General features: G+C 60.1%; 48 protein-coding genes, 12 pseudogenes and 1 riboswitch. Of the genes and pseudogenes, 31 read left to right on the top strand and 29 right to left on the bottom strand.

Going from position 1 to position 56,906, the window contains the following annotated elements; translation table 11 throughout:
- The first annotated feature begins 345 nt into the window (after positions 1-345).
- Positions 346-1,104 (top strand): general stress protein, encoded by a 759-nt coding sequence (locus AC0X69_RS21230; RefSeq protein ID WP_245435143.1) that lies wholly within the window; start codon positions 346-348, stop codon positions 1,102-1,104.
- Here the strand turns inward: AC0X69_RS21230 and AC0X69_RS21225 are convergent.
- Positions 1,079-1,912 (bottom strand): annotated as a pseudogene (locus AC0X69_RS21225) (LysR family transcriptional regulator); the annotation flags it as partial. The gene AC0X69_RS21230 and the pseudogene AC0X69_RS21225 sit on opposite strands and share 26 nt — an antisense overlap.
- Before the next feature lie 455 nt (positions 1,913-2,367).
- Here AC0X69_RS21225 and AC0X69_RS21220 point away from each other — a divergent pair.
- From AC0X69_RS21220 to AC0X69_RS21205, 4 genes are all read left to right on the top strand, one after another.
- Complete coding sequence (locus AC0X69_RS21220; RefSeq protein WP_245435086.1) at positions 2,368-3,450, top strand: efflux RND transporter periplasmic adaptor subunit; 1,083 nt, start codon at positions 2,368-2,370, stop codon at positions 3,448-3,450.
- Positions 3,451-3,460: 10 nt separating this feature from the next.
- The gene (locus tag AC0X69_RS21215; protein ID WP_109026884.1) at positions 3,461-6,604 is read left to right on the top strand and encodes an efflux RND transporter permease subunit; all 3,144 of its coding nucleotides are present in this window, start codon (positions 3,461-3,463) and stop codon (positions 6,602-6,604) included.
- A gap of 86 nt (positions 6,605-6,690) precedes the next feature.
- Positions 6,691-7,977, top strand: coding sequence for a TolC family protein (locus AC0X69_RS21210; protein WP_109026883.1), 1,287 nt, complete (start codon positions 6,691-6,693; stop codon positions 7,975-7,977).
- A gap of 311 nt (positions 7,978-8,288) precedes the next feature.
- Positions 8,289-8,852, top strand: a complete 564-nt coding sequence (locus AC0X69_RS21205; protein WP_109026882.1) for a helix-turn-helix domain-containing protein — start codon at positions 8,289-8,291, stop codon at positions 8,850-8,852.
- A gap of 71 nt (positions 8,853-8,923) precedes the next feature.
- Here AC0X69_RS21205 and AC0X69_RS21200 read toward each other — a convergent pair whose 3' ends face one another.
- The 7 genes from AC0X69_RS21200 to AC0X69_RS21170 all read right to left on the bottom strand — a co-directional run bounded on the left by AC0X69_RS21200 (position 8,924) and on the right by AC0X69_RS21170 (position 14,632).
- Entirely contained in the window at positions 8,924-9,094 is a 171-nt protein-coding gene (locus AC0X69_RS21200) for a hypothetical protein (protein WP_196391678.1), read from the bottom strand.
- A gap of 55 nt (positions 9,095-9,149) precedes the next feature.
- A protein-coding gene (locus AC0X69_RS21195; RefSeq protein WP_482613837.1) for an IS630 family transposase occupies positions 9,150-10,162 on the bottom strand; the annotation gives its coding sequence in 2 pieces (ribosomal slippage) (positions 9,150-9,721 and positions 9,721-10,162; 1,014 coding nt in all).
- Positions 10,054-10,971 (bottom strand): TniQ family protein, encoded by a 918-nt coding sequence (locus tag AC0X69_RS21190; protein ID WP_482613835.1) that lies wholly within the window; start codon positions 10,969-10,971, stop codon positions 10,054-10,056. Before AC0X69_RS21190 ends, AC0X69_RS21195 begins: the two co-directional genes overlap by 109 nt.
- Before the next feature lie 2 nt (positions 10,972-10,973).
- On the bottom strand, positions 10,974-11,855 hold the full coding sequence (locus AC0X69_RS21185; protein WP_124740570.1) for a TniB family NTP-binding protein: 882 nt from the start codon (positions 11,853-11,855) through the stop codon (positions 10,974-10,976).
- Positions 11,845-13,506, bottom strand: a complete 1,662-nt coding sequence (locus AC0X69_RS21180) for a TnsB C-terminal domain-containing protein (RefSeq protein WP_124740569.1) — start codon at positions 13,504-13,506, stop codon at positions 11,845-11,847. Before AC0X69_RS21180 ends, AC0X69_RS21185 begins: the two co-directional genes overlap by 11 nt.
- Positions 13,507-13,858: 352 nt before the next feature.
- Positions 13,859-14,236, bottom strand: a complete 378-nt coding sequence (locus AC0X69_RS21175) for a hypothetical protein (RefSeq protein ID WP_482613567.1) — start codon at positions 14,234-14,236, stop codon at positions 13,859-13,861.
- 126 nt (positions 14,237-14,362) lie between these two features.
- A complete protein-coding gene (locus AC0X69_RS21170) occupies positions 14,363-14,632 on the bottom strand; it encodes a hypothetical protein (protein ID WP_482613566.1) in 270 nt (89 codons plus the stop codon).
- A 1,052-nt stretch (positions 14,633-15,684) separates the two neighbouring features.
- Here AC0X69_RS21170 and AC0X69_RS21165 point away from each other — a divergent pair.
- The 3 genes from AC0X69_RS21165 to AC0X69_RS21155 all read left to right on the top strand — a co-directional run bounded on the left by AC0X69_RS21165 (position 15,685) and on the right by AC0X69_RS21155 (position 17,633).
- Entirely contained in the window at positions 15,685-16,254 is a 570-nt protein-coding gene (locus AC0X69_RS21165) for a general stress protein (protein WP_482613565.1), read from the top strand.
- Positions 16,255-16,882: 628 nt separating this feature from the next.
- The gene (locus AC0X69_RS21160; protein ID WP_482613563.1) at positions 16,883-17,425 is read left to right on the top strand and encodes an ATP-dependent DNA ligase; all 543 of its coding nucleotides are present in this window, start codon (positions 16,883-16,885) and stop codon (positions 17,423-17,425) included.
- Between the two features lies 1 nt (position 17,426).
- Positions 17,427-17,633, top strand: a complete 207-nt coding sequence (locus AC0X69_RS21155) for a hypothetical protein (RefSeq protein WP_482613561.1) — start codon at positions 17,427-17,429, stop codon at positions 17,631-17,633.
- Positions 17,634-17,911: 278 nt separating this feature from the next.
- Here the strand turns inward: AC0X69_RS21155 and AC0X69_RS21150 are convergent, their stop codons facing one another.
- The 5 genes and pseudogenes from AC0X69_RS21150 to AC0X69_RS21130 form a co-directional block, all read right to left on the bottom strand.
- Positions 17,912-18,094, bottom strand: coding sequence for a hypothetical protein (locus tag AC0X69_RS21150; protein WP_482613560.1), 183 nt, complete (start codon positions 18,092-18,094; stop codon positions 17,912-17,914).
- A 1,005-nt stretch (positions 18,095-19,099) separates the two neighbouring features.
- Positions 19,100-21,484, bottom strand: a complete 2,385-nt coding sequence (locus AC0X69_RS21145; RefSeq protein ID WP_482613559.1) for a hybrid sensor histidine kinase/response regulator — start codon at positions 21,482-21,484, stop codon at positions 19,100-19,102.
- A 485-nt stretch (positions 21,485-21,969) separates the two neighbouring features.
- Positions 21,970-22,716, bottom strand: a complete 747-nt coding sequence (istB, locus tag AC0X69_RS21140) for an IS21-like element helper ATPase IstB (protein WP_482613558.1) — start codon at positions 22,714-22,716, stop codon at positions 21,970-21,972.
- Between the two features lie 275 nt (positions 22,717-22,991).
- Positions 22,992-23,591 (bottom strand): annotated as a pseudogene (locus AC0X69_RS21135) (transposase); the annotation flags it as partial.
- 1,296 nt (positions 23,592-24,887) lie between these two features.
- Positions 24,888-25,082, bottom strand: a complete 195-nt coding sequence (locus tag AC0X69_RS21130) for a CopG family ribbon-helix-helix protein (RefSeq protein ID WP_482613833.1) — start codon at positions 25,080-25,082, stop codon at positions 24,888-24,890.
- A 1,569-nt stretch (positions 25,083-26,651) separates the two neighbouring features.
- Here AC0X69_RS21130 and AC0X69_RS21125 point away from each other — a divergent pair.
- On the top strand, positions 26,652-26,774 hold the full coding sequence (locus AC0X69_RS21125; protein WP_482613556.1) for a hypothetical protein: 123 nt from the start codon (positions 26,652-26,654) through the stop codon (positions 26,772-26,774).
- A gap of 1,070 nt (positions 26,775-27,844) precedes the next feature.
- Positions 27,845-27,980: pseudogene (locus tag AC0X69_RS21120) on the top strand (ATP-binding protein); the annotation flags it as partial.
- A gap of 32 nt (positions 27,981-28,012) precedes the next feature.
- On the opposite strand, the gene AC0X69_RS21115 reads toward AC0X69_RS21120, so the two are convergent.
- The 3 genes and pseudogenes from AC0X69_RS21115 to AC0X69_RS21105 form a co-directional block, all read right to left on the bottom strand.
- Positions 28,013-28,285, bottom strand: a complete 273-nt coding sequence (locus tag AC0X69_RS21115; protein ID WP_482613555.1) for a hypothetical protein — start codon at positions 28,283-28,285, stop codon at positions 28,013-28,015.
- A 16-nt stretch (positions 28,286-28,301) separates the two neighbouring features.
- Positions 28,302-28,604: a hypothetical protein gene (locus AC0X69_RS21110; protein WP_482613554.1), complete on the bottom strand. Its 303-nt coding sequence runs from the start codon at positions 28,602-28,604 to the stop codon at positions 28,302-28,304.
- A gap of 495 nt (positions 28,605-29,099) precedes the next feature.
- Positions 29,100-29,686 (bottom strand): annotated as a pseudogene (locus AC0X69_RS21105) (transposase).
- A 67-nt stretch (positions 29,687-29,753) separates the two neighbouring features.
- Between AC0X69_RS21105 and AC0X69_RS21100 the strand changes: the two are divergent.
- Positions 29,754-29,965, top strand: a pseudogene (locus tag AC0X69_RS21100) (IS110 family transposase); the annotation flags it as partial.
- Between the two features lie 380 nt (positions 29,966-30,345).
- Positions 30,346-31,434 (top strand): linear amide C-N hydrolase, encoded by a 1,089-nt coding sequence (locus tag AC0X69_RS21095; RefSeq protein WP_482613553.1) that lies wholly within the window; start codon positions 30,346-30,348, stop codon positions 31,432-31,434.
- A gap of 76 nt (positions 31,435-31,510) precedes the next feature.
- Here the strand turns inward: AC0X69_RS21095 and AC0X69_RS21090 are convergent.
- Together AC0X69_RS21090 and AC0X69_RS21085 are read right to left on the bottom strand one after the other, a co-directional pair.
- Positions 31,511-31,911 (bottom strand): annotated as a pseudogene (locus AC0X69_RS21090) (type II toxin-antitoxin system VapC family toxin).
- Positions 31,908-32,144, bottom strand: coding sequence for an antitoxin (locus AC0X69_RS21085; RefSeq protein WP_482613831.1), 237 nt, complete (start codon positions 32,142-32,144; stop codon positions 31,908-31,910). The pseudogene AC0X69_RS21090 and the gene AC0X69_RS21085 overlap by 4 nt, the downstream one beginning before the upstream one ends.
- Before the next feature lie 317 nt (positions 32,145-32,461).
- Here AC0X69_RS21085 and AC0X69_RS21080 point away from each other — a divergent pair.
- Positions 32,462-33,184 (top strand): annotated as a pseudogene (locus AC0X69_RS21080) (transposase); the annotation flags it as partial.
- A gap of 36 nt (positions 33,185-33,220) precedes the next feature.
- Positions 33,221-34,198 (top strand): alpha/beta fold hydrolase, encoded by a 978-nt coding sequence (locus AC0X69_RS21075; RefSeq protein WP_482613552.1) that lies wholly within the window; start codon positions 33,221-33,223, stop codon positions 34,196-34,198.
- A 45-nt stretch (positions 34,199-34,243) separates the two neighbouring features.
- Here AC0X69_RS21075 and AC0X69_RS21070 read toward each other — a convergent pair whose 3' ends face one another.
- Together AC0X69_RS21070 and AC0X69_RS21065 are read right to left on the bottom strand one after the other, a co-directional pair.
- A complete protein-coding gene (locus AC0X69_RS21070) occupies positions 34,244-34,657 on the bottom strand; it encodes a DUF5615 family PIN-like protein (protein WP_482613551.1) in 414 nt (137 codons plus the stop codon).
- Positions 34,658-34,669: 12 nt separating this feature from the next.
- A complete protein-coding gene (locus AC0X69_RS21065) occupies positions 34,670-35,230 on the bottom strand; it encodes a DUF433 domain-containing protein (protein WP_482613550.1) in 561 nt (186 codons plus the stop codon).
- Between the two features lie 152 nt (positions 35,231-35,382).
- Here AC0X69_RS21065 and AC0X69_RS21060 point away from each other — a divergent pair, with 152 nt between their 5' ends.
- The 3 genes from AC0X69_RS21060 (at position 35,383) to AC0X69_RS21050 (ending at position 37,760) form a co-directional block, all read left to right on the top strand.
- A complete protein-coding gene (locus AC0X69_RS21060) occupies positions 35,383-36,030 on the top strand; it encodes a hypothetical protein (RefSeq protein WP_482613548.1) in 648 nt (215 codons plus the stop codon).
- Positions 36,031-36,276: 246 nt separating this feature from the next.
- The gene (locus tag AC0X69_RS21055; protein WP_482613547.1) at positions 36,277-36,504 is read left to right on the top strand and encodes a type II toxin-antitoxin system Y4mF family antitoxin; all 228 of its coding nucleotides are present in this window, start codon (positions 36,277-36,279) and stop codon (positions 36,502-36,504) included.
- Positions 36,501-37,760, top strand: a complete 1,260-nt coding sequence (locus tag AC0X69_RS21050) for a type II toxin-antitoxin system HipA family toxin (RefSeq protein ID WP_482613544.1) — start codon at positions 36,501-36,503, stop codon at positions 37,758-37,760. Before AC0X69_RS21055 ends, AC0X69_RS21050 begins: the two co-directional genes overlap by 4 nt.
- Positions 37,761-38,454: 694 nt before the next feature.
- Here AC0X69_RS21050 and AC0X69_RS21045 read toward each other — a convergent pair.
- Positions 38,455-38,821: pseudogene (locus tag AC0X69_RS21045) on the bottom strand (chromate transporter); the annotation flags it as partial.
- A 169-nt stretch (positions 38,822-38,990) separates the two neighbouring features.
- Positions 38,991-39,190, top strand: a riboswitch (cobalamin riboswitch).
- Positions 39,191-39,287: 97 nt separating this feature from the next.
- On the opposite strand from AC0X69_RS21045, the gene AC0X69_RS21040 reads away from it, so the two are divergent.
- The 9 genes and pseudogenes from AC0X69_RS21040 to AC0X69_RS21000 all read left to right on the top strand — a co-directional run.
- Complete coding sequence (locus tag AC0X69_RS21040) at positions 39,288-41,711, top strand: TonB-dependent receptor (protein ID WP_482613542.1); 2,424 nt, start codon at positions 39,288-39,290, stop codon at positions 41,709-41,711.
- 94 nt (positions 41,712-41,805) lie between these two features.
- A complete protein-coding gene (locus AC0X69_RS21035) occupies positions 41,806-42,174 on the top strand; it encodes an ArsR/SmtB family transcription factor (RefSeq protein WP_482613540.1) in 369 nt (122 codons plus the stop codon).
- Positions 42,143-42,637: an ArsI/CadI family heavy metal resistance metalloenzyme gene (locus AC0X69_RS21030; RefSeq protein ID WP_482613538.1), complete on the top strand. Its 495-nt coding sequence runs from the start codon at positions 42,143-42,145 to the stop codon at positions 42,635-42,637. Before AC0X69_RS21035 ends, AC0X69_RS21030 begins: the two co-directional genes overlap by 32 nt.
- Positions 42,634-43,161: an arsenate reductase ArsC gene (locus AC0X69_RS21025; protein ID WP_482613537.1), complete on the top strand. Its 528-nt coding sequence runs from the start codon at positions 42,634-42,636 to the stop codon at positions 43,159-43,161. Before AC0X69_RS21030 ends, AC0X69_RS21025 begins: the two co-directional genes overlap by 4 nt.
- A 3-nt stretch (positions 43,162-43,164) precedes the next feature.
- Positions 43,165-43,587, top strand: coding sequence for an arsenate reductase (glutaredoxin) (gene arsC, locus AC0X69_RS21020; protein ID WP_482613536.1), 423 nt, complete (start codon positions 43,165-43,167; stop codon positions 43,585-43,587).
- Between the two features lie 10 nt (positions 43,588-43,597).
- Positions 43,598-43,954, top strand: a complete 357-nt coding sequence (arsD, locus tag AC0X69_RS21015) for an arsenite efflux transporter metallochaperone ArsD (protein ID WP_482613535.1) — start codon at positions 43,598-43,600, stop codon at positions 43,952-43,954.
- Positions 43,955-43,963: 9 nt separating this feature from the next.
- Entirely contained in the window at positions 43,964-45,733 is a 1,770-nt protein-coding gene (arsA, locus tag AC0X69_RS21010) for an arsenical pump-driving ATPase (RefSeq protein WP_482613533.1), read from the top strand.
- A gap of 101 nt (positions 45,734-45,834) precedes the next feature.
- Positions 45,835-46,254 (top strand): annotated as a pseudogene (locus AC0X69_RS21005) (arsenic resistance protein); the annotation flags it as partial.
- Between the two features lie 46 nt (positions 46,255-46,300).
- A pseudogene (locus AC0X69_RS21000) lies at positions 46,301-46,735 on the top strand (IS21 family transposase); the annotation flags it as partial.
- Between the two features lie 125 nt (positions 46,736-46,860).
- Here AC0X69_RS21000 and AC0X69_RS20995 read toward each other — a convergent pair.
- The 5 genes and pseudogenes from AC0X69_RS20995 to AC0X69_RS20975 form a co-directional block, all read right to left on the bottom strand.
- The gene (locus AC0X69_RS20995; RefSeq protein WP_482613856.1) at positions 46,861-47,064 is read right to left on the bottom strand and encodes a helix-turn-helix domain-containing protein; all 204 of its coding nucleotides are present in this window, start codon (positions 47,062-47,064) and stop codon (positions 46,861-46,863) included.
- A complete protein-coding gene (locus AC0X69_RS20990) occupies positions 47,061-47,210 on the bottom strand; it encodes a hypothetical protein (protein ID WP_482613532.1) in 150 nt (49 codons plus the stop codon). Before AC0X69_RS20990 ends, AC0X69_RS20995 begins: the two co-directional genes overlap by 4 nt.
- 509 nt (positions 47,211-47,719) lie before the next feature.
- Positions 47,720-48,705: pseudogene (locus tag AC0X69_RS20985) on the bottom strand (site-specific integrase); the annotation flags it as partial.
- 15 nt (positions 48,706-48,720) lie between these two features.
- A pseudogene (locus AC0X69_RS20980) lies at positions 48,721-48,798 on the bottom strand (hypothetical protein); the annotation flags it as partial.
- A gap of 687 nt (positions 48,799-49,485) precedes the next feature.
- A complete protein-coding gene (locus AC0X69_RS20975) occupies positions 49,486-49,683 on the bottom strand; it encodes a hypothetical protein (RefSeq protein WP_482613530.1) in 198 nt (65 codons plus the stop codon).
- Between the two features lie 317 nt (positions 49,684-50,000).
- Here AC0X69_RS20975 and AC0X69_RS20970 point away from each other — a divergent pair, with 317 nt between their 5' ends.
- Both AC0X69_RS20970 and AC0X69_RS20965 read left to right on the top strand, forming a co-directional pair.
- A complete protein-coding gene (locus tag AC0X69_RS20970; protein WP_482613528.1) occupies positions 50,001-50,270 on the top strand; it encodes a TIGR02300 family protein in 270 nt (89 codons plus the stop codon).
- Between the two features lie 234 nt (positions 50,271-50,504).
- Positions 50,505-50,804, top strand: a complete 300-nt coding sequence (locus AC0X69_RS20965) for a putative quinol monooxygenase (RefSeq protein ID WP_482613526.1) — start codon at positions 50,505-50,507, stop codon at positions 50,802-50,804.
- Between the two features lie 59 nt (positions 50,805-50,863).
- On the opposite strand, the gene AC0X69_RS20960 is transcribed toward AC0X69_RS20965, so the two are convergent.
- Complete coding sequence (locus AC0X69_RS20960) at positions 50,864-51,079, bottom strand: hypothetical protein (protein WP_482613525.1); 216 nt, start codon at positions 51,077-51,079, stop codon at positions 50,864-50,866.
- Between the two features lie 955 nt (positions 51,080-52,034).
- On the opposite strand from AC0X69_RS20960, the gene AC0X69_RS20955 reads away from it, so the two are divergent.
- From AC0X69_RS20955 to AC0X69_RS20945, 3 genes are all read left to right on the top strand, one after another.
- Positions 52,035-52,214 (top strand): zincin-like metallopeptidase domain-containing protein, encoded by a 180-nt coding sequence (locus AC0X69_RS20955; protein ID WP_482613854.1) that lies wholly within the window; start codon positions 52,035-52,037, stop codon positions 52,212-52,214.
- Between the two features lie 551 nt (positions 52,215-52,765).
- Entirely contained in the window at positions 52,766-53,041 is a 276-nt protein-coding gene (locus AC0X69_RS20950) for a PsiF family protein (RefSeq protein ID WP_482613524.1), read from the top strand.
- A gap of 144 nt (positions 53,042-53,185) precedes the next feature.
- On the top strand, positions 53,186-53,368 hold the full coding sequence (locus AC0X69_RS20945) for a hypothetical protein (RefSeq protein WP_482613523.1): 183 nt from the start codon (positions 53,186-53,188) through the stop codon (positions 53,366-53,368).
- A gap of 1,198 nt (positions 53,369-54,566) precedes the next feature.
- Here the strand turns inward: AC0X69_RS20945 and AC0X69_RS20940 are convergent.
- Complete coding sequence (locus AC0X69_RS20940) at positions 54,567-54,983, bottom strand: hypothetical protein (protein WP_482613521.1); 417 nt, start codon at positions 54,981-54,983, stop codon at positions 54,567-54,569.
- Positions 54,984-56,004: 1,021 nt separating this feature from the next.
- Positions 56,005-56,355, bottom strand: a complete 351-nt coding sequence (locus AC0X69_RS20935) for a hypothetical protein (protein WP_482613520.1) — start codon at positions 56,353-56,355, stop codon at positions 56,005-56,007.
- Positions 56,356-56,906 lie beyond the last annotated feature (551 nt).

Below are 56,906 nucleotides of genomic sequence, written 5' to 3'. Positions count from 1 at the left end.
CGCTCCAATCTCCTTTGCCCGCGGTTCACGGCCGCGGGCCTTTTTTCAACTTCAGCCGGGATCCAGCTGCTCAGCCGCCGTGCGGACGTGCGCTCGCGAGGCTTTTTTGGTTTTGCGTGGCCTTGGCGCTATCGTCCCGCCTATGTGCGGACGCTTCATGCAGCATCTGTCCTGGGAAGAGCTTTTCTCCGGGGCTCCGTTAGCGCTTGGCCTTGTCGAAGGCTTCAAGCGGGGGCATGCTGATATTTGATACGCCGATCACAGGGCAAATGACCGCTCAGATGGGCAAGGGCGCACACAGAGGCCGGCTTCGATTCAAGAGTAATGAGCTTCGGGAGGAACTCCATGGAATCGAATGAAACGACTGCGCTCGAACAGTCTCGCGAATTTTCCGAAGCCGTAGGCCTGTTCGACTCGCTTGATAAGCTGCAGTCCGCCATTGACTATTTGATGACTCATGGATTCGATCGATCCGAAATCAGCCTGCTCACCGAAGACGCGAAGACGCGCGAAAAGATTGGATCGAAACGCTCGGTCGAGATCGAGGACAGCGATGAAGCTCCTCGCATTTCCTACATCGAAGCCGAGTCGCTTAATGAAGGCAAAGCTGCGCTCATCGGCCTGCTCTTCTATGTTGGCGCCATTGCTGGCGCGATCGCCGTTTGGACCATCTACGGCAGTTTCGCCGAGGCGATCGTTGCGGGCATTGGCGCTGGTATGGCCGCCAGCCTGGTTGGCGTGGGCGTCGGCGCATTCATTCGACGTCGTCAGCGCAATTGGGTGCAGGCGCAATTAGCGCGCGGCTGGCTTCCCCAAATCCAATCCGATAGTGCTAACTTTTTTCATGGACGCCTCCCTCGAGTGAGATTCAACACCTCCACTCTGGCACATCGAGGCCGTCGGGGGGCGTCCACCCCATCAGAGCCGTTTCAACAGCGTGCTAGTCGTTCTGAGCGACGATTGCGCTACCAGTACCTCTTGCTGACTTTCTCCGTTTCTTCGACGGAGATCGTTGCGATAAATTTCGCGACAACGCTCTCGCACCGATCGCCGGCGGTATTCCCGCCCTCTCGTGACCTGACGCCACCAACCGTAATCCCTTAAGGACGCGTTGCATGACATCATCCTCGCGCCCCGTGGCGTAGATGGCGTACGTGGAATATGAGAACTCAGGAGCTCGACTTACACGATGCAACCGTCCGTCGGCCAAAAATGGCTGCGCACCGCCAATACGAAAATACCCCGCTCCGCCGACGCTCAGTATAAAGGTCAACGCGAGCGGACCCAGCGATATTGACAAGGGCGCAATGCTCAGCTTGGGAAAAGCGGCCTGGTGATTGACAGCGAATTCTGGCCCCCAATCGACGAAAACATACTCATTTGGATCGATTCTACCCTTTGGGTCGGTTGTTACCTGAATCAATTTCTCTTCAATGAGCAGTTCGCAGACAAGATCAGACCGTTGCGGCGGATTATGGAGAACGGCGAGGTCAAGCGAGCCCTCCTGCACGCGCTCGAGAAGTCGCGCAGGGGTGTCAACGTCCGCTGTTATCGCTGTTTCATACGATTCCGCATGCATCCATATGAGCCAATCTGCTAGGAGCGGATACCAGAGACTGAATTCTCCACCTATGCTGAAACCACTCGCTCGCCCCACGGGCAGAGCCACTTGTCGACAAGCGCCCTCCCATAACTGAACCATCGTCGTCGCGTAGCGCGCGAAGCGTTCGCCCGCCGACGTCAGACGCGCGCCCGCTTTATTGCGAACGAAGAGTGGTCGCTTGAGCTGACTTTCTAGAGTTCGAATTCTGGCGCTCACCGCTGCTTGCGTCAGGTGTAGACGATCCGCAGCAGCAATGAAGCTTCCACTCGCAACCACTTCCAAGAAGGTCTTCGCTAGATTGACGTCCATATTTTACATATAAATTTCTTTTGTTCTATTTTCAACAATTTTGCGTTTGCGAAAAATGAATGCAACGGTCACTCTTGGGGCTCAATCCAGACGGTGGAGCCCAAGCACGACGCAATTGAGTTGAACATGTGGACAGCAGACCCAATAAGGTGAAAGCCCTATGCGCACAGCAGCTTCGACGCCACGGTTGATCGACGTAATTAAGCGAATCGCTTAGTTGGACGCGTCATCATGGCGCATGCGCACGCTATCCGCCGACGTTCCTGGAACGGACAATAACGCAACTCCCGAGCCGACATGCTGGCATCGAGAATGATGCAGTAAGCAGCAATCAACCTCCCTCGGAACACGCCGCAGCTCGCTGCCCCTAATGGCCAGAATCCGTTAATTCCCCAGAAGGTCTAATGCATCACGCCCGATACCTTGGCGCTCAGCGCTTGCTCCTGGCCCTTACAATGGCCATTCCCGTCCGGGCGAGTTCGGAAACGAACGCTGGCGCAGGTCACGAAGTCGTTCTTCAGTTCAACGAAGCGCAGATCCGTGCGGGTGGGATCGAGACTCAGCTAGTAGTGCATGAGTCGAGTTTGGGCGAACTAGTCGTGCCGGGGGTCGTCACCGTCCCCCCGCAGCAAATGCGTGTTGTCGCTGCGCCGGCTGCAGGCCTCGTCGAAACATTGCTTGTCGTACCTGACGAAGATGTGAAGCAGGGCGCGCCTATCGCCACGCTGAAATCTTGGGACCTGATCGAAGCGCAGAGAAGCTTTCTCCATGCGCTTTCAGCTGCGAATCTAGCAGCCGAGAAACTGCGGCGCGACGAACAACTGTTCAAAGAACATATCATTGCGGAGCGACGTCTAATCGTCACACGAGCCGAAGCTATCCAGGCGCGCTCAGCGCTAGAGGAACGTAAGCAAATATTGTCGCTCGTCGGAATGTCAGACGAGGACGTCGCCTCATTGCAGCGCGAACGAACACTCGCGAGTTCCCTCCAAGTGCGCGCGCCGATTGCCGGCACCATTCTGCAGCGCCATGGCAAAACGGGCGAGCGCGTTCAAGCCTCGACGCCCCTTGTTACGATCGCGTGCCTTGATCCGATTTGGGTTAATTTGCAAATACCGATTATTCGCGCTGCAGCACTTGAAAGTGTCGACCGTGTGCACCTGCCGATCGCCGGCCTCGACGGCAAACTCATTCGAATTGGCCGCTCAGTCGATACTCCCACGCAATCGGTAAATGCCGTAGCCGAATTTCGTCCTGGTCGCCGCCCGCTGCGCCCTGGCCAGGCTGTGCAAGCAATCCTACACATCAATGGCAATTCACGCACTCAATGGCGTGTTCCAGCGGATGCGGTCGTCAGCCACCAGAATCACAATTGGGTGTTCGTGCGTACAGCGGACGGTTTCGTCGCACGACCCGTGACCCTTGTTTCCGAAACGCCGCAATTCGCCTCCGTGCAGGGGTCTTTGAAAGCTGAAGAACGCGTCGCGACAGGCGGTCTATTGACCCTGCTGGCGGAACTCGCCGCGGCCGCGAAGTAATCAGGAAACAATGCTCGAAAAACTGATCCGCCTTGCGCTTGGACAACGGCTCCTGGTTCTCATCGCCGCGCTCGGACTCGCGGTCTGGGGCGCCGTCAGCTATTTCAAACTCCCAATCGACGCTTTCCCTGACGTCGCTCCAGCACAGGTGCTGGTCGCCATGCGTGCGCCGGGCCTCACGCCTGAGGAGCTGGAAGCTCGCGTCACAGCGCCGATCGAACTCGCCGCTAAAGGTATTCCTCATCTTGTCCGGATGCGCTCCATCACGCGCTATTCGGTGGCGTTGCTGACTTTCGAATTCGAGGAGGGAACCGACATTTATTGGGCGCGCGTACAAGTCAATGAGCGGCTTGCCTTAGCCCAGGATCAGTTACCCGATGGCGTCAGTGGCGGGCTTGCGCCGATCGTGACGCCGCTCGGCGAGATGCTGATGTTCACAATCGTGGGCGGTGATTTATCCCCGTCGGAACAGCGCACGCTTTTCGACTGGACGATTCGTCCCGCCCTCCGCGGCCTGCCTGGCGTCGCTGATCTCAATAGACTTGGCGGTTTCGTGCGCACATTCGAAGTCGCGCCATCGCCTTCCGCCATGGCGGCGCGCGGCGTTACAGTAAAGATGCTCGATTCGAGCCTTCGAAACAATAACAGAAATGACGGCGCCGGCCGCGTACGGGACGGCGAGGAGGCGCTGCTGGTGCGCGCCGAAGGGAGGTTACGTTCTCTCGACGATATTCGCTCGGTCGTCATCGCGGCGCACGACTCCGGCATCGTGCGTGTCGGCGACGTGGCAGAAGTGCGCTATGGCTCATTGGCGCGCAACGGCGTCGTCGTCCGCAATGGCGAGGACGAGGCGGTATGGGGCCTCGTGCTTGGCCTGCGCGGCGCCGATGCGCGCACCGTCGTAAGTGGCGTCAAGGCGAAACTCGCCGAACTCGAGCCGACCCTACCAAAGGGCGCCAGATTCGAAATCTTCTACGACCGCAGCGAACTGATCGGCAAGGCGGTGTGGACGGTGCAAAAGGTTCTACTCGAAGCGATCGTCCTCGTCGTGGTTCTGCTTGCACTATTCTTGGGCAATCTGCGCGCGGCGATCGTCGTCTCGGTCATCCTGCCGCTCGCCGCGCTCGCGACCTTCGGCATCATGCGGCTGTCGGGCCTCTCCGCCAATATCATGTCTCTCGGCGGCCTCGCTATCGCCATCGGCCTGCTCGTCGACTGCGCCGTTGTCGTCGTCGAGAATGTCGAGCATCGCATGGCGAATGCGCATGACGCGACTCTCTCTGACCGCATTTTCATGACTCTGGAGGCGACGAAAGAGGTCGCAACGCCGCTTGTCTCTGGCGTTATCATCATCGTCACCGTCTTCCTTCCGTTGCTCTCGCTCGAAGGGTTGGAAGGTCGTTTGTTTTCGCCCGTCGCGCTCACCATCGCATTCGCCCTCGGCTCTGCGCTCGTCCTGTCGCTAACCGTGGTGCCAGCGCTGAGCGCCACGCTGCTCAGGCCCGGTCATTCCGACGAGCCCTGGCTCGTGCGCAAGATCGCCGCGATCTACGAGCCCTTGCTCCTGCGCGCGCTCTCGAAGCCGTCGTGGGTCGCCGCCATCGCCTTCTTCGGCCTTATTGTCGCCGGCGTCGCCTATTCCCGCATCGGCCAGACATTCATGCCGGTGATGGACGAGGGAACGCCAGTCATCACTGTGCGCAAACATCCAACGGTTAGTGTCAAAGAAACCGCCGAGACCGACATGCGCATTCAACGCGAAATCATGAGTCGGGTGCCCGAAGTCAAGGGCATGATGGCGCGCGCCGGCGCTGACGAACTCGGCATCGACCCTGTCGGACTCAACGATACCGACAACTTCCTCTCACTCGCGCCGCCAAACGAATGGCGCGGCAAGGGCATGGCCTGGTTGATGGGCGAAATCCGCGCGGTGCTCGACTCCACGCCAGGCATTTCTTACGCCTTTTCGCAGCCGATCGACATGCGCGTGCAGGAGATGATCATCGGCGCGCGCGGCGATGTCGTTGTCAAAATCTTTGGTGACGACATCAACGAGCTCAATCGCCTCACACGCGACGTGGAGGAGATTCTGCGTAAGATCAAAGGCGCGCGCGACGTCTTCGGCCTGCAGAACGATGGCATGCGTTATCTCACCGCGCGCGTCGACCGGCTTGCCGCCGGACGCTTCGGTCTCAATGCTGAGGAGATCCAGGATGCGCTGCGCGTCTGGGTCGACGGACAACAAGTTGGCATTGTTCTCGAAGGACCGATACGCACGCCGCTTGTCATTCGTGGATCCGAAACTTCGCGCCGCTCTTCGGTGGACTTCGCGCGGCTGCCGGTGGTGTCTTCGGAAGGAAAAGTTGTCGAACTGTCGCAAATTGCCCAGGTGCAGGCGGAGGACGGCCCCATCCAAGTGATTCGTGAACAAGGTCGCCGATTCGCGACTGTGCTCGCCAACGTGTCGGAACGTGATCTCGTCGGCTTCGTTGACGAGGCGAAAAAGGCGGTCGGGCAAAATGTGAAGACGCCGCCGGGCTATCGTTACCAATGGGGCGGGCAGTTTGAGAACCAACAGCGCGCCTCAGCGCGTCTTGCCATCGTCGTGCCCATCGCGCTGGCGTTGATCTTTCTCCTGCTCTATCTGACCTTCAGTTCGATGCTGCAGGCGACGCTGGTATTTTGCAATGTGCCCTTTGCGGCGATTGGAGGCATTCTGGCCCTGTGGCTTTCGGGAGAATTCATGTCTGTGCCGTCGTCTGTCGGTTTCATTGCCCTTATCGGCATCGCCGTGCTCAACGGCGTTGTGCTGATCTCGTACATTAACAAGCTAGTCGCGGAAGGCACGCGCACGACGCGCGAAGCTGTCGTCGAGGGCGCGCGCCGGCGCATGCGGCCGGTGATGCTCACCGCGGCCATTGCAGCCTTCGGTCTAATACCCTTTTTGTTTGCACATGGGCCGGGCGCCGAGATCCAGCGGCCCCTCGCGGTCGTGGTCATCGGCGGACTGATTTCAGCGACCGTGCTGACGCTCGTGCTGCTGCCGATTCTTTACGATCGCTCCGCTAATCTTAGTCTTTTTCTACGCCAGAAGCTGAGCGCCCGTGGAACTCGATCGCCAACGGCTCGCTGGCGCGAGGACGCGCGTTTATGAGCTCTTGGTTGATCCTTGTCGCGGCAATATTTCTCGCCTATACGTCTTCCGCGTTACGCGCCGAAACTAAGGCGACACCCCCATTAATGCCAGCACAAGAAATGCTGCGCGTTGAAGTCCTTTTCGAGGGCAAGAAGAAGGTCCGGGTCAAACGCGCCAAGTCGTTACGTGTCGACAAGAGGCCGCGCGTCCGCAAGCCTGCATCCAATCAAGTGCTAGCCCAACATCTCGACATGGCCGTCGCTATCGATGCGCAAAGCAAGTCGCTTGAAGCGCAATATCGCGCGATCTCCGCGCGCTACGCCACCGCGAATTCGATCACGCCAGGATCGCCATATGTCGGCGGCTCGCAGCGTAGTGCGCTATCCGGAAACTTACGCAACTACAATGAACTGGAAATGGAAGCCGGCATGCCCCTATGGCTGCCGGGGCAGCGCGACGCCTTTGAGGCGACGGTGACGACCGGGATTCGCGAAGTTGAGCAACGCTTCGCGTTACGTCGGCTGGATGTCGCGGGCCTATTGCGTGACGCCTGGTGGAATGCGAGTCGCGCGGCGCGAAATGTCGCCGTTGCCCGGACGCGCGTGATGACAGCCCATGATATCGGCCGGGATATGACCCGCCGCGTCGAACTCGGCGACGCCGCCCAGAGCGACGCGCTGCTCGCGACGAACGAGACACTCGCCGCCGAAACGGAGCTCGCCCAGGCGGAAGGCGCCATGAAGGTTGCTCGGGTGAACTACATGGCGCTGACTGGCGGCGCGCCCCCGGAGGGCACGCTCGAATCGGTGCGTCCCGCAACTGATATAGAAGATCATCCAGCTTTGCGAACGCCGCGGGCAGCGCTCGTACGAGCTGAAGCCCAGCTGCGGCTCGTCGACGCGACACCCATCGCCAGTCCCGATATCGGCGTGTTCGGACGGCGCGAATACAACAATCAGTATTCGACCGACCCTTCGCAAATCGTCTCGAACCAACGCACGGATTCGACCACTATTGGCGTTCGCATTCGCATTCCATTGCCAACACCTGGTCGCAATGCGCCGAGACGCGCAGAAGCGCGAGCCGAAATGGATCGCGCCCGGGCCGAATATGATCGCGCCAAGCGCGTCGTAACGGCGGAGATAAAGGCGGCGCGCGTGATGCTCGCTGCTACGCGGCGCGCCGCTGAAATCGCCAACAACCGACTCTCAGTCGCCGATGAACAATTCGAACTGTCGCGCAAATCATATCGAATTGGCGAGGTAAGCGCGTTCGACCTCTATCGCGTGCGGCAGATCCAACTCGAGGCCCAGCGTATGCAGGCGAACGCCGCGATCAACGTTGGCGTCGCAATCTCGCGGCTCAACCAAGCGTTCGGTTACGCTCCATAGAGTTTTGTACCTATAATCAGTGGTTTACGCATCAAGGCCGCTGATGTTTCACGAAAGATGCCGATGCAGACCTTTATCGACTTGTGCTGACGGCGAACGAGCAAATAATCGTCGCGTGGCAAGGTCCTACAGCTCTAAATGGCGGACGCAAAGTGTACCACTAAACCGGCTTTGCTCTGTTATTTTTACGGCGGCGCAAAAGTGTACCGGTCCTGCTAGTGGGTCGCTTCAGCGAATTTGAATAGGGCGCTTCCCCCGGCTGGCTATCCCTGATTCGCTACTGCCATTGATTCGACCTTCAGGAGGCGAAGATGGCGCGGGAAGCAGTCGGCGTGAAGCGGTATGTGGTGCGCTTGAGCGGCGAGGAGCGGGCGCATCTGGAAGCCATGCTGCGCAAGGGCAAGTATGGGGCGAAGACGCTGATAAAGGCTCAAATTTTGCTGAAGGCGGACGTTTCCGAGGCGGGCGAAGGCTTGAGCGACGGCGAGATCATCGAACAATTGGAGACGAGCGCGTCGATGGTCTATCGGGTGCGCAAGCAGCTCATAGAGGAGGGCTTCGCCGCGGTCTTGACGCGCAAGCCGCACACGCGTCCCTCCGTGCCGCGGATTTTTGACGGCGAGAAGGAAGCCAGGCTGATCGCCCTGTCCTGCTCGACGCCGCCGAAAGGCTATGCGCGCTGGACGTTGCGGCTGCTGGAAAAGAAAGTCGTCGAGCTCGAAATCGTCGAGACGGCGAGCGACAGCACGATCGGTCGTGTCTTAAAAAAACATTCTCAAACCCCATCGCAAGCAGCAGTGGGTGATTCCCCCGCAGGCCGACGCCAGCTTCGTCGCGGCGATGGAGGACGTTGTCAGGATACATCCTTTGATTAGAAAATCCCTGTTCGCGCGGCGCGTTGACATCATATTTGAGAATTTCGGCGCGCATTTTCGAGCTTTGACGCTTAAATTGAGAACTCCAGCGGCATCCCGAGCGCGGCGTAGGCGAGCTCGTCGAATCGCTTTCGATAGACGGGGCGACAGAAGGGGCGCAGGCGCTGAATCGTATCCGCCGCGTTTTTCGCGGCGACTGCGAGACCGGCGAGTAGCGCGATGCGTAAATAGAGCGGCACCATAGCGTTTGCGCCTTTGCTGATGGACGGCGCTATGCGTAATACCAACCCGCGGTGATTAGAACCGATAGGCCCATTCACGCAGCCCGATGGACATTATGCGCCAGGGTTGTTCGACGAGGTTGTTCCACGCATCACAGCAGTGATCGACGATATCATCGTAGGATTTGAACACCCGATTTGAGAGACGATTGTCACGCAGGAACTGCCAGACGTTTTCCTGTGGGTTGAGTTCCGGACATTTGGCAGGCAGCGGCATGATAGTGACGTTGGGGGGAACGTTGAGCTTGTCGGTCATATGCCAACCGGCCTGGTCGAGCAGGACCACGGCATGCGCGCCGGGTGCAATATTCCGCGCAATCTCGGCAAGGTGGAGGTTCATCGCATAGGTGTTGCATTTGGGCAGGATGAGAGCGGCTCCTTTTCCGTCCTTCGGCGAGATGGCGCCGAAGATGTAGGTCGAGGCGGTGCGCTGATCCCGTGGGGCGGAGGGACGCGATCCGCGTTTTGCCCATCGACGGGTGATCTTGTTCTTCTGACCGATGCGCGCTTCATCCGCGAACCAGATTTCTATGTTGCGCGCATCGACGCATTTTTCCCGGGCGATTTCCTCCAGGCGTGCGGGGAAGTTTTTTTGAATTCCTCGATGGCGCCTTCACGCTGCGCGTGATGGCGGGGGCGCGCGGAGAGCTTGCGATATCCCATTTTTCGGAGCTCGCGGCTCATCGTCGTTTCCGAGACAGAGATGCGGAACTCTTCCGAGAGCCATTGACAAAGGTCGACGATCCGCCAACGCACGACGCCATGGATCGCGGGTGTGGGTCCGTCATCGACCATGCGCCGGAGCGCCGTGCGATGCTCATCCTTCATGAGCGACGGCTGGCCAGGCGCCTTGCGATCGAGGAGGCCGCTCGGGCCATGTGCGTTGAAGCGCAACACCCAGTCGCGGACGATCTGAAGCGTCACACCACCAATCTTTGCCGCCTCGCTGCGGGCTCCGCCATCATAGATTGTCGCCAGAGCGAGAAGCCGGCGCGCTTGTGGCGCGTCTTTCGAGCCTCGCGCCAACACCCGAAGTCCCTCGGCATCGAAATCATCACGCAATCGCACCGCTGCCGCCATGACGAACCTCCCTCGGTTCGCCAATAAGAATCAGACATTTGCCGATTCGGGAATCTGGGGTGAGTCAGACTCACGGCGGGTTGGTATAATGCTTCGGCGTCAAATCCTGAAACGATCTCGTTGAGCAACCAGCTCTTATTGTAGCCTTCGGGGGGCTGCGTCGTCTGCGGGCGATTTAAGATCAGCAAAAGCCGCATCATCGCAATAGGGGATGCTAGCGGCGTCGGCTCGCCCCGCAAGTGACGATTGACAAGCTCCTCTCCGATTTTGGCGGCGTCCCAATGGTCCCCAAATGGGCTCGTGTTTCGGACGGTATCGCAGCCGGCACGAGGTCCCTCGATTTCTGAGAGCGGCGAACCGCATAGAGGACAAGTAACGCGCCACGCCTCAAGCCAGCTTTTTAGAACCGCTCCCGGAGTGTCAGCCGCGCGATGTCGCTCGCAGCATGTCCGACAGAATTGAATCGGCTTGCCTCTTCCAACCAGTGCCGCGACCTCGATTGGAAGCGCTGTATGCGTCATGGCGACAACATCCATTGGATCAGTGCGAAACGAATCTACGATGCGTGCGATCTGGCCGAGACCTGGGCGGAAGTCGAGGCTACGCAGCTTCTTCGATTCGAGCTTTAGCCACGAGATGAGCATGGGCTCCGTGAGCCCATAGAAAGCTGCATGACGATGAAGCCACGATGAAAGAAGTTCGTCGGGCGTCGGGTCGAGGACGACCGGCAAGGGCCGCCGAGCGGCGTTGATCAGCATCGTCATTGGAACGCGGCTTCCTCCTCGCTGATAGGCCTCCAATCATCAATGGCTTCGTCGGTTAGTCGTTCCGTTCCTGTCTCGATAGCCTGGATCGCGACTTCATTCACAAGGCGGAATATTTTTGACGTTACGCCTTCAGTCACTCGAAGAATTCGTTTGAGACCGCGCGCCGTCAGAATGCTCGGCTGACGAAGCGGGAGATTGCGGAGAATGGCAAGGACGAGTTGCTGAAACTCGTCATCGGCTTTCCAGCGCGGCAACGTGACAACATCAAAGCGTCTGGCAAGCTGTACGTCGCCGTTGATCGCCTCACGTGCTTCCGTGATGCCGAAGCAGACAAGCGAAAGCTGAAGCTCGTTACTCAAGAAACGAAGCGTGTTCAGAACGACACGCTGCTCGCGCCATGAACCGGCGATGATATTATGAATTTCATCTATCAGCAGGACTTGAACGCCCACGGCTCGCAATAGTCGAATTGTCGTCTGCTCTAATGCGACAATTGTCGCGCGCGGATTGGAAGGGGCGCCAAGTGCAGAGAGAATTTGTGCATAAAGGCGCCGCTCGCCCGGCCCGCCCGCCAACTCCACAACGAGAAATTTACGTCGTGCGTCGGCTGTTGCTGCATCGAAAGCGAGCATCTGGTCGTGCTTGAAGCGCCCGACGATCATCGATTTTCCCATGCCGCTGTCGCCATAGACGGCGATTGACGGCATTCGCGTCGTGCGCGGGTGAGTCGGGAGACCCTGAATCAAATCGACGATATGTTTTGCTTTTGGATAGTGGACCCACGGCTTTGATCGAATAAATTGGATCCGCGCGTCATTAGATGCGTCGAGAAGACTTGCAACTTCGTCCGTGACGTGGGCGGCCCTATCGATCACGCTGCTTCTCCGCGATTTCCAGAATGGAAGGAGTGCGCGAGTCGATGCCCTTGAGCGAGCCGAATCCTTCGTCATCCACCGAAATCTTGTTTTTGGGCTGCGGGTCGCGGCGGGCCTGCGCCGTCTTCCTTATTGCATCGTCAACAATGCGACGCTTGGCCTTTGCAGTAGTGATCCACTGGTTCGGTTCGCGTTCCGCGCGCGCTTGCGCTCGCGTTTCGCGCCGACGTAGTTTCCATTCGCGGAGACTTATTGATGGGCACGTAAGATCGCGGCTCCGGGCTTCGACGAAACGCCCGGAAGGACGCTGAACAAAAATTCTTGAAATATCTCGGGGATCATATTTGACTAAAAGCTCGCGTTTGGCGCCTCCGAGATCGGCGCTTAAAACGTTCGACCAGTATGGCAATCCATGCAACCAGACGCCGTCTGGCCTGAGTGTTCGATACGCCTCGGGCAATAACGAAACCCAGAAGGCCATTCGATCATGCGGCATGCGCAGATTGATCCGCGCCTCATGTTCGCGCCAGACTGCCAATGGTGAGCGCATCAAGGTGCTGTGTATTCGGTCGTGATAGCCGCCCGCAATCTCCCAGCCGAGAAAGCATTCGAGCTCTCGCAACGACATGGCTGAATTCTTTTTCGGATCGTAGGACCCTCGTTCGATCGGATTTCCAAATGAAGTGCCGGGCAGAAGATGCATCTGACCCATCATCGTTCCGATCAGCCGTTCGATATGACCGCCGTAATGCGGTTCGCCAGGCGGGCGCCAAATGATATCGACGCCTTCGTTGCGACAACCGCGAATGAAAGCCTTGCTTCTGAAATCTGCGCCATTGTCGACGTGAAAGGCCTCTGGCAAGCCGGCGACTGGCCATGTCGCGTCGATCTCACGTTCCTGCAACCAGGCTGTCTTGTCGTAAACGCCATGGAGAACGCAGAGGCTCACGGAAAGCCGTGAAGGGGGATCCATCGAAAGATGAAAGCCCGTAATCATTCGCGTAAACACATCGATCGCCAGCGTCAGCCAAGGGCGTGCGAGCGGTTCGCGCGTCTCTTCGTGAACGACGATGAGATCGACGAGCGTGTGATCGATCTGAACCACCTCGAGCGGCCGGGAGGCTTTGTATTCGCCCGGAACTGGCGTTGTCGCTTTGATCGCGCGTTTGTCCTTCCGTTTACGCGCGACCAATCGCCTCTCGATGTCATCGACGCGCGTCTTGATCGTTCGACGATCTGGCAATGGCCATCCGTGCTGGACGAAACGCAAATGGATTTGTTCGACGAGGTGGGTCAGCGTTGGACGCTGCGGCTTCAGATAGACTTCCCGGATCGTCTGGCGGATCAACTTATGACGCGATTTGTCGAGAGCGAGCGCCCCTTTCGATCGGCCTCGCGGCTTCGGCTGAAGCGCCTCAACGGTGGGCGTTTCGCGATAGATCGCGACGAGGCGATAAAGTGTCGCGCGACTGATCCCGAGGTCCAAAGCAACATCTTCGACGTCGCTTGTTCGTAGCCGGTCGCCCGCGGAGCGGCCTAACAATTCTCTGATGGCCTCCTCGCGTCGACATGCCTCTAACCACTGCGGGTCGTCGGACCCCGTCGTGTCGGCGTCATCAGGGCAGGGCGCGTTCTCATTATTGCTGTTCATTTTTCGGCCGCGTCCATGAGAAATGGTTGAGCCGCAAATTCTCAATTCAACTGTACATCATTCGGGCGTTTTCTCAATTCAAATGTATACGCGTAAATCAGCAGCGTTTCGTAACGCATTGAAATTCAACAGGCCGATTTCTCAATTTCTGATGTGTCCTGACAGACGTGGTCGACGCGCCGCCGGCCCCTTCGCCCAACGCGGATCACGTCGGGCATATCCCCCGGCGGAGTGTCGGGACTCCGCCGAGCGGTCCGCGTGGCGGGATGGAGCCCACACCACGCCAAGCCTCTGAAATGTCGCCCCGCTCCGAGGCCGCCTAGCGCGGCCGGACGATCATGCCGCGCATCGATCAGCCAAGAATCGGCGAGGAACGCGTCGAGCCGCTTGCGCAAGTCGCTGGCGTGATCGACCGCGCGGCGATCTTGGCCTGCATGTCGAGCGCTTCATTGCGAAGCCCTTCGATCGCGGCGAACAGCGCGGCGATGTTCATTTCAGCGCCGACGACGCGACGGGCGGCGCTGTCGACGTAATGCTCGGCGAGACCGACCGCCTTCGACCGCACGGCGGTCGCTTCCTCGGCAACGGTCTGCGCCCGGCGCCATTTCGTCGCTTCCTCTTCGGCCTCGCCGAGCTGCTTGCGCAGTTCGTCGAGAGCAGTCGCCGCCCTTCGCCAGTCCGGCGATGAGATCGTCCGTCGAAGCGCCAGCGCGCTCTTGCGCCTCTTCAATTTGCCGAGTGATCGTGCCGGCGCGTTCGTTTGCGGCGGACCACTGGCCTCGGGCGTGTTGCGCGGCGGCCTGCGCTTCGGAGGGATCGTTGCGCGTCCGCCTTTTATCGGCGCCGTGCTTCGTCTTTACGGCTCGCGGTCTGATGCTGGCTTCAGCGGACAGCTCCTTCTATTACATTTTTCATAAGAGATAAGCGCTGTGCAAATACCCGCGAAGGCAACAATGCGCCCCTTGGAATCCTTCACTCGAATAAATGCCTCGCTTTCAGTCTTTCGTAATTTGAAAGCTAGCGTCTCCACGTTGCACCAGGCCGCTGCGAAGTCTGGCAACGACAGTTCGCCGACGACTTGCGGATCATCCCCCGCGCGAATGATTTCAAAAATGAAGTTTGGCATCAATGCACCACTTCGCCGAAGATACGGCCTGCACACTTAACCGGCTCCTTCCACGTTTTTCTAATGTCTCGCTTGGAAGCCTGGCTGGAATCACCTCTAGTCAAATAAGGCGCTATGAGCCCTTCTCAACGGCAGCGGTCTGCGGACGCCGCCTTCATTGCCGCATCCACCTTCGAATCGGGCGGAGATTGCGCCAGTTTATCCGCCAGCCTTATCCATTCGGCGACGTGCTCATCTCGCTCAGTGCGGTTATTATGGGCCTGCCACGCTTGTCTCGCCGCGCTTCATGACTATCTGGGCGGCGTCGCCTATCGTAAGCGACTCCTCTTAGACTGCCCGCGGCTTCATGGTCGCGGGCCTTTTATGGGTCATCCGCGGGCATTGCGCCTCGCCGGTCGTCAGCTTTCCACGCTCCTCCGATCAGGCGCGCAAGCTGCTTCTTCAGGACGGGGCCGTGGATCTGACGCCCGTTGCATCCTTCGCGATCAAGGCGTGAGACGATATCGCCGACCCTGCTGCAAGCTCCGGAGCGAGCGAAGTCGAACACGCGTTCGATCGTCGCCTTGTTCGCATCCAAGGCCGGTTTGGCTACCCTAGCAATGTTGCGTCTTCTGTATGTGCGGTTCAAGCGTGTTTCGACCCGGCGGGGCGCAACGCCCAATACCCCATCGTTGAGTGTCTCAACAGTGTGAGGGCCATCGGCGCGAACGAAAAAGCCTACATTACCGGCCGGGCGGCCTTGGATTTAGGGCTGCCGCTTGCAACCGGCGGCCCCTCTTGATTCGCCGAGCGCGAATAGTCGCGCTGGCACTCTCTTGAGCCGAGTGTATCGATTTCCGGCGTGAATGTTGTTTGACACCAGTACATAAAGATATCCTTATGCGTTTATGCGAGCCTGTCCTGGGGTGTCGCTTGGCCTTGTCGAAAGCTTGAAGCGGGAGCATGCTGATATTTGACACAACGGCCACACGGCGAATGCCCGCTTAGAGGGGGCAAAGGCGCACACAGAGGCCGGCTTCGATTCAAGAGTACTGAGCTTCGGGAGGAACTCCATGGAATCGAATGAAACGGCTGCGCTCGAACAGCGCCGCGAATTTACCGAAGTCGTAGGCCTGTTCGACTCGCTCGATAACCTGCAGTCCGCCATTGACTACTTGATGACCCACGGATTCGACAGATCCGAAATCAGCCTGCTCACCGAAGACGCGAAAACGCGTGAAAAGGTTGGATCGAAGGGCTCAGTCGAAATCGAGGACAGCGGTGATGCTCCTCGCATTTCCTACATCGAATCCGAGTCGCTCAACGAAGGCAAAGCTGCGCTCATAGGCCTGCTCTTCTATGTCGGCGCCGTTGCTGGCGCGATCGCCGTTTGGACCATCTATGGCAGTTTCGCCGAGGCGATCTTTGCGGGCATTGGCGCTGGTATGGCCGCCGGCCTAATTGGCCTGGGCGTCGGCGCATTCATTCGACGTCGTCAGCGCAATTGGGTGCAGGCGCAATTAGCGCGCGGCGGGCTGTTGCTGTGGGCGCGAACCCGGACCGAAGAACATGAACGCGCGGCCATGCAAGCCATGCAGAACAATGGAGGCCACGACGTGCATGTTCATAGGGTGGCGGCATAGGCCTAATGATCCAGACTGAGAGATCAGCCGCTGTCTTTCTCTTTTGTCGGCAGACTTTCCCCGCGCAGCCGCGCATCGCCTAATGGGTGCTTGGAGCTTCTGTGCGCCTCCGTTGAAGGTCCGCCAGCCTTATCGATCCGGCGACGTGATCGTCGGGTTCGCGCGCGGTCAGTTCGGCGGCCGGCCCGCCACGCTTGCCATTGAGAGATTAACGCATATGTTGCCGACGCCTGTTGACCGGCAGGCATGTTCTGTCTCACTTGCCCGCGGCTTTATGGTCGCGGGCTTTTTTCAGCTTCACGCCCCTGGTCCGCGACCGCGGCTGCAGAGCGAAGCTTGCCGCGTTCGTTTCCGGTTCCATTTTGCGAGATGAACGTCCGTCGATCACTCACCTAACCTGGCCGACGGGCGGGAGGCGCGGTATTGCTGCGGCATCAGGCCTGCTGCGCGGCTGCGCTTGGGCTCCGCTCGCGAAAACGGGCGGAGCTTTTTTGCGCTCCGGGGACGTTAAACGGCGACGCTTGGACTTTGCGCACCTCTCCCCAACATCGCCAACATGGAATGGCGAAACTTTTCCGCCCGCAATCGCCAAAGGCATCCAGCCGGCTTTGTCGCTCCTGCGGAGCCAGTGCGCGCTGCGCACGCCCCGAGCGGGCCGGAATGGGTGCACGAGATAAAGTTCGACGGCTTTCGCGTCCTCGCCATGAAGGACAACGATCGCGTGCGCCTATGGTCGCGCTTCGGAAATGATCTGCCGGCGCGATTCCCCGCCATCCGCGACGCCGTCGCCGAGCTGCCAATCGATCGCGCGCTGATCGACGGCGAGGCGGTCGTGCTGCGCAGCGACGGCTATTGCGATTTCGCTGCATTGCTGGAGCGGCGCGCAGCGCAGGACGCGCGTCTGATCGCCTTTGATCTTCTACAGATCGAGGGCGAGGATCTGCGGCCGTTGCCGTTTGGCGAGCGCAAGAGCAGACTTGAGCAATTGCTCGAACAACAGCGCGCCGGCCCCATGCTTTCGCAGGCGATCGCCGGCGACGGGCCGTTGGTCTTCCGACACGCCGAAAAGCTCGGCCTGGAGGGCATCGTATCCAAGCGGCTGGACAAGGCTTATCCTCGCGGCCGAACGAAGAATTGGCTCAAGATCAAATCCGCGCAATATCGGCGCTGAGATGACGTCCGCGCCCTACACCTTGCCACTTCGTATCCGCAAGAGCGGCGAGTCTTTCGCCGTCGAGGACGCGAACGGCGTGGCGCTCGCCTATGTCTATTTCGAGGAAGATCCGAGCGGACTTGGGCTCGTCAATCGGCTCTCCGGCGCCGACCTCGAAGGCCGTCGCGCAGAGGATCGTCCGGGCGCTGACGGAGAGCGCCGGTGAAGCGAAACTTTGACCGCACAATGTTACTTTTTGGCGGCCCCTCCTGTTCGGGACTTATCCACCGTAGCCCAAACCGAGTCGAGAGAAACAGACGAAATCTTAGGCTTATCCTTCTTCGGCTTTTTCGGTTCGCGATTGCTGTGTTGCTCTCTTTTCGCCATGGCCGATCCCCCTCAATTCAGTTCGGATCTCGTGAGGCGGATATGGCGCGTTCGAGACGGCGGGAAAGAACGCGCGCAAACAAAAACGCCACGCCGTTAAATCTACGGTCGCGCTGCTCAGCTTTGGTGTGGCCCAAGCATTTCCTTCAGCGATGCTTCAACGCTCCGCCAAATCTTGGCCTCATCGCTCTTGCCCTGTTCTTCCATAGCGTGTGCTTTTTGCGCAGCCTCTGCAACGGCCTTGTCACCATGCGCGGCGAGTAACTGACGAGCGTAATCGAAAACATCGAGCGCTTCCATCCTTATGCTCCCTCTCGTCGTCCTGGCGGCGATCATACGCCGGCGAGATAGCACGCTAGCTAAAAGCTCTCTTGGCTCCGGCAAGCTTCACCGAGCGCGAGAATGTCCCTTCATGGACGATGTTCGGATACATCATGGGTACAAATAAAAACCCCCGGCCGATACATCCACGGTCCGAGGGTTTCATGCGACGGCAAAGAGTAGATCAACGCCGGCGTATTGCGGAAATCCTAATCCCTCATAGCTTACGCCGCAATGCCCCGGCCAGTAGCCTCGCGTCGAACCTTCTTCGCCGCCTTCCACGCCATCGCCAGACATTGCCCGAATGTCCAGCCGAGCCCGAGGCGTTTGCCATCTCGGAATCGTTTATGGGCGTCCCGCATGATCGCGGCGCGGTCGTAACTCACGGCTTCAGCCTTCTGCGCAAATCGTCCGACTTGCTGGCGACCGCCTCGGCGCTTTCGATGATATCTGAACAATCCGCATGAGGACCCGTTATTCTCTCCCCGCGCACGGGCGACCGCGTGGCTAAGAGCAGGGCATGAGGTGAGAGCCTGCCGCGCACGCAGCCTTTATCGTCGCGGCTCGTGTGCGGTGCCTGCGCGCACCCTTTTTGGGCCGCTAGGGTTCCATCCGGAGAAGCGGGCATAAGGCGTTTGCTCCACCCACATCCGCTCCTCGTCTCGGCAACTCTTGATGTCGTAGGCGTGAGCTGCGCCTTTTTGGCCGCGCTTGGGCTTGAATTCTGCCCTGAGCTCGAGGTCGCGTGCAGCGACGGCCGCGCCGCGCCCGCACATTGCTCTCGCCCATGGTCAAGAGACGCCAAATCACAATGGCGAGTTTGCGCGTGTTCGAGACGGCCGCTACACGCTGGCCGCCGGGCCCTGACCCGGAGAAAGAAGGCTCTCAAAGGACCCGGCGCGTGCGAGCGAGATAGCCGCCGAGCATGGCGATCTGATTAGATTAGTACACTATTTGCTTTCAAACGATTTCACCTGTTCCAGGCTAGTTCCAATTGGACTCGGTATTGACGAGAAGCTCGCCCAGAGCTTCGAGGGCAGCCGGTTTGGTAAGCTGCCGGTCGAACCCAGCATCGCGGACTTGATCATAAACCTGCGCTTGCCCCCAGCCGGTAAGAGCGACGAGCGTGACGTGACGGCCTTCGGGCAAGGCGCGGATTTGCCGCGCCGTCGCATATCCGTCGACCTGCGGCATGCCGAGGTCCAGGAACACGAGCTCGGGCCTGAATGTCTTGAATGCTTCAATTCCGGCGACGCCGCCATAAGCCACACGCACCGTCGCGCCGAAAGTCTCCAGCAGCATGGCCAGACTGTCAGCGACGTCACGTTCATCGTCAATGACAAGGATACGGCGCGCCACGCGCACTCCTGCTGCCGTCGTCGTCTCCATTGCATTCTCGGTTCCGCTTTGGGCAACCGCCGGCAGCTGCACGACGAACGCGCTACCGCGCCCGGGCCCATCGCTTTTCGCTTCCACCGCCCCTCCATGTAGTTCGACCAGGCGCTTAACCAAAGCGAGCCCAATCCCAAGGCCGCCCTGGGCGCGTCCGAGGGACCTGTCGACTTGTGTGAAAAGGTCGAAGACATGCGGAAGCATTTCCGCTGGTATGCCGACGCCGCTGTCGCGTACAGTGATCACTGCAGTGTTTCCCCGGCGTTCGGCGGACAGCCAAATAGCGCCTCCGGGCTCGGTATATTTGGCGGCGTTGTTCAGCAGATTTGTAAAGACCTGCGCGAGCCGGACCGGATCGGCGTCAAGCACGAGCGGCTCAGTCGGCAGCGCGACGCGAAGGTCGTGGCTGCTCTGCTCAATTGCCGGCTGCGCCGCCTCGATCGCATGGCTTAGGACATCCGCCAGTTCGATCGGCTGCTTCTTTAGCTCGATTTTGCCCCGGGTGATGCGCGAGACGTCCAAAAGGTCGTCAACGAGGCGAATGAGATGCTGGACCTGCCGTTCGGCGATTGCAAGCAGCGTCAGATCGCGGGGCTCCTTGAGCGTGGCGGCCGCATCATGCCTCAGCACATGGATGGCGTTGCGGATCGGCGTGAGGGGATTGCGTAGCTCATGCGCAAGCGTGGCAATAAACTCATTTTTACGCCGATCAGCTTCGATCAATTGTTTGGTGGCCCCGCGAAGCCTTTCCTCCGCTTGCACGCGCTCACTGATGTCGATAGCGACCCCGCCAATGCCTTCAGCGACGCCGTTTGCATCGGGAATCACGAATTTGCTTACAAGGGAATGATGAAGAACCCCGTCGTCATGCTTTAGCGTCTCGACGGCTATGAGGCCCGCCTCGCTCTTAAGCGCCATTTCATCGTTCGCTTGAAACCGCGCAGACGTGGCCGCGTCGAAGAGTTCGGCATCGGTCTTCCCATGAATTTCTTGCAGTGGCTTCTGGAAGGCGCGCATTGCCGCGTCGTTGACGTAGAGATAACGTCCTTGCGTGTCTTTGATCCATGCGAGACCCGGAAGGTAGCGCATAAAGCTGGCGAACCGCTCTTCGCTTTCGCGGAGCGCCTCTTCGATGCGTTTTCGTTCGGTGATGTCGGTGTGACTGATGACAATTGCCGCGGGCGCGCCGTCAACGCGCGCCGCGTGCATCACGAACCACCGCGCTCTATCCGGCGCGTGGCAGGGATATTCCAATGTGAATTCCCTCCGCTCCGCGCGCAGAAGCGCCTCCAGTCCCTCGAGCGCGGCGCGGGCGTATGGGTCTCCGGAAGAAGCTGCGGCGCGACTCGCCGCCAGGTAATTCGTCCCGACTGATACGGCCTCGGGCGCAGCGTTGTTTTCTAGAGCAAATCGCTTCCACGCCCCGTTGACGGCCAAAACGACGCCAGCGCTGTCGATCACCACGATCTCATGCGGCAATGAGTCGAGCGTCCGCCCGACAAATTCTTCGCTTGCTCGCACGCGGGCTGCGGCCGTCTCGCACGCCTGCGACTGTGCAAGTTCCACATGAGTGTCGATTGCCGCTTGGCGCGCTCGGCTCAAAGCTTCTGTCAAAGCGGCGACGCCGAACCCGATTACCGTAAAAATTGTCAGGCGGATCAAATCGCTCGTCTGGAGGAATGGGGGTTCGCCAGAAGGCTCCATAAAGAAAAAAACCGCGCAAATGCCGGACAATAACGTTGCGAGAATCACTGGCCCTGGTCCGGCGGTTACCGCGACCAACAGAACGGCCAAAAAGAAAGTTGGAAAGGGCTGCGGGTGAAGCAAGCCACGCATCCAAAAACGTAGAGCGGTGGCGAGGAGCACGGCAATCGGCGCTATAGCAAAGCGATACTGCCAAGACCTCGAGAAATTGTGGTCAAACCTCAACAACGTACTCCGCGGACTGTAGGGTAGCGCTGCGGATGGGCAAAGCAAGCAAAGCCAGCCTATGGATGCTCGCCTCGTCGCACTGCGGCAATCGGCTGCTGATGATTTTCCACCGGGGTCTCGGCGCAAGACGTTTTTCAACGATCACTTTGTGCAGTTTAGCGCGTCGCTCTGCCTGGGGCATGGCCGTGTGGCCCGCCGCAATTTGCCTTTCTCGCTTTCGCCGCCCCTTCATCGCAGCCGGGTCGACAGACTTTCAGCGTCGGGTGTCTGGCCTCCTGCTGCGCACCCACAAATGGTGGCGCTGCAGTTTGGCCGGCAGTTCCAAAATCAGCATTCTGGGCAGGGAATCATAGGCTTAAGTCCGGGAGCAGCTGCTCATTCCTGGCGATTCCGACGAAGGCGCCCGTCTATAACGGGATAATGGCGCCCGGGGATTCCGGGATAATGGCGCCCCCCTTTTACGAGATGATCCCGCCCGGGCGCCGCGTTCGTTGACCGACGTGATTTGTCTCACCCGTTCCGGATTTCGGTCAAGCGGATTTGGCTCCTTTTCCGCGGGCTCGTCGCAGGCTCTCGCCCGAGAGCTCGATGCGATGGGCATTATGAACAAGGCGGTCCAGGATCGCGTCGGCGTAGGTGGGGTCGCCGATAATTTCGTGCCATGAGGTCACGGGAAGCTGGGAGGTGACGATCGTCGACCGGCGCCCGTATCGCTCTTCGAGGATTTCGAGCAGGTCGTGACGCGCGCCGGCGTCGAGCGGCTCGAGCCCGAAGTCGTCGAGGATGAGGAGATCAGCGCGACCGAGGGATTTGATGATGCGCGGATGGCGACCGTCGCCGCGCGCGAGGCATAAGTCTTCGCAGAGCTTGGGCCAGCGATGATAGACGACTGAGCGATTGTCGCGGCAGGCCTTCTGGCCGATGGCGCAAGCGAGCCAACTCTTCCCGACGCCGGCGGGGCCGACCAGAGCCAAATTATCGTGAGCGTCGATCCATTGGCCCTCTGCGAGCTTCTGGAACAGGGCGCGGTCGAGCCCGCGCGCGGCGCGATAGTCGACATCTTCGATGCTGGCCTGCTGGCGGAGTTTTGCGGCGCGCAGCCGCGCCGTCAGCCGTTTGTCGCGGCGAAGCGAGGCTTCCCGATCGAGTAGCAGAGCAAGCCAGTCATTGCGGTCGATCCCTTTCGCCTCATCTGTCTCTGCGAGTTCGGCGAAGGCCTTGGCCATTCCATAAAGGCCGAGGACGTGAAGCTGGTCGAGGGTCGGATGTTTGAGCAAGTCGGCGTCTCCTTCAATGGTAGTAGCGCGGGCCACGGATATTGGGGTGAAGGATCGGAGCCGCGTCCGCGCCGCGCTTTGGCGCCGGCTTCCGATCGAGCTTGTGGTCGAGGATGGATTTGACCGAACCGTAGGTCTTCGCGCCGATCTCGATGGCGCGCTCCGCCGCGGCCTCGACGCGCTCGGCGCCATAGGGGCCGGCAAGGCGGACGACGCCGAGGCAGGCGCGATAGCCCTACTCGGGATGCGGCCGCGCCTCCAGGATCTGCTCGCAGAGCGCCGCCGATCGCCTCGAGCGCGCCGACGTGAGCGTCGATCCAGTCGGGAAGCGTCTGTGTCCAGCTCGCCCACGCAAAAGTGAGGCTCGACGCGCCCAGAACCGCGACAAAAATCTGCGCCATGCGCATTTCGCCGGTGAGCCGGTCGATGACGACCGGGACGCCATCGCCAGCATAATCGACGAACAGTCGCTCGCCGGCAGCGTGCGTCTGCCGCATCGTGACGGACAGCGTCTTCTCGAAGGCGCGATACAGCTCGCAAAAGCGCGAGTAGCTGTAGCCGCCGGGGTTCTCGGCGATGTATTCGTCCCACAAGATCATCAAGGTGACATGCTTGCGCTTCAACTCGCGATGCACGCCGACCCAGTCCGGCTCTTCGACACGCCGGTGACCGCGCTTGCTGCGTCGGTTGGCGTAAAGCGCCGCCTCCAGCCCGTCGTCGTTCATGCGTTCCGGCAGCGGCCAGGAGAGCCCGGCGCTCTCGGCGCGCCTGAGCGTCTCCCGCACCGTCGAGCGCGGCATGCCAAGACGCCGGGAAATCTCATGCGCCGAAATCGATGTGGACTTCAGCCGAATAATCTCGCGCGCCTGGCGCATCGTAATCCGCTCCGCTGGCATGGATCGCTCCCTCGGTTGCCAAGGAAGCGACCTGATCAGGCCAACGGCGGAGCCCGCCACTGCATGAAATCACCCGGGCGGGATCATTCCGTTACAGGGGGGCGGGATCATCTCGGAAGCGGGGGCGCCATCATTCCGTTATCGGGGGGCGCCTTCATCTCGTTTTAGGGGGCGCCATCGATCGGAATCAGCACTCATTCCGAACCATCCCAGCCCTTAACGTACAATTGGGAAGATTCTGCTTGCGACAGGACAAGCCCTGGAAGAGAGGAGGAAACACTGATCTGAAACCTTTCGTAGCGATCCAGAGGGTTCGACGCCCTCCCGGTAGAGGCGCAGCCCGCCAGCCGGAAGCAAGTCTTGCATGGGCGGCCGCGACGTCGCTCGTGAAGCGTAGACAGCGGATGCTGAAGCCCTGCGTCAGCCTCGATATTTTCCCCCTGTTGAGGCCCTCGGTTTGTGGAAGCGGGGGGCAGCATCGAGGAGACCGCCAAAGCCGAGGTTTCCTCCGCTCGACCGGGTCCCAGAGCAGGGCAAAGGCATGGGACGGATCTTCAGGGAACCTGTGAGATCCCGCTTGCGTCCACGGGCGCGATGAGCCGGAACACGGAACACCGGCTGACCAATTGTTCCAGGCCCGACGGCAACCTCTCCGTCCGTCGGGAGCCTGGGCGAGCACGAATGAGAGAGGAGCGCGTGGGTCCCCGACCGAACCAATAGGGGAGCGGGAGTGCGCGGGCAGGAAGTCGTAGCGTCCTCATATTACCTCGGAAAGCGGGGAACCGAGCTCATCGGGACCCGTCGCAGGGAAGGGGGCGTCATGAGGAGAGAACCGTTAGCCTGAAGCACGGGAGGGGACACTGGACCCCATAAAACCTGTGCACGAACGGACAACCGATACCGAATCGGCGAAGACGAAACGGGGAACGGCGCTTTGTTCCCTTCACCACGGCTCGGAAAGGATGCTCGGCATTCCAACTTTCGAGGACAAGGTGGCGCAACGCGCCGTGACGATGATGCTCGAGGCCGTCTACGAACGGGAATTCTTACTCTGTTCATACGGGTTTCCGCCCAGGGCGATCAGCTCACCAAGCGCTCCGCACCTTGCAGAGCGCCCTCGCCAGAGGCACGCTCGAAAGGGACAGTTAGCCGCAATCCGATCGGCGAGCGTTCGCTATTTCATCGCGACTTGCCGCGCGTATTCGCTCCCGCTCAACCCGCTATGGAGCGCGTGCAGCCCGACCTCTAGCGGCGACAACTCGCGCTACGCGTTGTTCAGCGCGCCCGCCCGAGCGCTTTTTCAATCAGCCGCCGAATGGCTTCCGACCGCGACGGCGCGTCTTTCTGGCGCTGCGCCCATGCGTCGATTCGCGCTGCCAATTCTGGCGCTAATCGTATGCTGGTGACCGGCGTCTTTCCTGTCGGCGCAGGGCCGGGTTTTTTGCGTAATACAGGGATTGACTGCTTCATAGAAATTGTGTAATACACAAAAGCGAGCCGAGCAAGAGGGGCCCATCCTCCGCCCGGCTCTAACCAAAGCCGCTCAAGGAGTTGCGGCAATGGCCGATTTTCAAGATACCAGAACTGCGCCTTTTTCTCGCGGGCGACAGAGGAACCAAGGATCGTTGCGCTCGCGCAGTTTCCGATTCGTGTGGTACGTGTGACGCGTTCTAGGGCTGCTTGGAGCGTGTGACGGGCGTAGGGGACGCAGTTGGTGGCGCATTCTGCCGATCAGTCTTCGGCTTGCCGAAGCTCGCCTGGTCGCTCCTGTAGGGAACAAATCGCGACGGCAGAGGCCCCGTGCTGACAGCTGGGGTAGGCGACCGGGCGAGAAAGTCCAGGAACGCTGTATAGGCTAGATCGAGCATCGAAACGCCCTCCACAAAGGAATACATGGAGCGAGGGGCGCTTCGCGCAACGACTCTGCTATCGGCAAGAACTGCCACGCATGAAAAAGCCCGGTCGGCGCCGACCGGGCAGGAGGTGGTCTGACGAAGGACCATCGCCGAGCACCTTGGCTCGGGCGGGTTGGTTCTTAGGCGCGCGGAGCCGCCGACGCAACCATCCGCCTCCCGCTCGGCTTGTGCGATCGGTCCAGCGCGCTATCATCGCGTCGCCATCTGCGCCAGGCCCGCACCCTGGCGCAGCTAGGGCGGCGAGATTGCCGCAACAGCCTCGTCGCCCGACTCTACAAAAACGCCCCGCCGTTACATCCACGGTCGGGGCGTATGGCGTCGGGGATGAATTCCTGCGCTCGGCATGAGGTAGGGCTCAGAGCCTATGCCGCAATTCCCCGGGCAGCGGCCTTGCGCAGCTCCTTCGCCGCGCTCCACGCCGTCGCCAGGCATTGCGAAAACGTCCAACCGAGACCGAGGCGCTTGCCGTCTTGGAACCGTTTATGGGCGTCCCGCATGATCGCTTGGCGCGGTCGTAAGTCACGGCCTCAGCGCTCTCCGCAGATCCCCGGCCTTGATGGCGCAGCATTCGGCGCTCTCGACGATGCGACGCGATATGCTCATCGCCACGCCGTCGTATGTATCCGTGACGCGTGCGAGCCAAAGAAAGAGCCGAGCAAGTTTGAGCCGCCGTGTCAGTGCAATGATGGTGTGAAGCGCAGACGATGAAGCCGCGCCTTGACGTTGCTCAAGTCGGTCATCGGCCCGTGCTCCGCACGGCGCCATTGCCGCTCGGCAGATGCGGCCGGCTAAACCAAGAGTCCATCGATTCGGCGTCGAGTTCACCGTCGTGGGCGTCGTCGCCTTCTTTGTCGCGCGGCGCTGTAGTTCTCTACCGATCGTCGTCACAGCCGCGCAGCGCCCGCGCTCGCAGCGCTGCTCGACCAGGCGACGGCGACGCCGATCTGGAGGAAGACAATCCGCCGGAAGAGGACGCGCCGGCCGAGGACGTGGTCGACGATGAGCCGAGCCTAGGGGGCGCGGGAAGCACTTCAAAGGCGCCGACCGGACCGTCTATGATGGCCCATTGAAGAGACGACCGAGCTAGTCGCTGGGAGGTCAAGGACATGGCCAAGGCGGTCGAATGGGTGAAGCGGTGCCCAACCCGATGACCGGCCCGAGCGAGATCGAAATCTGTCCACTCTATGAGGCGGCTGACTTCGGCGACGCATTGACGCAAGAGATCGCTGAAGCGGAAACCGGCTGACTTAGCCCTTCGCCGTAATCGGCTAGTTAAAGAGCTGATGGACTTGGATCGGCCCCGACGACATTATTCAGCGTCTCGGGGAACGCCAACCTACGACAGAACGTTACTGGAGCAGATCTCGATTTAGTTTCGTGCACAAAGGATTAAAGAAATGGGCCTCTGCACCGACAATCACTGGCAACCGACCTTCGTTCACGAACCAGGTCACTTGCACGGGCAATTTCCCCACTACGTTATGCCGGACGGCGCATTTGTTAAGCTGAGGGGCAACTCCGGCACGGAATGGGTTGCGCACGCTTGCGAGCTTATCACAAGGTTCGGCCTGCGCGACCCACGAGGATTTACGACTTGTCAGCAGTATACGAATGTTCAGTGCACGTGCCAGCGCGGCGCAAGCCAAGGAAATAATACATGCGCGAGGTTCTTCGCATTTCTTGACGCAGGCGGTGTTTGAGTCCTATCGAGCCCGTCCTTAACCGCCAAATGTGGGCTGAACAATGCGTCAGCCTACATTTGAAATCCCAGCGAAAGTGAGCCGCAAGAACGGCATCGCAAGGACGTGCGCCGGTATCGCTGACTGATAAAGCGCCAAGCCGGTTCCGACGCTTCGCATTCTCCAATCCCTTTCCGACGCCGGAGCGGAACGCCTTGAAGCGAGGAAGCCTAGCCCTTTGGCCGTTTTGAGGCCTCCCAGGGCGCTTCGTCGACGGCTTAGTATTTTTGGCGGTTTTCTCATGCTGAGCGCAATCTCCTTCAGCGCGAAGCGCTCTAAAGTGCGCCTCGCGGCGCCGTGCGCCTGGAAAGACCGCTTTGCAAGGTCGAGACCGATGATGGCTCTGTAATAGACCGGTTTTCGTCAAGTCCCTCTGAATCTCTCGTCGCCAGGATCATGCTTCACAGCATCATCCACGACCTTGCCAAGCCTTCGTCCCGGCAACGGGACATCAGAAGAAGCGGCCTTCTTCGATCCGCTCCAAACTCCGCCAGTCTCCTATGTGGCCGGAACAGCATTGCTCCAATGGAACTCGATTGCGTCCACCCACATGCGATAGAGGACAACGCCCAGCTTACGCGCGACGATCGTCACCTCCCAGTTTCCCGTGACTTCATGGCATGATTATTGGCGATCCCACCTACGCCGACGCGATCTTGGATCGCCTCGTCCATAACGCTCATCGCATCGAACTCGTCGGCGAGAGCCTATGAGGAGCGCGCGGGAAGGAGCCAAATCCGCTTGATCAAAAACAGCCACAGGTGAAACAAAACAACAGCGCCGGAAGACGCTCGCCACCCGGGCGAAACCAAATCGGGATGGGGAGCGAGATCATCTCGGACTCCCGAGCGAGATAAAACCGGTAGAGCGGGGCGAAATCATCGGCATCCGCAATGTACAGCCTCATCGTGACGGCGAAAAATGAACGGCGTTGGTCCGCAGGCCTAATCCACTCGGCGATGCGGTCGCCGCGTTCAAGCGCGTTTAGCTCTGCGCGGGCGGTATTTTCGGCGAACAAGGAGGCGGCGGCGTGATCAGCGGCCTGATTGCTCTTGGATGGCGAATGCCCGATAGGTGGCGAACGCCCAAACGAGCAAGTCCCGGCTCGCTTCATTGGCCTCGAACCAGGTTAAGTCGTTATCCTCGCCTTGCGGTTGATCGAGCCCCCATCTCAAAATGCACATATCCGCTAATTTCTCGTCTGAGAAGTTGGCGAATGACTCGGTCATTGGGACGCAAACAGTTGCGCTGCATGCGGTCAACCAACGCTCGGCAATGTCCAGGCACCGGATAGATGCCATCCGGGGCGCATCGAAATGCCGACCAGCGGGGGTCATCGATTTTTCCTTTTTAGTAACTTAAATGGGGGCCCCAAAAATCGGCTCAATACTTCAAGAGGGCTCGCGCCGCGCGACGGGAGCAAGCGCGAACCAGCCGCGATAGTTACGCTATGGCGACCGCCATGTGCGGTCGGGCTTTACGATGCCCTCGGCAGCGACCTTGAACAGATCGGCCGAACCAGCCTGCACCAGGGCGGCGGTTCAGGAACATTGCACAGAGTCATGCGTTTACGGCGTGAATGGCGCCGCTGGCCTTTGCCTTTGATGCAAGGCGTCCGATCCATCTCAAAGAGCGTGAGAGGGAGCGTTGCTGGAAGCGCGCCACCAGACTCGTTCCTAAGGCTCAAGCAGGAGAAAGCCCATGCGCATAGCGCGCGCCGTCTTGACTCTCGCTTGCCTGGCCTTGGCAAACTCCTTAGCGTCGATCGCGAATGCGGCTGAGGCGGACTCGATTCTAGTCAGCAAAAAAGCAAAAAAGATTAGGCTCAGGACTCATTGATTGAGGAAGAAGGCGACGGCTGCGGCGATGCAGATGGCCGAGAAGGCGTGGGCGCATCGATCATAGCGGGTGGCGATGCGCCGCCAATCCTTGAGTTTGGCGAAGAGGTTCTCCATTTTGTGGCGCTTGCGGTAGAGGGCCTCGGCGTAGTCGCGCGGCGCTTTGCGATTGCGCCGTGGCGGAATGCAGGGTTCCGTTCCGCGCGCTTTGAGCGCTTCGCGGAAGTCGTCGCTGTCATATCCTTTGTCGGCGATCAGCATTCTGGCTTTTGGGAGCGCGTGGAACATCAGCCGCGCGTCGAGTCGATCATGATGCGCTCGGGCATTGGCCCTTCGGCGGCAAGGCTGGCGAAGATGCGGTCGAATACGCCGAGCCGGCTCCAGTGGATGAAGCGATTATAGAGCGTCTCGTGCGGTCCATAGTCCTTGGGCGCGTCCTTCCATTGCAGGCCGTGCTTGATGACATAGACAATGCCGCTGACAACGCGTCGATCGTCAACGCGCGGCACGCCATGCGCTAAAGGAAAGAACGGCGATATTCGCGCCATCTGGCGCGCGCTCAGGAGAAACAGGCTGCTCATCTTCGAGACCTCCGAATCAGAAGCCTCATGTGAATCACGCCGCAATTAAATTTAATAGGTCCTGAGCCTACGCAAATTGCTGATCCATGGCGCTCGGGCGGCGTTGCCGCAACTTGCGCAGTAGATACCCCGCTTGGACGCTGGGTCAGGAGCTTACTGGCGCGAGCGCACAAGAACGAGGCCGTCGTCGCTCTCGCCAACAAGTTGGCTCGAATCGCCTGGGCGATGCTGCGCCGGGGAGAAAGGTTCGACACGAATGCCTTACCGGCTGCGGTATGACGTCGCCGATTCCGGTGTGAAATTTTGTTTGTCGTTCGGAGTGACGTGACGATGAACTGACGATGTTTGCGAGTGGTGGATGCGAGATGGCCCAACAGTCGAACGGCAGCCGGGAAACCTGGTTCCCAAAATGGCCGATAAGGTCGGTACGATTATAAGGACCGGGCTGCGCGGATCTCCATCTTGGCTCTTGGCCATGCCTCGATGCCGGATACGTGCAGCAGAGGGCAGGAACGTAAAAACTCTTGCAAACGGGGCGGGCCATACGTTTGGAAAGATTCTGCGCTGACCCCGGCTTAGTCGATTACAGCTATGTTGTGTCGTGATAAGCAACCAGGGCAAGTATTATGAAAAATGCAATTCGGGGAGGTGCCAATCTGATGCTCAGGCGAGCTTTTCTTGGCGGGGCGCTCGCCGCGCCTTTCGCACTGAAGGCCAATCTCGTTTCAGCCTGCTCGCTGGCCTTCGTAAACGATCGCAATATCGCGAAGATCGTCGTACGCTCGATGGACCTACCGGTCGCTCTCCCCGAGCGCCCGAAGTTCGTCGTCTTTCCGCGCGGCATGGCTCGAGACACGCAGAGGAGCGTCCTCCCCGGAGTCAAAGGAAAAATCGAAGGCGTTGGCCCAGATACAATGAGCTGGACGTCCAAATACGGCTGCGGCGCGATCGTGTCCTTCGATGGCTGCGCCACGGACGGGCTCAACGAGAAGGGCCTTTCGGCCCACATGCTTGTCCTGGACGACAGCCGGCTCGAAGCGCCTGACAGCCGACCGAAGCTGCCGGACACGCACTGGGCCCAGTATGTTCTCGATAATTTCGCCACGGTGAACGAGGTCGTCGACGCTCATCGGGAAGCGAAGTTCCGCATTGCGCCAGCCTGGTCAACTGACCTTGGCTATTCGCAACACCTCCCGACGCATCTCGCCGTCCAGGATCCGTCAGGCGACTCGGCGATTATCGAATACATCACCGGCAAGCTCGTCATCCATCACGGGCCCGAATATCGCGTCATGACAAATGATCCGCCCTACGACGAAATGGCGGAGTTGATGCAGCAATACGCGCCCTTTGGCGGAACCAAGCCGCTGCCGGGCAACGAGGGCGCCGAGGACCGTTTCATGCGTCTCGCCGCCTTCTCCAAATATCTGCCCGATCCGAAGAATTACACCGAGGCCGTGGCGGGCTCGCTATCGCTGTTGCGGATCGCGCAGGTGCCCTTCCGCGATCCCGCGCGCGCCCCGGACAAGGGCTTCTGGGGCGCGTGCCAGACGAATTGGGTCACAGCGGCCGACGTGACCAACGGCGTGTATTACGTCAGCAGCGCCATGGCGCCGAGCCTGTTCTGGCTGGATTTTAGAGAAGCCAACTTCAAACCCGGCGCGTCGGTCCTGGCGCTCAATCTGCACGATCCCAAGATCGGTGGCGACGCTCGAAAGTTCCTAAAGCGCTGGAGGGCGCCGAGTTGAACCCCGCGGCCGCCGAGACGGCATCGCTCCGGCCAAGGTGCAGATCACGCCCGCGTCATCCTTTTGGCGCGGGCGTTCATGAAAGCCAGTTTTGTACATTCAACCCGTCTACTCGGGCGAACTCAGCGACATTGGCGGTAATGATCGTGGCTTCGATCGCCAGAGCGTGGGCGGCAATCAGCAGATCGTTCGCCCCGATTGGACGTCCCTCCCGTTCCAGCTCGGCGCGAATCCTCCCACATTCCGCATCGGCAGGTCCTTCCAAAGACAGGACGTCCAGCTCCTCCAAAAGGTTCTCGACCGCCTCCAAGAGCCGTTTCGAGCCGCTCTTTGCGCAGCCATAACGAGCTCGGCCGCCACGACGATACTCGTGCAGACGTTGTTTTCTCCCGCTCGGGCGATGTGCTTCGCGACCTTGCCTTTTGGGTTCCTAATCAAATCGGAAATGATATTCGTGTCCAGCAGATAACGGGTCAAAATATCTTTTCCGGCGTAGGCGGATGATCTTCTATCTCGGGGAATGTCTCATCGAGCGGCTCCATCGTCTCGAGCAGGCCCAATAGGCCGCGCTTACGCGTCGGCTCGAGCACGAGACGGTCGCCTTCGCGGCGTATGATCGCTTCGTCGCCAGGCAGCTCGAACTCGACAGGAATTCGCACCGCCTGGTTCCGCCCGTTTCTGAATAGCTTCACATGCCGCGCCTCACCCACGCCGACCTCCAAGCATATGCCATAAACAAATGCTTTTCTCCCCGTAGGATCAATGGTGTCGGCCTTTTTCAAGCGCGATCTGCGTGCGCGATGGACTCCGTCTCGTATTAGGCGAGGGCGAACATGTTCGGCTAGGCAGAGGTCGGGACGCGGCGTGATTTCCGACGGTTGAGCCGTTTCTCATTCGCGGGTTGGATACCGCATACGGAGCTTTCGTCGGAGGGGAGCCTCGGTCTGACTCGCGGAGATCGGTCGTGCTGCTGCTAAAATTGCAGGGGATCCCTTGACCGTCGCCGACCGTCCTGGCCGCTGCCTCGATGGGAATCGACGACTGGGGCTGAAAACGAAATCAACGCTGTGGGGCGATCATTTGCGACCTCGAGCGCCATCGTCCGATCGAACTCCTGCCGGACGGAGAGCCGGCGACGGCGCAGGCATGGCTCACCGGACAGCCGCAGATCGCTATCGTCGCGAGAGACCGCGGCGGTGGCTTTGCGCTCGCGGCGCGTAAGGCGCTCCCCGGCGCCCTCCAAGTCGCCGATCGCTGGCATTTAATGGAAAACGCCTGCGTCGCCTTCCTCGACGCCGTGCGCAAATCGATGCGCCCGATAAGATCGGCGCTCGGCGCGGCGTTTATCGACCCGACGCTGCTCACCGCTGCAGAGCGTCTTCAATACGAGGGGCTATTTGCGACGCGAAGAGGTCAACGCCGGCATTCTCGCTCGGGCCGAGGGCGGCGCGACGATCAAGCAGATTGTGCGGGAGACGGGTCAAAGTCGTGGGCTCGTTCGAAAGATCCTGCGCGGCCAGCATTCGGATATTTTCCGCACCCGACAGAGTTCCCTAGAGCCGCATCTTCCGTGGCTCGATGCGCAATGGGCTGCCGCCAGTCGCAATGGCGCTGAACTCTGGCGACGTCTTCGCGCTTCGGGCTTTCGAGGATCGTTGCGTGTGTTTCCGAATGGGCGTGCCGGCGGCGGCGTGCAGAAAAAATGGACGAGGCAGCTTTCGGCTACATTCTCGCTTGCCAAGCGCTCGCCGAGAGCGACGTCGTCGTCGAGTCATAGGAGGACGCTATGTCGGATGTTGTGATCTTCGGTATCATCAGTCTCGTCGCTGTGGGCGCCACCGTGCCCCTTTCGCTCCTCGTCGAGGCGATGCGGCCTGTCCCGCCAACTCCGGAGCGCGTTTCCTGGGCGCCGGACATCCCGATCCGATATGTCAGCGTCAACCGCGTCCGCCTTCGCTACATCAAGACGGGCGAAGGCCCTACGCTGGTTCTTTTGCACACGCTGAGGACGCAACTCGACCTCTTCGAGAAGGTCGTCCCCGAGTTGGCGAAGAGTTTCACCGTGTATGCGGTCGATTATCCCGGTCACGGCTATTCCGACATACCGCCCGCGAAATACGACGCGGACTATTTTGTTGAGACGATCGAAAGCTATCTCGAAGTTTTGGACCTACATGATGTGACGCTCGCGGGCGTTTCAATCGGCGCCTCGATCTCTCTCATCCTCGCGGCGCGCAACAATGCGCGGGTTTCGCGCGTTGTGGCGATCAATCCCTACGATTACGCCAAGGGGCGCGGGATGGCGCGCAGCTCGTTTCTCGCGCGTCTCTTCGTCGCCCTGGCGGATCTGCCGGTTCTCGGCGACACAGTGATGCGCCTGCGTCAATTCTTCATCATGAAGTCGGTACTCGACGGCGGCGTATCCGACCCGCGGCATATTTCGCCTGAGCTGCTAAAGGAGATGTATCTGGTCGGCAACCGACGCGGTCATTATCGCGCCTTCCTCAGTCTGCTGCGCAACGCCGAGAGTTGGGAGACGGCGACGAAAGCCTATTCCAACATCAAGATTCCGGTGCTCCTGCTCTGGGGCGATCGCGACTGGTCGCGGCCAGACGAACGAGAACACGATCGCCAGATCGTGCCAGGCGCAAAAATGGCGACGGTGGCGATGGGTGGGCATTTCCTGCCGCTCGACAGGCCCGATGCGGTGGTCGAGCATTTGCTCGCCTTTCAGGCGCCGCTCGTTGGGAAGGCTTCGTCATGAAGGCTTGCCTATCGGCGTCGCCTTCGTCTGGACCGCGGCCGACGTTTACGTCGGCTCGATGCTGGGGTTTGGCCTGCAGTTCGGGGACTCAAGGAGTTTTTTGAAACGGTTCTTTCGATTTTCGTTCCCCCCTTTGTTGGCGAAGATGGTGACCTGCGCAAAATTGACGAGGTCCGCGTCGGGATCAATGTCATCGACGGCCAGGGCAAAGGCCAGCCGCCGCACGTCTCGCCCGGAGTCGACATCAGCGAGGAAGACGGCTCCGTGAGCGTAACGTTTGCGGATTTCTTGAACGTTGTTGATGACGAGCGTCCAGTCTTCGTTCTGAATCTTTTCCAGCAAGGTCCAGTCCTTGGCGTTCAACACGCCGAGATCGCCCAGGGTCATCGTCTCGTAACCGCGTTCGCGCGCGAGATCGACGAGCATCGGCGAGAGGTTCTCGTCGATCAGAAATCGCATCAAGCGGCAAACTCAGCCCGGAGGCGAAATCTGCGGACGACCCCGCTGTGGCCGCGCATCCGCATAGACGCGTGCGGCAGCTATCCGCTCCTCCGAGAGCCCGTGATCCTGGCGAAGTTCGTCAGGCTGGACGCCGCGCCGCAAAGCGGCGGCGATCGGCCGCACGAGAATTCTCGTGCCGCGAAAGGTCGCGCGCCCCGCCTGGACCTCGTCGTCTTCGACGATCAAGGCGAGCGCCGCCTCGAGCGTGGATAGACGTTTAGCCACGCTGTCTGGCTTGAAGTCGACGGTCATCGGTAACGCAGAGGAGGGAACCGCGAGCTGCTCAACGGCTTCGATCGGCTTCTTCTTCAAGAGCGCGGCGAGACGCTTGCGCAACTCTTTACGCGCTGGCGCAGCGATGTCGCGCGCGATCAGGTGATCGCCTGCGATCAGGAAAGCGCCTTTCGGCGTCAGGAGACGCGCGCGTCGGCGGCGTTGCACGAAGGGCCGGCCGATGCGCAGTCGATCGATCGCGCGGTCGATGACCCTGCCGTCGAGCCCTGCAAAGAAGGCAGCCTCGGATTTCGACAACAACTACGCCGGCATAATGTTTTTCCGACAGATGAATATATACGGCTCGACCGCTCCCTGTAAGGAGGAATGCGATTACATCTTCCTCGCCGCTGACGAGATGCGTGCCCGTCTGCTCGTAGGCGATCGTCCACCAGTACCTGATTACCAGCGTGCAGATCGGCAGCAAAGTCTCCGTTGATGCCGGCGGCTCGATGGCCGACATATTCAGCGTCGTTCGTCCCTTGCGGCCCGGTATGAACCGTCTGTGGTGCAACCAGCTCATCAATCCGGGCAAGCTGGCCGACGAGGCGAAGACGGAGCGGGAACGGAAAGGGCAGCGCTATATCGACGATGACGAGGTTGTCGCGCCGAGCGTTATCACGTTGAATGCCGTGGGGGCGGCGCATGCCTGTGATGATTTCCTGCTTTACATAACGGGCTTGGGGATCCTGACTTGTCGCTGGATTTTGCGCGCTATAACAGCCGCGCGCGGAATATGTCCTTGTCGGCGCCACGAACCGATCCAGATTGCCCCGAGTGCGGCTGCTCTCCCGGTGGCCGTCTGGGTCACGGCAGCACCGGGCCTGATCTACCGCTCTTTGCCGGTTAAAAGCGCGCCTCCCGCGCACCGGGAACGGGCTCTACGGCCGCTGCGAAGCCTGCCGTCTCCGCCCCTGCGGGTGACGATCCCTGGCGAAGTAAGGCCGGGGCCGGGGGCTCTGCCCCCGCCCTGGGCACGCGTTCTTCCGGACGGTCAGGGCTGCATAGGCGGCAGGGCGGCGCGCCCCGCGCCGCCCTGCAACCCGACCCGCCGCTAACACCTACCGACCCGGCGCCCTGCATTTTTGCTAAGTCTGACTTAGCATTTCCGCTCCCCGTCAAACTGGCAGGCCCTCAGAGGGCCGTTGCCGTGCGAACCGCACAGCCGTTGGTCAGAAGAATCGTCCCGAACGGGATGTTTTTTGGAAACTTGTGGGGGCCGCCTCTGATAATCATCCCGATCGGTTCTTTTTTATGGATTCTAAATAGGTTGGGCTGGTATATCGTCCCGATAGGGATGATTTATGCAAACGATCATAGACGCTAAAAGCCTCGGCACTCTTATCCGTGAAGAGCGCAAGGCACAGAAATTGACGCAGGAACAGCTCGCCGGGCTGACCGGCGTGGGCGTTCGCTTTGTGCGGGAACTCGAAGCAGGCAAGGACACCTGCCAGCTCGGTCGTGCCTTACAGGTGGCCGCAGCGCTGGGCCTGACCGTATCCGTACGCAGCCGCCGGGAGAGCGCGCCATGACGCATCTGCTGGATGTCTGGTTCGCTGAAACAAAGGCAGGCGCCCTCAGTCAGGACGACGGCGGCGCCCTCAGCTTTTCTTATGACCCTCAATACCGCGCGGCCAAAGAGCCGCGCGCGATTTCGTTTTCAATGCCGCCGCAGGACGCGCCGTACGCAGACCGGGTTGTCCGTCCGTTTTTCTCGGGGCTTCTGCCGGACGAAGGCGCCCGCCAGCGTCTTGCGGGAGCGCTCGGGATTTCAGCAGGCAATGCTTTTGGCCTGTTGGAAGTGATCGGCGGAGAATGTGCCGGCGCTCTGTCGCTCTATCCGGCGGGACAGATACCACCCGCGCCGGATGACGACGGCGTCGAAATTCTCAGCACAGAGCGGCTCGAAGAAATAATCGGCAAGCTGCGCGACCGCCCCTTGCTGGGAGGCGAGGAGGGTGTGCGCTTGTCCCTCGCCGGAGCGCAGGACAAACTTGCCGTCTGCGTCGAGGGAGAGGAAATCGGGCTCGCCAAAGGCGGGCGACCGACCACCCATATTCTGAAGCCCTTCATGCAGGCGCTCGAAGGAACCGTGGAGAACGAACTATTCTGCCTCCGCCTCGCGGCGCGTCTAAAACTTCCCGTGCCTGCCGTGCAGATGCGCCGGGCCGGCAACGTCTCATTCCTGCTCGTTGAGCGCTATGACCGGCGCCGGCATGAAGATGGCTCCATCACCCGCCTGCACCAGGAGGATTTCTGCCAGGCGTTGAGCGTCCCGCCGGAGCTCAAATATGAGGAGGAAGGCGGACCGGGCACTTTGGCTTCGCTCGGTCTGATCGACCGCGCCACCGCGCGTCCGGCCGCCGACCGCCTCAACTTCATCCGGATGATGATTTTCCACTACCTCGTTGGCAATGCAGACGCTCACGCCAAGAACTATGCGCTGCTCTATCGGGGGCGCGTACCTGATCTCGCGCCGCTTTATGATGTCGTATGCACAGCTGCCTATCCGCACCTCGCGAAGAAACTCGCCATGGCGATCGGGGACCGGGCCGTTCCGGACACGATCGACTTGAAGCAGTGGTTGACGCTTGTGCCGGAGACTAGAGGCGCACAGCGCCTGCTTGTGAAGGATATGGGTGATATCGCAGGGCAGATCAGGGCCGAAGCGGACAGGCTTGTCGTGGAGCTGAAAGCCGAGGGCATCTCACACGACATACTGAAAGAAGTACGCGCCGTTATAGAGACTCGCGCGACGCATCTGCTCCAGGTTTGTGATCGAGCCTAAGCAGATCGTGACGAATGATGATTAAGACCATTCAGGGGATAGCACCGGGAGTATCGCGACGAAGCGGCGAAGGCAGCCCTCGCTGCGTTTCGTGACGCGGTGAAACCCATATACGGCGCATCGCGACCTCATGATCGCGAGCCTTTTTCAGCTTCATGCCGCTGGTTCGCACACGCCGCAAGCCGCTCGCTCGCTACGGCGCTATGAAAAGCGCGCGTCGCGAACGGCTTGCTCCCACCCAGCTACACCATCACTGGGGACACGACCCAAAACGCGCTCAAAAATATCTGGCAAACGCTTCAGTGAGCAGTGATTCCATTTCCGGAGATCTCTTTCCATAGCGCGGCCAGGCGAATCCATCTTGATCGCTGTGATTTTGGGCGGGGTAATGCTGTTGCTGCAGCATTGAGGGCTCGCCATACCTCCGACAAAGTTCGTCTAATCGAGGCTCGATCTAATCCCGGCCAAAGCGAGTGAAACACGGTGATGCACAAAGCGACCGTGACGCCCAGGAGAGGCTACAATGAACTATAGAACCAAGATGGGAATTGCCTTGGGGATTGCGGTTTCTGCCGGGGCTCACATCATTTATGCTCGCCTTGCTCCTGCTGGCGCTGGCGGGGTTTCTAATTATCTGGGGTAAAGAACCCAAGCGCACGGAGGCATTTGTGGAGGGGTTGCCCTTCGGCAATTATGGCGCGCCGAGAAATATCCAGAGAAAGCAGGGCGCGAAGCTGACCCAGATTGCAAGCAACGCGCCGAGCATTCCCAACCAGAAGGGGCGGCAAGTCGCCTAGCGAGCGAAACGCCGCCATAAAGCCCACGAACTGCAAGACCATGGCCAGCGCGCTAGGCGTCGTTTCCGCCATGCCGAGCTCATTGAGCATCTCCGCAGGCGTCAGCTAGTGATGGGTTTTGATGGCCCGCTGCGCGACATAGGCGAGGACCGCGTATGCTCCGCCAAAGCTCGCGACAGCCATTTTGCTGAAAAACACCGCAATTTGGCAGAAGACGTCCCCGCGACCGGCAACAAACGGGATCGCGGCGACTGGGACTAACCATGTAGATGGAACAGGCGTTGCGGTTTTGCCAAACGCAATGACCGCGTCGCACCATAAAGCCATCGCTAACACCATAGAACGACCTGTGATGTTTCTGCATCACTCCCCAGAAAATGACACAGGCGGGACAGCGTCCCAATTAATCGGCTTGACGAAAAAATCGCGTTCAATGCTTACTGTCAGCGACGGTTCCCCCAAAAGGGATCTAAAGGGAATGCGGTGCGCGCTCATTCGCGCAATGCCGCTGCTGCCCCCGCAACTGTGAGCGGCGAGCCAAAGACCAATATGCCACTGGAGCCATCTTCCGGGAAGGCGGCCTTTGAGCGACGACCCGCGAGCCAGGAGACCTGCCGTCACTCGTGGTTACGCGCGATAGCGTCGGGCGGGGTGCACCGATGCGGGCAAAGCCTATCGTGGTAGGCGTGGCCCTTCGCAGTAACGGTCCACGTCTGCTGCGAGCGTTGCAATGCCTGTTCATTCAGTCTGGGCTCGCTTCCTCGCTGCGACATGCGCGGCGCTGTATCCTTTAACCGCACTGGCTCAAACCGCGCTTCCCACGATACAAGTCGGCGGGCATCGGACCGCCCCGGCAGTCCATTCTCATGCGCCAGGGACGGGACGAATACGCGCTCATGCGGCGCCGCAGCCCCCTCGCGCTTCGCCCGTCATCTCCGCAGTCGGTGAGCAGGGACCCAAAACGCCGCCGATCACGGCGGCGAGCGAGCAGTTCTTCACCGGCAAAGAAGTGAACGCGCTGCCCTTCGCTCGCCCCGGCGACGCGCTGGAGATCGTTCCCGGCCTCGTCGTCACCCAGCACAGCGGGGAAGGCAAGGCGAACCAGTATTTTCTCCGCGGCTTCAATCTCGATCACGGCACTGATCTGGCGCTTTATCTCGACGGCATGCCTCTCAATATGCGCACGCATGGCCATGCCCAAGGCTATGCCGACAGCAATTTCCTGATTCCCGAACTCTTGTCTTACGTGCTTGCCCGCAAGGGGCCCTACGACGCGCAGGACGGCGACTTCTCTTCGGCCGGCTCGATCTACATGCAATACAAGGATACGATCGAGAGAGGCTTCTATCAGCTGACCGGCGGCAGCTTCGCCTATGCGAGAGTTCTTGCCGTCGCGCCCTACCGGGACTTCGCCGGCGGCTCCGCCTATGGCGCGGTCGAGGCGCAATATTACAATGGCCCTTGGGAGCGCGGCGACAACATGCGTCGCATCAACAGCGTGTTGCGTTGGTCGCGCGGCACGCAGGACGACGGCGCCTCCGTGACTTTCATGGGCTACGCCAACAAATGGTATGGAACCGACCAAATTCCGCTTCGCGCCGTCAGCTCCGGGCTATTGTCGATGTGGGGCACGATGGACCCAACCGCGGGCGGCGCGACGACGCGCTTCTCGCTCTCATCCCGCTGGAGTCAGATTGAAGGCGATCACGCCACACGCGTCGAGGGTTATGTCGTCCATTCGACCTTGGACCTCTACAGCAACTACACCTATTTCCTGACGCATCAGAATTTGGGCGACCAGATCCGCCAGTTCGACTACCGCACGATCGTCGGCATCAACGCGCAGCATGCGATCAGATGGGCCGACCTCAATGGCGCACCAGTCGAGACCCGCATCGGTTGTCAGGGACGCTACGACGACATTCGTCTCGGATTGCAGGAGAGCGTCCGCCGCCAACTCTATGACACGCTCAGCAACAACGCCGTCGGCGAAGGCAGCATCGGCGTCTGGACCGATACCACGGTGCGCTGGACGCCCTGGCTGAAGACCGTCACTGGGGCGCGCTTCGACTATTACAATGCGGACGTCCGCTCGCTTCAAACGCTGCTCGATGCCCCGAAACTCGCGACGAGCGCCGGCTTGCCGGCCTTTCTGCTCACTGGCCCGTTCAATCAAGGCGTCAAGAGCGCGGCGCTGTTCAGTCCGAAGGCCTCGATCATCGTTGGCACTTTCTACAAGACCGAATTATTCGCCAATTATGGAGAAGGCTTCCATTCAACCGACGCCAGAGGCACAGTGCTGCGATACTCCACATCGGAACTCGCAGATAGCGACGGCTTCGTTCAGGCGGCTTCGATTCCGTTGCTCGTTAAATCGCGCGGGGCGGAGATCGGCGCCCGCACCAAATTCCTGGAGGGGCTCGATTCCAGCGTCAGTTTGTTCTGGCTCAATCTCGAATCAGAAAACCAGTTCGTCGGCGACAGCGGCACGACCATTTTCGGTCGCCCCAGTCGAAGATATGGGATCGAATTCGTCAACAGATACGCCCCGAACCACTGGATCAGATTCGATGGCGACGTCGCGCTCGTTCATGCGCGCTATCGCGGCGTCGACCTGGCGCAGACCTTGGCATGGCTCGATTTGATTACGCCGGCCGCATTGCCCTACGGGACGTTTCTCGGCAATGCGCCCGGGAATTATCTGCCGAACGCCATAGCGGTGACGGCGATGGGGGGATTGGAGCTGGGGGAGGCGACCGGATGGTTCGGCGCTCTCAAATATCGCTACTTCGGGTCAAGAGCTTTAACCGAAGACGGCTATTTCAATTCGCCGGCCACTGGCTCGTTGAACGCCAGACTGGGTTATCGATGGGCGGACGGCTGGCGGCTGCAGTTCGACGCGTTCAACGTTTTCAACTCCCGCTCCGATCAAATCACTTTCGCATATGGCTCGCTGCTGCCGAACGATCCGCTTTACCTCCAATGCGCTTCCGGCGTCGCGCCCGCGCAAGTCTGCAGCGTCGGAGTCATGGACCGCCATTTCAAACCACTCGAGCCCGCAGCCGTGCGCGTTACGCTGGCAGGGCCGCTGAACTTTGAACAACCGATCAACGTACTTCCTGACTTCGCCGAGTCTCTCTCTCAGCTACCGTAGGCATCGGCGCAATGAATGAGAGATTCGATTTTTCGTAATTTTTTGCACAGCTCGGCAGGCTTGACCCACCATATATTTCCATCATATTAGAAATATGGAAAAGCAGGGAGCCATCGCCGCCCTTGTCGCGCTCGGTCATGAGACGCGTTTGGATATATTCCGCCTGCTTATGCAGGCGGGACCCGACGGGCTTCCTGCGGGGCAAATCGGCGCACGGCTGGGGCTTCCGCCCGCAACTCTGTCTTTTCACCTGAACCAACTCAAACACGCGGACCTCGTGACCTTCCGGCGGGAAGGTCGGTCGCTGATCTACTCTGCGGCCTATCCGGTCATGAACGCGCTGCTTGCCTACATGACCGAGAATTGCTGCCAAGGCGCAACCGCCTCTTGCGGATCCGCAGCTGCTTCAACTTGCCAGCCAAAGGAACGTCATGAAACGTCTGCACGTGCACGTGTCCGTTGATGACCTTTCGGGGTCAATCCGGTTTTACACCGCGCTTTTCGGGTCTGAGCCGACAGTCGCCAAACCCGATTATGCGAAATGGATGCTCGACGATCCGCGGGTGAACTTCGCGATTTCAGCGCGAGGCGGACAGGCTGGCGTCGATCATCTCGGCATTGAGGTCGAGACTCCCGAAGAGCTGAAAGAAGTCTATGGACGCCTGCAGCAGGCGGAGCGGCCTGTGCTGGAAGAAGGCGCGACAACATGCTGCTACGCTCAGTCAGAGAAGGCTTGGACCTCCGACCCGCAGGGGCTCTTGTGGGAGTCCTTCCTGACTACCAGCGAAAGTACGATTTACGGCGACGACGTGGCGCTTGTCGGATTCCGCAGCAGCGCTGTGAAGGAGGAGTCCTCCCCCTGTTGCGGCGCGAAGCCTGCGCCGATTGAAGCCGCCTGTTGTTCTGGAGCGGGAGAAAGCCAATGACTGACCATGTCTACAACGTCCTCTTTCTCTGCACCGGCAACACGGCGCGCTCGATCATGGCGGAAAGCATCCTGCGCAGGGATGGCGCCGGCCGTTTCAATGCGTTTTCGGCGGGCAGCCACCCCAAAGGGGTCGTCAATCCATATGCGATCAAAACGCTCGAGGAATATGGCTATCCGACAGAAGGATTCCGCTCGAAGAACTGGGAGGAGTTCGCCGGAACTGACGCGCCGAAAATGGATTTCGTTTTCACCGTCTGTGACAACGCCGCCGGCGAGGTCTGTCCGATCTGGCCGGGACAGCCGATGACAGCGCATTGGGGCGTCGAGGACCCGGCGGCGATTGAAGGAACGGAGATCGAAAAAATAAAAGCGTTCAATGATGCATTCCGTTACCTCAGGCTCCGGATTTCTTACCTGCTCGCAACGCCCATCAAGCGACTCGACAAATTGGCGCTCAGGGATCGTTTGCGTGAGATCGGCGAGCTTGAAGGCGCAAGTCACGGTCACAAAGCGGATGCCTGAACGATGACCATCACCATCTATCACAACCCCGCCTGTGGCACCTCGCGCAACACGCTGGCGATGATCCGCCAGAGCGGCGAAGAGCCGGTGGTCATCGAATATCTGAAAGATCCGCCGACGCGCGAGCGACTTGTCGAGTTGCTCAAAGCCATAGGCATTTCAGCGCGCGATTTGTTGCGCCAGAAAGGCACGCCCTATGACGCGCTCGGCCTCAGTGATCCAATGTGGACGGAAGAGGAATTGATCGGCTTCATGCTCGAACACCCGATCCTCATCAACCGCCCGTTAGTCATAACGTCGAAGGGCGTGCGGCTGTGCCGTCCCTCGGAGACCGTGCTCGATATTCTCCCTAATCCCGACATTGGCGAATTCACCAAGGAAGATGGCGAAGTCGTCGTCGGCAGAGCCGCTCAACCTCAATCCTGAAAGGACGAATATGACGACCATTCAAGTTTTTGATCCCGCACTTTGTTGCAGCACCGGCGTCTGCGGCGTCGAAACCGATGAGGCGCTTGTCACCTTCGCCGCTGACGTGGACTGGGCGAAGCAGAACGGCGCGCGCGTCGAACGTTTCAATCTCGCCCAGCAACCCCTGGTTTTTGCTGACAACGCCACGGTGAAGGGCTTTTTGGAACGGTCGGGACAGGAAGCCCTGCCGCTGATCCTCGTTGACGGCGAAATTGCGCTTGCCGGGCGTTACCCGAGCCGCGCCGAATTGGCGCGCTGGGCGGCGGTAAAGGAGATCAATGAAGCGAAACAGGGATGTTGTAGCGGCGCGTCGTCCTGTTGCTGAGGGTGCGCAATGAAATTTCTTGAGCAGCCTCCGCGCTTCCTCTTTTTCACCGGCAAGGGCGGCGTGGGCAAAACCTCGATTGCCTGCGCGACGGCGATAGAGCTCGCTGAAGCCGGCCGCCGCGTGCTGCTCGTCAGCACCGATCCGGCGTCGAATGTCGGGCAGGTATTCGGGGTCAGCATCGGCGACAAAATCACGGCGATTCATGCGGCGCCGAACCTTTCCGCGCTGGAAATCGACCCGCAGGCCGCCGCGCAAGCCTATCGTGACCGCATCGTCGGCCCGGTCCGCGGAAAGCTACCGGAAGCCGTAGTGAAGGGCATCGAAGAGCAGCTCTCGGGAGCCTGCACGACCGAAATCGCCGCTTTCGATGAATTTACGGCGCTGTTGACGGACACGGCCGTCACGGCGGGATACGATCACATTATTTTCGACACGGCGCCGACCGGACACACCATCCGCCTGTTACAACTGCCCGTCGCGTGGAGCGGCTTCCTTGAGGCGGGAAAGGGCGACGCCTCCTGCCTCGGCCCGCTCGCCGGTCTGGAAAAGCAGCGCGCGCAATATAGCGCCGCCGTTGGCGCTTTGGCCGACGGTCAGCGCACGCGCCTGATCCTCGTCGCACGTGCGCAAAACTCTGCGCTACGCGAAGCCGCGCGCACGCATGAGGAACTAGCGGCTATCGGGCTTCGACAGCAATTTCTCATCGTGAACGGTCTGTTGCCGAAGGAAGAGGCGGCGCTCGATGAGCTCGCCGCCGCCCTCTACGCGCGCGAGCAGGCCGCTCTGGCGGCAATGCCCGGCGCCCTGCGCAGCCTGCCATGCGACTATGTGCCTTTGAAGCCGTTCAATCTCGTTGGAATTGATGCGTTGCGTCAGCTCCTCGTTGAGACGCCGCCGCACCTGGACGCCGCTGTCGGCGAACCGGTCGAGATGCACGCGCCCAGCCTCTCGGAACTGGTGGACGGCATCGCCGCCGATGGTCATGGCCTCGTCATGCTAATGGGCAAGGGCGGCGTCGGCAAAACAACGCTGGCGGCAGCGGTCGCCGTCGAACTGGCGCATCGCGGCCTGCCGGTTCACCTCACAACTTCCGATCCTGCCGCACACCTTGCCGAAACGCTGCATGGGTCACTGGATAATTTGACGGTGAGCCGCATCGACCCGCACGCCGAGACTGAACGCTACCGGCAAGAGGTGCTGAAGACGAAGGGCGCGAAGCTCGACGCGCAGGGGCGCGCCTTGCTCGAAGAAGATTTGCGCTCGCCCTGCACGGAAGAAATCGCCGTCTTTCAGGCCTTCTCGCGCATCATCCGTGAGGCGGGCGAGAAATACGTGGTCATGGACACCGCGCCGACGGGTCACACCCTGCTGCTGTTGGACGCGACGGGGGCCTATCATCGCGAGGTCGCGCGGATGCTGGACGCAAAGCGGGCGCATTACACGACGCCGATGATGCAGCTTCAGGACGAGCGCAGAACCAAGGTTCTGCTCGTGACGCTCGCGGAAACGACGCCCGTCCTCGAAGCGGCAAATCTTCAGGCGGACTTGCGTCGTGCGGGCATTAAGCCTTGGGCATGGGTCATCAATAACAGTATCGCGGCGGCGCGCCCGCATTCTCCCTTGTTGCAACGGCGCGCCAGGAACGAACTGCATGAGGTGGAGAAAGTCGCAACGGTCCATGCGCGCCGCTACGCTGTCGTGCCGCTGTTGAGCGAAGAGCCAGTCGGCGTGCCGCGTCTTCTCGAACTGGCGGGCTATGCGACCGAACCCGTCTGAAATGCCATTGGAAGTCGAGCATCATGAGATGAAGCCACAACCCTCGCCGGTAATCCCGCGATAGGAAACGCGCCCGCTATGGGCGTCTTCGAGAGTGGTACCTGACGCTCTGGGTCGCGCTCTGCATCGTGGCGGCGTCGTCTTTGGTCAGGCCGTGCCTGACGTTTTCCACGCATTGGCGGCTCTACGATCGTCGAGGTCAATCTGCCCGTCGCCGTGCTGTTCTGGCTGATGATTATCCCGATGCTGCTCAAGATCGATCTTGGCGCCCTGGGGCAGGTCAAGGAGCATTGGCGCGGGATCGCGTGACGGTTCGGGACTAACTGGCTGGTGAAGCCCTTCTCCGTGGCGCTGCTCGGCTGGATCTCATCTCTCACCTGTTCAGGCCGTTCCTGCCTGCTGACCGAATCGACAGCTATATTGCGGGCCTGATCCTGCTGGTCGACGCGCCGTGCACGGCCATGGTCTTCGTCTGGTCGAACCTCGTGGATGGCGAGCCGCATTTCACGCTGTCACAGGTTCCCGCCGCCGCCCGCCGTGGCGTCGGCAGGCGTCGCTCTGGCTCATCTTTGGGAAGAATATCGCGGCCCCATCCAGACGGGTTCAGCTACAGCTGGTTCTGCGATCGCAGCGCCGTCTTCAAGAGCCGACTTCGCCCGCCTATGCGGCAGAGCCATGCCGCGGGCGAAAAACCTTTCGTCGATTTTACCGGCGACGACCGTCGTCGTCGATCTGATGACCGGCGAAATGCGGCCGATGAAGCTGTTCGTCGCGGTCATGGGGGCGTCGACTATATTTTTGCGCAGCCGCGGGCCACGAACAGATCGCCGACTGGATCGGCGTCCACGTCGACCTCTTCGCTATTCTCGGCGGCGTGCCGAAGTTCGTCGTTTGCGACAATCTGAAGGCGCCGGCACCAACCCGGATCGTTATGAGCCGGGTCTGAACTGCAGCTATCTCGAATTCGCCGATCATCACGGCGCGGCGATCCTGCCTGCGCGTGCCCTTAATAACCGGCGCACCGCACCTGATTCCTGGGATGCTGTCGATCCAGGCGTCGCGTAGACATCGTCCCACGCCCGAACTTTGTGAGCGAACCAGGCCGGTGGTTCCCTTCGGGCGTTGTGTCATGCGGCTTTGTCGGAGCGGCTTGGACGCCGGCGGGTCACTGTCCTCGCAAGACCCGCCTCCTTGATCACCAACGCCGGATCGCGCGCAAGAATTCGCACCAACATTCCGGCGGCGCCCGAGGGAGATCGCTCTCCGCTTTCCCACTTGCGCACTGTCCCGAGAGACGCCCCGGTGACCTTTGCAACTTCCTCCTGCGTCAGGCCTGCCCTAAGACGCGTTTCCGCGACGAACGAGCGATCGACCTTGACGCGATGTTATCGCGCGCTTGGGCTTTTCTGAACTTTTTTGCGTAAGCCAGGGCGTCTTCGAGGCCTGCAATCAGCTTACCGAAATCCTTGCCGTCCATACCGCTACCTCCCGGACTGGGCGCGAATTGCCGTGGTGAGCGCCGTCGCCGCTTCGCGTTGTCTGGAGTCGAGATCACCCTGCACATTCTTGGCGTAGACCGCGATGATGAACACCGGCATGTCTGCGTCGTGGGAAAAGGTGATGAGTAGCCCACCACCTTCCGCGGCCCTTCAGCGGACTTCGAACTTTTCGCAAGCCGCCTGTGCCTGAGATCACGTCTTCTGCTTGAGGATCAGCGGCAATTGCGTTGACCGCTTCGATCCATTCGGCTTCGTCCATGAGTTGTGCCGCGTCGGCCAGATAGGGCCGTCTCGACACCGGTCATCAGCGACGCGCTTCTCATCGGCGCAATATACCCCAAAGGGGTATCTACGAAGGCGCGTGCGCCGAATAGAGGATCAAATTTTATTGGTCGACAACAAAGCCGCGCTTTTGAGGCATCCGCGCCGCGGGGGTAACGCTGGTTGCGCGCCGCAAGTGAGGGACCGGCGGCGTCCGCCAGCTACAACCCGCCGCCTTGGTGAGATTGACCCTGAAGCGGTCGCGCCTGCGCTGATAGCGCCGCGTCATTTCGGGGCTGGCGTGGCCGAGGTGCTTTTGGACATGCGCTTCCTCGATCTGCGCCGACGAGGCGAGCCCGGCGCGCAGGCTATGACCGCCGAAGGCGCGCCGTCGTTCACCCTCCGTCAGCTCGCCGCGAATGCCGGCGGCGAGCGCCGTTTTCTGCACCAGCCGGGCGACGTGTTTGTCGGTCAGCCGCTCTGCGGCGACGCCGCCGTTCTTGCGCGCGACAGGCCGAAACAGCGGCCCGTGGCTGATCCGGCCGAGACGCATCCAGGTCTCGAGCAGGGCGACGGGGCAGGTGAGGGGGAAGAGCCGCGACCGATCTCAACCTCGCGCCAGCCGGTCTTGCCGTTGATCGTTAACAGTAGGCCGCCTTCGTTGTGGCTGGCGCTGGATCTATCCGCGCCAGTTCGTTTGCCGGCGCTCGACGCATCGGCGCCGGTCGCGGCGCGTTCGTGGCGATGAGCTCGTCGGCGAAGATCGCCTCTTTCGGGCTGGCGGACGGCCATGGCGGCGGCGAATGCCGGCGAGCCGCACGAAACATCGGCGCCGGAGGCCGCGCGCCGGTTTCGATCGCCACGCTCGAGCGTCGGCTTTCAGGGATTTGCTGGCGCTACCGCCAGCTCGGGGAACCGCTCGATGCGCGCGACCGGCATATTTCGACCGTGCCGGCAGAGATTCCGCCGATGTTTCGCGCGCCGGCAGAGACCTCGCCCTCCATACAGGCGGCGAGATAGAGGCCGACGGTCTGCGGATCCGGAGGCAGGGGATCAAGACCCCTGGCGACGCAGCCAGGCGGCGAACTGCCGCCAGTCGGCGTCATAGGCGCGCTGGGTGTTTTGCGAGCGCGCGGCGCGGGCGTAATCGCGGGCTTTTTCCGAGAGCGCGGCGAGATGAGAAGCGCCATTACGCCGCGCTACTTCCGAGATGTTCGCGTCCGACTCGTGGCTTTCCGCGATAATCTGCGCCTTGTCATGCGCAGACCAGTTCTGCCGTCGACGGCGGCTAGTAATGATTGACACCCGCTAATAGCTGCCGGCTTCATGCGGCCCGCCGTGCCGGTTACCTTCAATCGAGACCGGCAAAAGGCTAGGGTCAGGCGGTTTGTCGAAACGCGTTGTTATTGGGCCACGCCTATTCAACCCATTCAACCGTTGTGCAAACGCAGTGGCGTTCGAGGATTCCATTGAGATGAGCAGTCCGGACGTGAAGCATCAGCTGAGCGCCTAGCCGGGACCATCTCATCTGGCGCTATTTGCACATGAGTTGATCGAGCAATTGCTTCGCCGTAGACTCGATGTTGGCGGTTGCGATCCGTTCGCCTTGGCGCCAAGTCCTTCCGTAGTCGTCAGCGAGCGAGTGTCCGAATAGAGATAGCCTTCGAGTTCGTTGAAGCGCTTGCAAGCGGCTTCAATTTTCGAAAGATTGCGGCCCGCCGCGTCAATTTCATTGCAATGAGAAGCAGCTGCGCACGCAATCGAGACAGCGCTATGCTCCATCGCGCATGGCGTGATTTGCCGAAATGCCAAACATTCCAGCGCACGCTACGCAGATTGCGTCGGTAACGAGCAAGCCTTTCCTTGAAGGCGGGCTCGACATATGATCGACCGCCAATAGATGCTTCGCCAGACCATTCTTGAATATGGGCGCCGTGGCCGATGTTTTGTCTCACATCGTCGCCTTGCTGATGGCTCGGACAATAGTGCCGGCTATATGGAATTTTCGTCCGCCAATTCGATAACCCGATCCAGCAGGATTTTCAGATCGGCGTGGCAGCGTTCGATATGATCTCGAATGACAACTCGGTCATCGTGCGTCAGCGTATCCAGCCTGATGTTGAACCACTCGCGTCGGATTGTTTCGCGGAGAGATTCGATTTCTCCTATTAACATCTCAGCTTCGGACATTGCTAAGTTCCTCGCGTACGCCAAGCTTGCCTCGGCGCGCTTCAGAGCTAATTTGGTTCACTCCAGCTCGTCGCCGATTTCATCAATTTAAGGCGACGCGGCGGGCGAGCTTGTGTTTTCGTTACGGACGCTCAAAAAGGAGATGACGGGGCTTCCGCTTCCTTTCCCCGTTGCCTACAAACATAGCGCGTGCATCGTCGCCGCTCTGCTATCGCCAAGTTGGCGCGGCGTCAGCGAAATCCCAGCCCGCATCGATGCGGAAGGCACATCGCCGCGCCGACAGCCTGTCGGGCCGAACCTCGAAGGGATAAATCCTCATGGCCAAAGCCGAACTCGGCGCGAAGCGCCGTTGCCTGACGTGTGGGGCTCTTTTTTACGATCTCAACCGCGTGCCTATTGTTTGTCCCAAATGCGCCGCCGCATTTCAGGTGGTGGAGATCGTGCGTTCTCCGCCGAAGCGCGCGCCGTTTCCTCGGCCCGGTTTTGCGCGGCAGACGTCCGTCGCGCCACAGAACGCTGACGGCGTCTCATCGACGGACCACGCGGAAGACGGTAAAACGGTAGACGGCGAGGCGACCGCGATCTGAGCCGTTCGCCAGGAGCCGTTTGCCCGAAGTAGAACTTCAGCTGCGTCGCCGCAAAAATTTGGCTAGGCTGGACTTTGCCTGCCGCGCTCCACGCAGCATTCACCGGCGCCCTCTTAGATCTGAACGGCTAGCTCAACCTTAACGATGCGATATCGCGCCGACGTTTCGTTGTGCAAAATGTCTCGAAAGGTGCAAACCGACGGCCCAGAGGCCCGTGTTCTCAAGGAGGTCACAATGGTGAAATTGGGCATCTTGGCGACGCTGGAGGCGAAGATCGGCAAGGAGCACGAGGTTGCGGCGTTCTTGAAATCGGCGCTGCCGCTTGTGGAAGCAGAGCCTGGCACAGTGTCTTGGTTCGCGATCCGAGTGTCACCCACCACTTTCGCCATTTTCGACGTGTTCAATGACGAAACTGGCAGAGACGCTCATCTTGCTGGGGAAGTCGCTAAAGCGCTCATGGCGAAGGCGCCGGAGCTTTTTGCGCAGCCGCCCAAAATCGGGAAGGTCGATGTGTTGGCGGCAAAGCTGGGCTAACAAACAAAAAACGCGCCGCGGATGCGGCCAGGGCGTTTAAGCGCATTCGATGCGCCGCTTTATTCCGTCGGCACGTTCAATTTGACCGGGAGATGTGTGCGGATCGCATCGACGATTTTTTGCGTGGCGGTTTCGGCTTCGTTCGCGCGTCGTATCGATGCGGCCAATTCCGCTTCCCGCCCGGCAAGTTGTGACTGCAGATGTTCAAGTTGACCGCGCATCTGCTCGGCGGCGGCCATCATTTGCTCGATTTGAGCCTCGGCCAAATGCAGCATCGTCTCGGCGCGTTCGGCGCGGAGCTCTGCAGGTCCCAACTGCTCCTGGTTTGGCGATTTCCCGCTCACGCAGGAGCGCATGAGCCGCTTGCTCCTCTGACGCCCTAATCGCCGCCGCTGCTTCCGCTACAAGGCTGAGCGCGACGGTGGCAAGGTCCGATGGCGTATCCTGAGCGAACTCGTTCATCGACTGGCCCCAATGGCTTTACGTAATCCATAGTGTCACACTATTCGCACACCGGGGCCGAAACCAACCTCCACCATCCTGTCTCCTGGCGCAACGTCCAACAACTCAACGACCCAAGCGGCACAATGCCGATTTGCGCGCGCCATGATGAGGCCGCCGAGTTCGCCGAGCATGCACGAAGGACACCCAATCGCTTTCGACAAGAGGTTTTGCGGAGCGCTCACCGCAGTCCCCTTTCCATAGCAGCGCGAGGAGTAACAGCACCAGCTCGAAACGAAAGCAACCACCTGTTAAGGGTCGTCGCCCCCTCAAAGTCGCATTTCGAATCCACTCCCGGTAACGCCAGAATGTAAGCAGCAGCGCGAGAATGTTTCGCGATATGCGATGCCGTCGCCGCGTTCGTCGCAAGCATTTTTGCTTTCGTGAGCAGCATCTCCGCGCCTGTCGCGAAAACGAAGGTTTCGGGCAATCCTGGCGGGCGGCGAATAGCGGATTTTCGATGTTGCAGAATGGCAACGCCGGCGTCGGACGACGACGCCTACTAAACAACTGCATGTTGTGAAGGACTTCAGCCCTTTCATGGTTGCAGAATTTGAGTGATGATAGCTTCGTGCAGTTTTCGGCAGGAGTTTGAATGGCGCGCACCGCGTGCCTGAGCCGAAGTGGAATCCTAGAAGTCATCCTCCTCCAAAGGACATCGAGCAGCCAACGCGCACGGCGTCCCCTCATGCCTGGTGCACCTTCAAGCAAGCGCTCGGCAAGGAAGGCATGTGCGCAAGGGCGAGAAGGGTACGCAGCGCGAGCAAGCCACATGAACGCGTAAATCGCAGCGGACACGAGACGCGTCTCAACCGCCATCTGAAGAAACGCCTCGGCACGAAAACGTATGCCGCCGAGGAGCTGATCGGCGAGTTGGGCGCAGCGTTCCTGTGCGCACCTTGGCGTTGACGGGCAGTTGCGCCACGCCGGACATTTGCAGCTGGCTGTAGCTTCTCAAGGAAGATGGTCGTACGATCTTCAGGCAGCGTCGAAAGTATCGCACGCAGCGGACTATCTGTGCTTCTTCCCGAGAAATTGGACAAAGAAACATGAGTGACCGATGGCGTCTCGTCATAGACGGCATTCGACATCCCACAACTGCGCAAAGAGCAGCCAAGTCGCGAAGAAGAGCAGCCGACGCTTTTTCCCAAGGAACACGGCCGCCACCGACTCAAAAGACAGCAAGCCGACGCTGTTCTGACAACCGAACCTTGTATGCACGCGAGGCTGTTTGCTGCTTTGTTCAGCCGCGCCATCGCTAGCAGCGCCGCTGTTTGTTAAGCGAAAGGTAAGCAGAGGCGTCGATCTGGCTCACTCTGCGGACGAATTTGCCTAGGCGCTCTTCGGAACATGGATCGGCCCGATTTGGGAAATTATTTGAAGTCATTGGGATGGCTTCTCTGGCAGGCCTGCTATGGTTGTTCCAGATGTGATTTTGCGCAATCTTTCAGGAGGACGACATGCTCAAAGGGATTTTGACTGCTGCGATCTTTTCCGCTGGCGTCGCCGCCGGTTTCGCTCAAACCGCGCCGGCTGCTCCGGACTGCGCCGCCCGGGCGACGGAAAAGAAACTGCATGGCGCGGCGCTGAATAGTTTCATGAAAAAGTGCGAGAGGGATGCCGCCGCTGCCTCTTGTGAAGGCGCCGCAGTCGAGAAAAAATTACATGGCGCTGCGAAGACCAGCTTCACCAAGAAATGCATCAAGGACGCGACGGCGACTCCGAACGTTCAATAACGCGCCGAGCGGCAAAGACCTCAATGCAGTCGCCGATGCGCTGGCCGAGAGGGCCGTATAGCGCGTCGCCGAAATCGAGGCGGGCGGGAAGGGAGTGCGTGAATGAGAGGAATATCTTCGTAGCGGCGCGCCGAGGCGGTGGCAATGTATGCCAAGTGTAAAAGCTTCCGCGCCGTCGCCGTGGCGTTCCACGTCTCGCATGAAAGCGCCAGAACATGGGTGCGAGGCGACGGCCGCGCCGACGAGGTTGCCGTCAAAGACGGGCGAACGGGGTCCGGTTTCCGGATGGACGGCCGAAGCCTCGGACGTGTGGCGCTGTGGACGTGATCCATTCAGTGTGGTCAAATTGGCCACTCTCGCGGGGGGCGAGCGCGGGTTGGGCATGTTGCCGAGTTTCGAGAGTATACAAGAACGGCTGGACCGCGCGCGCGTGGTTAGGTCTGGCCGAGCCTGCGGTTGTTCAGCTCCGCGCATCGGCCCCGTTAGTCGGCGAGTGGGTAAACCCCGACAGGGCGCCGCGGGTTTTATTTCCGCCCCCCGCGGCGCCTACCACATAGCTACCGTAGTGACGTTGATCCGCGACCTTCCGGCATCGCCGATCTCGGTGCTGAGGGGCGCCTCTGGGGCATGGGTCGTCTGAATTACCAATTGGACATGACAAAGCCGATTGGCGGAAGTCCGACCGCACATTGATGGTCGCATAGCGAGACGGGGATCTATCAGAAGCTGCCTATCGAGGGACTGGGTATCCCCGACTCCAAAGATGTTTCGTCAGTAGCGGCCCTGTCAACGGCCTCAATCAGCTCCTGAATGATTCGAAGGCTCGCCGCCCAACTTTCTGGGCGTTCGGTTTGCTTCTCGATACCCAGTCGTGCAACGCGACGCCTCTCAGACACCAGCTTTTCTCTAAGAGAGTTCAAGATTTCGACTTCGGACATAGCCGTCTCCCATGCGATGCGAAGGTGACGAAAACTGGCGCAACCCGCCATGCATTTTTTAGCGCGCTTTAGAGCCATTTGGAGTGTCGCCTCTCATAGCGACCTTTTCAGACTCCTTTCCCGCGGCCTCATGATCGCGAGCCTTTTTCAGCTTCATGCCGCTGGTTCGCACACGCCGCGGGCCGCGATGCGACGCTTGCCGCGATCATGCCCGGCTCCAATTAGAAAATGAGTCCGTCGAATAGCCAAAACTCGCCTGGCCGACGGACGGAAGCGCGGCGCTTGATGCTGTCTCTCTGGCCCTGCTGCGCTAGGGCTCCGCTCGCGAAATCGGGCGGAGCTTTATCTTTGCGCGTAGCCCACGGTGACGCGCTATCGCGACGCGAAATGCGCTCCGGTTGCGGCAATGCATGAAGGCAAACGGCCCCAGGATCAGAATTGGCGGGGCGGGAAATCGCCGAAGCCTACGAGGCGCTGCACCCAGAGACGAAGCTCGGCAACCCTTCCGTAAGTCGCCAAATTGGCGAAACAGACCGCTTCGCCGCCGAGACAGCCGCGAAGACTGTATAGTCAGAGCTCCCCCACGTTCATTGACCGGGCAAGGAGGCGCGAATGATGAGCTTCGCGCCTTGGCATTCAGCGTAGCCAAGCAGGCCCCTTTTCTGAGTTCCTGTCCCGGCGGGCGCATGGCCATTCCACACGCAGCTCTTCTTCCCGTCGGACCGATCTTTCATCGTGACCGTATAGACGCCATCTGCGATCACGCCTTCGAGCTTATAGGTTAACCCACTGCCGTTGTTTGCCTGCATCGCGGCGACGCCGCTGAGCTGGTTTCCTTCGATGTTGACGGTCCAATTTCCTTGTGAGCCTTTGACGCCCGCCAAGTCTTCCTCCGTCACGAGCCATGTTTCACTCCCGGCCAAAGTTGGGCCGCCGAGCGCCAGAACCGCGGCAATAGTGGCGAGTGTGACCTTATGCATGGTTTCCCCCTTTTGATGCGCCAACTATGATGCTGCAATGCGCTCTGGGCTCGACGCGGACGGATTGCCGACTGCCACGTTCGCCACTAAGCGTGCGACCTATATCTAGCGGACGGCTGTCAATCGGCAGGAGTCGCGTCCTTCACCGCCGCCCGAAGCCGCGGGCTTCTTGGGTGCGCGAAAAAGCCCGGCCATTGCTGACCGGGCTACACAGGAACCAAGGATCGCCGGCCCATGTGGCGCAGGCGCATGCTCCGGCAGATAGGCGCTGACGCTGGTAGCGCAAGCTGCCTTCCGCACGAAAAAGCCCGGTCGTCGCCGGCCGGGCAGGAGGTGAAGCCTAATAGCGCCGACCCGAATGGCCCCGGCGCAGGCCGAGCGTAGACGCGTGAAGCCGCAGACGCAAGCGGCAGCGTGGCGGGAGCCATATGCGGGCGAGTAGGCGTCGGCTTAGCGCTGAGGCGTCGGCCTGTTTTAAAAACGGCAAACCTGGCCGGGCGATGCTAGGTTGACGGGACGGAAATCGCCTGGCGACGTTTGTGTTGAGTAGCGATGCTTCCAAATGGATCCTAAGATGGTGCATAAGCTTTCGATGGCCGTCTTGCTGGCCGCGACGTTGAACTTTCCTGAAACGACATTCGCCCAGACTTGCATCTATCGTCATAGCGATGCCGGCCGGTGTCGTGATGGCCATTGGGATAGTCGAGCTTCACCGGATGGCGGTCAATACTGGCGGTATCAAAACGGCCGTTGGCGGCATCGAGCATCATTGGGCCGTCAGTAGGCGTGAAGGCTCTAGTTGCCCCGGACGAAAGGTTTGGCGAACATGGCCAAATGCGATGTGGCCTCAATCATTCCCCTGCTTTTCTGGATTGTGTTCGTTGCGCTCGGCGCGGTGACGCACTTGGCTGGAGAGAAGCGCGTCGCCGACCGCGCTTATCCTGTAAGAGAAACAGCCGGCGAAGCGAATGCCGCGATTAGATGACGAGCTATCTCGGAAGCTCCGCGTTGCGCGACTACGCCTTGCATGCTTGCCCCTATGCGCCTAGACCCCAGCCTCGGCCAAGGAGACGAGGTTGCCGCAGGCATTGCCAGTACGTCGAGAGGAGCTGGAGGCGCTTGCCGTCTCGGAACGGTTATGGGCGTCCCGCATGATCGCGGCGTGGTCGTAAGTCACGGCCTCAGTCTTCTCCGCAAATCGTCCCGTCTTGATGGCGCAGCGCTCGACGCTCTTGACGATCTGTTGAACAATCCGCATGAGGACGCCGTCGTATCGGTCGGTCACGCGCGCGACCCAGAGAAAGAGCCGCGCGAGTTTGATGCGCCACGTCATCGCAATGATGGCGCCAAGCGGCAGACGGTGCAGCCGCGCCTTGACGTCGGAAAGATCGGTCACTGTCCCCGCTTCTCATGCCATTGACGGTTCGCTTCGCGGGTTCGGTCCTGGATCTCATCCGCAAGATGGTAGATCGCCCTAAGTTTGTCTTTTCCAATCGAGTGCGGAGAACATTCGATCGGCTTCGAACGCCTCGGCGAGCCTTTCCATTTCCTTTGCGACGTCGACGAGCATGGATCACGCGATGTCCCCGACAGCCGCAGCAATGCCCCACAGGCGCCGGCTCATATTGTTGAAATGGTCGAAAACCTCGACAAGTAGTGGGCGTTCGTCGCCAGGCATATTGTAGGAAGCCGCGCTGCCTTCGCGATTGCTTCGGATCGCTCCTGATCGATGCAGTTGAAAAAAGTTAGAATTTCACGATTGACGCCCGCCTCGAGCAGCTTGCCCACTAGTCCGTCAATACGGACTGCGGCGCAGTTGTGGTATTTTGAGCAATCAAGAAAAGTCTGTTACAAAAAAGCGCGGCCGGACAAAATCAGAGCCGACCACCGTCATTCGTCTCCCTGTGTCTGTCCTATTGGACGTCGACAAAAGGAGCGGCGAAGCAA

Source organism: Methylocystis sp. Uni0008, from assembly GCF_056838045.1.
Note: the sequence above shows the minus strand (reverse complement) of the source record. Positions and strands in the feature narration are given on the sequence as shown.

Coding starts and splice junctions, on each gene's coding strand:
- AC0X69_RS21230 (WP_245435143.1), top strand. CDS start 346: ATGGAATCGAATGAAACGACTGCGCTCGAACAGTCTCGCGAATTTTCC.
- AC0X69_RS21220 (WP_245435086.1), top strand. CDS start 2,368: ATGGCCATTCCCGTCCGGGCGAGTTCGGAAACGAACGCTGGCGCAGGT.
- AC0X69_RS21215 (WP_109026884.1), top strand. CDS start 3,461: ATGCTCGAAAAACTGATCCGCCTTGCGCTTGGACAACGGCTCCTGGTT.
- AC0X69_RS21210 (WP_109026883.1), top strand. CDS start 6,691: ATGCCAGCACAAGAAATGCTGCGCGTTGAAGTCCTTTTCGAGGGCAAG.
- AC0X69_RS21205 (WP_109026882.1), top strand. CDS start 8,289: ATGGCGCGGGAAGCAGTCGGCGTGAAGCGGTATGTGGTGCGCTTGAGC.
- AC0X69_RS21200 (WP_196391678.1), bottom strand. CDS start 9,094: ATGGTGCCGCTCTATTTACGCATCGCGCTACTCGCCGGTCTCGCAGTC.
- AC0X69_RS21190 (WP_482613835.1), bottom strand. CDS start 10,971: ATGCTGATCAACGCCGCTCGGCGGCCCTTGCCGGTCGTCCTCGACCCG.
- AC0X69_RS21180 (WP_124740569.1), bottom strand. CDS start 13,506: ATGAACAGCAATAATGAGAACGCGCCCTGCCCTGATGACGCCGACACG.
- AC0X69_RS21170 (WP_482613566.1), bottom strand. CDS start 14,632: ATGCCAAACTTCATTTTTGAAATCATTCGCGCGGGGGATGATCCGCAA.
- AC0X69_RS21165 (WP_482613565.1), top strand. CDS start 15,685: ATGGAATCGAATGAAACGGCTGCGCTCGAACAGCGCCGCGAATTTACC.
- AC0X69_RS21155 (WP_482613561.1), top strand. CDS start 17,427: ATGACGTCCGCGCCCTACACCTTGCCACTTCGTATCCGCAAGAGCGGC.
- AC0X69_RS21150 (WP_482613560.1), bottom strand. CDS start 18,094: ATGGAAGCGCTCGATGTTTTCGATTACGCTCGTCAGTTACTCGCCGCG.
- AC0X69_RS21130 (WP_482613833.1), bottom strand. CDS start 25,082: ATGAAGCAGTCAATCCCTGTATTACGCAAAAAACCCGGCCCTGCGCCG.
- AC0X69_RS21125 (WP_482613556.1), top strand. CDS start 26,652: ATGGGTGAAGCGGTGCCCAACCCGATGACCGGCCCGAGCGAGATCGAA.
- AC0X69_RS21110 (WP_482613554.1), bottom strand. CDS start 28,604: ATGACCCCCGCTGGTCGGCATTTCGATGCGCCCCGGATGGCATCTATC.
- AC0X69_RS21095 (WP_482613553.1), top strand. CDS start 30,346: ATGCTCAGGCGAGCTTTTCTTGGCGGGGCGCTCGCCGCGCCTTTCGCA.
- AC0X69_RS21075 (WP_482613552.1), top strand. CDS start 33,221: ATGTCGGATGTTGTGATCTTCGGTATCATCAGTCTCGTCGCTGTGGGC.
- AC0X69_RS21070 (WP_482613551.1), bottom strand. CDS start 34,657: ATGCGATTTCTGATCGACGAGAACCTCTCGCCGATGCTCGTCGATCTC.
- AC0X69_RS21055 (WP_482613547.1), top strand. CDS start 36,277: ATGCAAACGATCATAGACGCTAAAAGCCTCGGCACTCTTATCCGTGAA.
- AC0X69_RS21050 (WP_482613544.1), top strand. CDS start 36,501: ATGACGCATCTGCTGGATGTCTGGTTCGCTGAAACAAAGGCAGGCGCC.
- AC0X69_RS21040 (WP_482613542.1), top strand. CDS start 39,288: ATGCCTGTTCATTCAGTCTGGGCTCGCTTCCTCGCTGCGACATGCGCG.
- AC0X69_RS21035 (WP_482613540.1), top strand. CDS start 41,806: ATGGAAAAGCAGGGAGCCATCGCCGCCCTTGTCGCGCTCGGTCATGAG.
- AC0X69_RS21030 (WP_482613538.1), top strand. CDS start 42,143: ATGAAACGTCTGCACGTGCACGTGTCCGTTGATGACCTTTCGGGGTCA.
- AC0X69_RS21025 (WP_482613537.1), top strand. CDS start 42,634: ATGACTGACCATGTCTACAACGTCCTCTTTCTCTGCACCGGCAACACG.
- arsC (WP_482613536.1), top strand. CDS start 43,165: ATGACCATCACCATCTATCACAACCCCGCCTGTGGCACCTCGCGCAAC.
- arsD (WP_482613535.1), top strand. CDS start 43,598: ATGACGACCATTCAAGTTTTTGATCCCGCACTTTGTTGCAGCACCGGC.
- arsA (WP_482613533.1), top strand. CDS start 43,964: ATGAAATTTCTTGAGCAGCCTCCGCGCTTCCTCTTTTTCACCGGCAAG.
- AC0X69_RS20990 (WP_482613532.1), bottom strand. CDS start 47,210: ATGGACGGCAAGGATTTCGGTAAGCTGATTGCAGGCCTCGAAGACGCC.
- AC0X69_RS20975 (WP_482613530.1), bottom strand. CDS start 49,683: ATGTCCGAAGCTGAGATGTTAATAGGAGAAATCGAATCTCTCCGCGAA.
- AC0X69_RS20970 (WP_482613528.1), top strand. CDS start 50,001: ATGGCCAAAGCCGAACTCGGCGCGAAGCGCCGTTGCCTGACGTGTGGG.
- AC0X69_RS20965 (WP_482613526.1), top strand. CDS start 50,505: ATGGTGAAATTGGGCATCTTGGCGACGCTGGAGGCGAAGATCGGCAAG.
- AC0X69_RS20960 (WP_482613525.1), bottom strand. CDS start 51,079: ATGCTGCATTTGGCCGAGGCTCAAATCGAGCAAATGATGGCCGCCGCC.
- AC0X69_RS20955 (WP_482613854.1), top strand. CDS start 52,035: ATGTGCGCAAGGGCGAGAAGGGTACGCAGCGCGAGCAAGCCACATGAA.
- AC0X69_RS20950 (WP_482613524.1), top strand. CDS start 52,766: ATGCTCAAAGGGATTTTGACTGCTGCGATCTTTTCCGCTGGCGTCGCC.
- AC0X69_RS20945 (WP_482613523.1), top strand. CDS start 53,186: ATGTATGCCAAGTGTAAAAGCTTCCGCGCCGTCGCCGTGGCGTTCCAC.